This is a genomic window from Solibacillus sp. CAU 1738, from assembly GCF_039888725.1.
Taxonomy (GTDB): domain Bacteria; phylum Bacillota; class Bacilli; order Bacillales_A; family Planococcaceae; genus Metasolibacillus.
In genome coordinates, this window is sequence record NZ_JBDQQN010000009.1 from 1 (window position 1) to 57,671 (window position 57,671).

A 57,671-nucleotide genomic window follows, 5' to 3' on the forward strand; every position below is an offset into this window, starting at 1 on the left:
AATATTAGACCGTGTTTTACATCACGCAACGGTTGTAACAGTCGTAGGCAGCTCGTATCGAATGAAGGGGCATTTAGCGAAAGAAAACGAGTGATTTTGTACAAGCTTACGCAAGCGAAAGTGTACATAATTGTGTTGACATTTATAGGGTATTTGTAGTCTTTGTGTTAAAAGTTTACAAAATATAAGCCGGTTGTTATATTAAGTGTTAACACTGAAAAAATAGTAAAAAAAGAATAGGGAAGAGGGGTTTGAAAATGGATGTAAGATACCCAATTGGCAAATTACAAGTTCCTGAAAAAGTAACACTTGAACATGTTCAAGAATGGTTAAAGCAAATCGAAACATACACAATTCGATTAAGAGAAACTGTTGATGCTTTAAGTGATGAGGAATTAAGCAAAACTTATCGTGAAGGTGCATGGAATGTCCGTCAACTTGTACATCACATTGCAGATTCTCAGTTGAATATGTATCAACGCTTGAAGCTTGCTTTAACAGATAACAATCCAACAGTTCCAGCTTTTGATGAAGAGAAGTGGGCTGTTCAACCGGATACAGAGCTTCCTGTAGAAAGTTCTATTAAAATGTTAGAAGGCATAAATGAGCGTATCGTATCTTTAGGACAAAATTTATCTGAAGAGCAATTAGATCGAGCATTTACTCACCAAACAAACGGCAAAATAACAGTTTCAACTAAAGTTGCAAAATTAGCTTGGCACGAAGAGCATCATTTGGCTCATATAAAATTTGCACTATCAAAATAATTAAACTTTAATATATAAAGTGAATCTTCAATCAGTGGGGGTCTTACTGCCCTTTAGTCTGCGATAAAACTAGCATCGATTTATTTTATTTCAGGTGAGTCTACTACGTCTTAATATCATATACACCAGCATCAGCCACATTGTGAAGTGGTCGTATGGTTAGAGTGAGCATAATGAAAAAAGAACGAATTTCTGAGGGGAGAATTCGTTCTTTTTCTTGTTGTTTTAACAAAGGAAAGATATTTTCGTAGAAGTTATTATGCTAACAACGCAGTTTAGTTGAACAAATGATTTTATTAAAAATTCTTTGGAGAAAGAGAAAAGGATGCAACTCTGTAAATTACAGAATTACATCCTCTTTCTAGGAAAAGGTTAATTATCCTTTTTGAACGTTAGTTGCTTGAGGACCGCGTTGTCCTGCTTCAACGTCAAACGTTACTGGTTGACCTTCTTCTAAAGATTTGAATCCTTCGCCTTGGATAGCTGAGAAATGTACGAATACATCTTCGCCACCTTCACGTTCGATAAATCCAAAACCTTTTTCTGAGTTAAACCATTTTACTGTACCTTTTTCCATGAGAAAAAACCTCCGTTGCGTAATCCGCTTTTTGTTACTATTCTTGCTCAATACATAAGACGAAAATCACAGATTTGCAACTTAGTAAAGTCAAAAATAACTTTCTTATAAGATAGCATTACTCAAAAAAAATTTCAATTAGGAGGAGTAAAAAATTTTTAAAAAAAATGTGACAGAATCAGCTATTGGTTTGCAAATAATACACTTAAACAAACGGAAGCTTCTTATTATATAGTTCACCCATAACTTTCTGGTTGAACTTTTTTATTCAGATTTAAGCTATTAGTAGTCAGGGTAGAACGTACGGGGGCGTGGGACATTGATTCCTTAAACTAACTGGTCAACCCCTACTTGTAGAATTATGTTTCAGGCTGGTTGGACTTAGATCTCGTATAACAAGCGAAGCTATATACTATTTTGAGGTAATAGGGGTTACTGTTGAATACGGTGAAGGAGGAGAAAAAATGAATCCAGTAGTGGGTATTGATATCTCTAACGATGAAAGTGAGTCCGCCATTACAGTTGTCCCTTGTTCTTTGAAAATAAAAAGCCACAGCAAAGTCTATATTGAATAATTCCTCAAACAAATACTTAGAGAAAAAGAAGCGGCTTTGAGTGCTGCATTTTATTTCATTATCCGTTTGATTTTTTTTAGCTCATTTATTAAATAGTCTATCTGCTTTTCAATGTCTTCTATCTGTTTTGATTGTTCGTTCGAGCTTCGAGAACCTTGTTTTTTTTCTAAAGCTTCTAGTGCAAGTCCAGCAGCAACAGCTTGTAATCCATCACCTAATGTAGAAATAGATGCGCCAATAAATGTAAGTCTAGCAATATGAATTTCCTGTGATTCAGAGGATTGTTTTAAATTTTTTCTATTGTCATTCATCTTATATATCCTCCTTATCAAAAGTAAATGGTCTTAACTGCATCATATGTATTTTTTGTATTAAAGGTGAGGGCATTATAAAAAATGAAGTTTATGAAGGGAAAATAAAAAAATGCAGCATCTATTGACACTGCAACTTCATATAACCATTTCCTATTCAGGACCGATTTTCATAATAGTTTTTCCAAAATAATAAACGTCCTAATGTACTTGTGTTTGATAATAAGTTATGAAGCATGATATAAGTGTAGAAGAAGTTGAACAATGGACTTTATATTTTTGGACGAGAGTTTGAAGTTGTATTCATAGTGAGAGGATTTGAGTTTAAATTGAAAGAGAATTTTTGGCGTGATTTACCACGACCATTTTTTGTACTTGCACCAATGGAAGATGTGACAGATGTTGTTTTTCGTCACGTAGTAAGTAAAGCCGGTCGACCGGATGTATTTTTTACAGAGTTTACAAATTCGGATAGCTATTGTCATCCAGAGGGCATGAAAAGTGTGCGTGGCCGTTTGATTTTTACAGAAGATGAACAGCCAATGGTGGCACATATTTGGGGGGACAATCCCGAATATTTCCGTCAAATGAGTATTGGCATGGCTGAGCTAGGATTTAAAGGCATCGATATTAATATGGGCTGCCCTGTACCGAATGTGGCAACGAGAGGGAAAGGTAGCGGACTTATTTTGCGCCCGGACGTTTCGGCAGAACTTATTCAAGCAGCAAAAGCGGGTGGACTGCCTGTCAGCGTAAAAACACGACTTGGCTATAACGATGTAAATGAGTGGGAGGAGTGGCTAACACATATTTTACAGCAGGATATTGCGAACCTTTCTATTCATTTGCGTACAAGAAAGGAAATGAGCCAAGTAGATGCACATTGGGAGCTAATTCCGGAAATCAAAAAATTACGTGACCGTATCGCACCAAATACGCTACTAACAATTAACGGAGACATCCCTGATCGTGAAACAGGACTTAAGCTGGCTGAACAATATGGTATAGATGGCGTTATGATCGGGCGCGGTATTTTTAAAAATCCTTTCGCTTTTGAAAAAGAGCCAAAAGAGCATAGCAGTAAAGAGTACCTTGATCTTTTAAGATTGCAACTCGATCTTCAAGATCAATATGCAGAAGTACTGCCACGTTCAATCACAGGGCTGCATCGCTTTTTCAAAATCTATGTCAAAGGATTCCGTGGAGCTGGAGAATTGCGTAATCAATTGATGAACACGAAATCAACAGATGAAGTGCGTGCATTGCTTGATAGCTTTGAGTTAAACAATGAAGAGTGACCGTGGTCGGTAAAATGATGTAACCGCAAAAAAGTTAGAGCTTATTAAGCGGTAAGTTGGTTAGGATGAATGTGGTATTAAACCTACAAACACCACATATGTCGCCATACACACTCTACACATTTGAAGCGAACACGGATAGAGCTATAATAATTAAACCCTTGAAAATCCTTGTTAATGGATATTTCAAGGGTTGTTTTTATAGTGTGAACTGAATTTTAAGTAATTAAACGATTTCAGGCAACAGGAAGATTTTTGGGAATTATAACCCGTTAATTTACACTCACTTGTTGATATTTAATGTATACTTTAAATACCTTAAACAAGTAAGGGAGTATTTTTCTGGGAGAATTGCGATGAAATACGATTGTTTAATTGTTGATGATGAGATCGCTTTAGCTGAAACAACTTGTGAATATTTTAATATGTTTGAAGTTAATACCGCATTTGTAGATAGTGCAGAGGAGTGTAGGCGTTTTTTGGAAGAACATGAACCGTCAGTGATTCTTCTAGACATTAACCTCGGTAATGAATCTGGTTTTGATTTATGTAAAAAGTTGCGTAAAACAACGCAGATACCGATTTTATTTATAAGTGCACGCTCTAGTGATGACGACGTTTTGATTGCGCTTAATATCGGTGGGGACGATTATATACAAAAGCCATATACACTGAGTATTTTACTAGCAAAAGTAAAAGCAGTACTTAAAAGATATGGTGTTAGTTCGAGTAATGAGCAAGAAGTTTTAGAATTTGGACAGATCCAAATTGATACGAAACTTCATCGCGTTCGGGTAAATCGTCAGGACATTCAGCTAAAAACGATGGAATATAAACTGCTGTCTTATTTAGCGAAAAATAAAAATCGTATCATTACAAAAGATGAATTGTTTCGAAATGTGTGGGGAGATTCCTTTGTAGGGGATGGAACTCTGAACGTACATATTCGCCATTTACGCGAGAAAATTGAAGAGAATCCAAAGGACCCGCAATTTATAAAAACGATATGGGGAACAGGCTATGTATTAGAGGACTCCAAGCAATGAGAATAAAACTGCTAATGGTCATAGTTTTCGTTATTTTTGCTGCAGGAATCTCTTTCTCAATTATTATGATTAACAATAAAAATATTTCAGAAGTAAATATTGTAGCCATTAATGACGTAGTAAAAACCGTTGAAAAAAATTGGGAACAAATTAATAATGAAACATTTAATAACAGCGGCTTTCAACAACCACTTACGATTATAGATAATTATGAAAATGTAATTTATCAAACACCTAGTATGCAGTTTAATACAATATACGATGCTATTAAAAATAGAGATTCAATACTAGATGTGAAGCATAATGATGAGGTTGTCGGGAAAATTATAATCCGCAATAACGATCACGAAATAATACAACAAATGAAAAAGGAACTAGTTATATCCTTCAGTTTAATCGTTGGTCTAGTAATGCTTGTTAGTATTATTTATTATGTCTACATTTACAGAACGATCTTGAAACCTTTTCAGCAGCTTCAACATTTCGCAGCCAATGTCGCTAGAGGTAATCTAGATATTTCTTTAAATATGGAAAAAAATAATTATTTTGGTGCATTCACGGAAAGCTTTGATTTATTACGTGAGGAACTTTATGCTGCTCGTCAAAGAGAGTATGAATCTAATCGTAGTAAGAAGGAGCTTGTGGCTACATTAAGCCATGATATTAAGACGCCTATTGCTTCAATTAAAGCGGTAAGTGAGTTAATGCTTCTGCAAGTAAAAGATGAAAAAATGATTAAGCACGTAAATACAATCAATTCGAAAGCGGAGCAAGTTAACTTACTTGTTACGGATATGTTTCATGCCACTTTAGAAGAACTACAACAGTTAAAATTAACAGTAACTGAGCAATCGAGTGAAGTACTTGTTGAAATGATTGAAAATGTAAATTATGATCAACAAATCGAATATGACCCAATTCCACCATGTATTATTTTAACCGATCCCGTACGTATGCAGCAGGTAATCGATAATATTGTAAGTAATTCATATAAGTATGCTGGCACAAATATTTCGATCACGTCTCAAATCCATCAAGGTTATCTTGAGCTACGAATTCGAGATTTTGGACGGGGAATTAACGAAGAAGAATTGCCTCTACTGTTCAATAAATATTATCGAGGCAAAAATGTCGAAGGTAAGAATGGTTCAGGACTGGGTCTCTATATATCGAGGTACTTCATGGACAATATGCAAGGCCAAATTAACTGTTACAATCGAGATGACGGTTTTACAGTAGTCTTGAAAATAAAGTTAGCTAGTTAATTAAGGAACAATTAAGAATCGCACAAAGATTTAATAAGAATTCATTTTGTATGATAAGACTGTAATCTTCATTACGGTCTTTTTTCTTTGAGATGAAAATACAAAAGGGAGTGAAAAAACATGACTAAGACAATTATTAAAACAGAAAAGCTTTGTAAAACCTTTTCGAGCGGTGGAATTCAGCAGCATGTTTTAAAAAATTTAGATATCAGTTTATTTGACGGGGATTTTACGATCATCATGGGTAGTTCTGGATCTGGGAAATCCACTTTACTTTACGCAATGAGTGGTATGGATAAGCCAACGTTAGGTGAAATCGATTTTGCCGGAAAAAATATAACTAAATTAAACAACGATCAGCTCGCGATATTTAGAAGAAACCATTGTGGCTTTGTGTTTCAACAAATCTATTTACTAGACAATATGAGTGTACTAGATAATGTTCTGGCAAGTGGTCTTTTAGTAAATAAGAATAAGCGTGAACTCGCGCAAAAAGCCAAAGAATTATTAATACAAGTAGGAATCAATGACAACGCATGGTCTAAATTTCCGACACAGCTTTCTGGTGGTGAGGCGCAACGAGTTGGAATTGTTCGTGCATTGATTAACAGTCCGCAAATACTATTTGCAGATGAGCCAACCGGTGCATTAAACTCTGCTTCTAGTGAAAGTGTGTTAAATGTATTAACAAATGTAAATCAAAATGGGCAAAGTATCGTTATGGTCACTCACGATATGAAAACAGCTTTGCGTGGAAATCGAATTTTATTTTTGCGAGATGGTGTCATTTGCGGTGATTTACAGTTAGGTAGATACAGTGAACAAAAGAATCTCGAACGGCATGAAAAACTACAACATTTCCTAACAGAAATGAGGTGGTAAGGTGAAAATCATGAACCTAGCCATGGCGAATATTAGGAAAAGCAAATCTGCTACCGTGTCTTTATTTATATTCATTTTAGTTGCTGCGCTACTTCTTAATATTGGCTTAATGGTTATTACTCAACTAAATCCATTTTTTGATAAGAAAGCTGAACAACTAAAAGATCCTCACGCAATACTCATGATGGATGAAGCAAGCTATGATCCAAATTATAAAGACTTCATATCGAACTATTCTGGGGTGACAGAGACAGAAATAGAAGAGACTATCCTTATGAACATTGCCAAATATAATTTTGGGAATAGTGAATTAACTAGCAGTACAGCTATTTTTAATTCAGATGCTACTAGTAATATTGGGGAGTTGAAGTTAGTTGAAAAGCTAAATACTACAAGTGCTAATGATATTTTTATTCCTTACATTTTTAAAACAAACGGTGGCTATGAGTTAGGTGATGACTTTACCCTAACCTATCAAAACAAGGACTATGACTATCGAATTGCTGGATTCTTTGAAACAACAATGATGGGTACGACCAACGTTGGTGTTATGAAATTCATGCTACCAGCCGCTCCCTATCAAATATTAGCAGATGAATTAGACAATTTATCAAAAGGATATGCGATATCTGCATTGATGGAAGACAACACACAATCTACAAAGCTACTTAATGATTTTAATAAAAAGTTTCCTCAATCAGCAGCAGGAGATACAACCTCATATTTTTGGGGATTAGACATTGAAATGGTGAAAAGTGTGAGCATGTTGACCATTAACATTATCGCTACAATATTAGTAGCATTTTCAGCCATTGTCGTGCTTGTTTCACTAATTGTTATTAGGTTCCGTGTTTCGAATAATATTGAAGATGGAATGGCGAATATAGGAGTGTTAAAATCAATTGGCTATACAAGTAGGCAAATTCTTTCGTCAATTATACTTCAATATATATTAATTGCTTTTAGTGCTAGCGTAGTAGGAATTGCATTGTCATATGCTCTTATGCCGTTGATTGGAAGTATTATTTCAACTTTATCAGGATTAATATGGAATCAGTACTTTGATATGGTTGTTAATTGTATCAGTATTTTATTTGTGACGGTTTGTGTTGTAATCGTAACATTAATATCGGCCTTTCGGGTACGAAAAATTCTACCTGTTACGGCACTTCGCGGAGGTATTCAGACTCACAGTTTTAGAAAAAACCACATTCCTTTAGAAAAAGCGAAGGGCGGTCTTCAGTTCTTACTTGCTATTAAGTCAATGCTAGCAAATGTGAAGCAAAATATAATGATAATATTAATCGTGATGTCGCTAACTTTTGCAACAGTCTTTTCAGTAGTGCTGTATTACAACATTTCCTCGGACAAAACCGCATTCGTTAATTTATTTGGCGCGGAACCGTCGAATGTGTTGATATCTGTTAAGCCAGATGCAGATACAAGTGAACTTTTAAGTAACATTGAACAAATGGACCAAGTAAGGAAAGTAAATATATTCGATCTTATTGCAACAAATATTGATGATCAAACCGTATATATGACTGTTACGGATAATTTTAATCAGTTAGAAAATAATATTGTCTACGAAGGTCGCCAGCCAAAATATGAAAATGAAATATCGATCTCATGGGTAGTAGCAAGTCAAATCAATAAAGGAATTGGCGATACGGTTGAAGTAGAATATGGGACTGGAACAGCAAAATTTTTAATAACGGGCCTCAGTCAATCAATTGGTAATTTAGGACAGATAGCCGCATTAACGATGGGTGGCATTCAGCAAGTACAACCAGATTATAAAGGTACTACACTTCATGTATATTTAGACGGAATAGCGAACAAGGACTTTATTAAAAATGTTCAAAAACAGTATGGAGATTATATAGTTGAAACGTTAGATATCGATGAAAATATAGAAAGCCAAACTAGTATGTATACAGATGCAGTATTTGCTGTGATGGTGATCGTTTTGACAATAACTGTTCTAGTTGTTGGACTGATTTTATATCTAGTTATTAAAACGATGATAACAAAGCGAAAGAAAGAATTTGGCGTAATGAAAGCAATTGGTTTTTCAACGATTCAACTGATGAATCAAATATCCATCAGTTTGCTGCCTGTAATCTTTATAGGTGTTAGTATTGGTGGCTTGTTAGGGGTATTTTTCACTAATCCTATGCTTTCTGTCTTACTTTCAAGTGCAGGTGTTAAACGATTAGATTTTATTATTCATCTTCCAATTATTTTAGTGTTTTGCGTAGGAATCCTTATTTTAGCCTACATTGTCTCCATATTTGTATCATTCAAAATTAGGAAAATTTCTGCGTATGGATTAATTACGGAATAGTAGAGATCAGAAAATCAGCATATTTTAGTGTTAAAAATAGCTAAATTTCACTCAAACAAGGAACGAACCCATTCAATAAGCAGACGGTTTAGAAGTGCGATAATTCACTTCTAAATCGTCTGCTTTTACTGTTATTTTATTAATAAAGCTTTTTAATATCAAATATGTATAATTTTTTCAATGAAAACTCTGACAATTACCATCAAATGGTCATATTGACTTGTAAATGGAATTGGTTTAAATTAGTAAATATGGACTGAAGAAGTGTAGGGCATACTAGTCAATAAGTTATTTATTAGTAATTTATTAGAATCGTTGAATAACGTAGAAAGACCGATGAGGTTATTATCGAATACATATGCAAGCGGTTAATTCTATGAATCCTATAATAGAATAGCAATTTTGACTTCTAGAACTAACTTCATCTTAGATTGGAAAAAGAATAGGAGATGGGCTTTTTTGAATTCAATAGCATTAAGATTGTTAAAAACAGTTTCGTTATTACTTGCTGGACTTTTTGGTTTATTTGTATTTGCTGGAAACTTGCTTGACTATAATTCGAATTATGAATATGTTCAACACGTACTTTCAATGGACACAACATTTGAAGGGAATAAATTAATGTGGCGTGCGTTTGAAAGTAGTACTGTACATACAATTGCTTACTGGGGCTTAATTATAGCAGAAGGTGCTTTTAGTTTACTTGCATTCATTGGTGTCTATCATATGTTGAAAAATATTCGTTCAACTGGACGTCAATTTAACCGTGCTAAATCATTTGGATATTATGCATTTATTCTAGGTTTTACCATTTGGTATTTTGGATTCATTGTTATTGGAAGTGAGTGGTTCGCTATGTGGCAATCTCAAATCTGGAATGGAAAAGAGACTGCAATGGATATTACTTCGGTGTGGATCGGCTTTGCTATTTTATTAGCACTAAAAGATGAAGATTTAGACGCTTGATTTTTTGCTCTAAATACTTATGAAGTTCTGATAGAAAAGTATGGGAGTAAAAGTAGAGGGCTTTCTAAAAAGTCGAAGTATCGACCTTTCGGAAGGTCCTTCTTTTCGTTTTTTTGTAAAAGAACTTTTTACATCCGTGATAAAAAACGCCATAATACAAGTCTATTGTAGGGAGCTAGGGCTTACATTAGGCATCATAAGATAGAGAGGGGTAAGGAATAATGAAAAAAATGGGGATATTTCAGAGGAATTTAATTTGGACATTAGTTATTTCAATTTCTATATTAGTAATTGCGATTGCTTCCATTAACTATTTTCTAAGCAAAAAGAATTTAGAAATTGAAAAAGAGCAAACGGAACAGTTAATTCAAGAAAATTTGCTAAGTGCGATCGAAAGTTCCAATGTGGCCTATTCCATCATCGAACAATCTCTTTCTGAGAAAATGTTGTCATTTACGAATATACTGCAAAATGAGTACAAAGAGAATCCCGATGTTGCCTCTTGGGATTTAGAAGCATTCAAAAATCGTTTTGATGGTTTTGATATTTTTATAATTAACGATCAGTTTGTCATTGAATATGCAACACGAAAAGATGATTTAGGACTTGATTTTAAAGAACTTGGTCTAGGAGATTTACTTCAGCAGCGAATGGACGCGGGTACTTTTATCGCAGACCGTTTAGAAATTAGCGAAGCGACAAAAGAGACAAATAAGTTCAGTTATACAGCTACATATGATAAGAAGTACATGATTCAAATTGCTGCAACAGCAGATAAATTTTCTGACTTGATTCAATCATTAGACTTGGAAAAGGTAACATCCGATTTACAAAATGAATATGCATTTGTGAAAGACGTCGGCATTTATACAATTAATATCGATGGAGTACCTTCCTACTCGATGAATAAAAAGGATGAAGATGGAAAAGCTGCTCTACTCCCTGAATCACTAGTAAAATCAGCCGAAGAGGCAATTGTTGATAATAAAGAAAAAGTATTAAGAAACGTGGATGGAAATTCTGGGGTCGTTTATAAATTCATTCCCCAAATCAATTTAGAAGCAAATGATGAAAATAAATATAGAGAATCACGTTTACTTGTTGTAGCATATGACGACAATTTTTACACGGATAGATTAAAAATTAATAATCTAACTGTTTTCATAATGGTAATCGTTTCAGTCATTGTTGCTATTATTTTATCCATTGTAATTGGACGACGAGTGTCTAAGCCAATTCATCAATTCAGTCAAGTTATCGACCAAACGGCACAATTGAATTTTACTGATAATGAACAAATATCTAATTTGCTGAAGCGAAAAGACGACTTTGGCTTGTTAGCTGTGCAGTATGAAGAGATGTTATCTTCTGTACGGAAAGCATTTGAAAAAGTAATTAGCTCATCTGATCAATTGCTAGCAATGTCTAGTGAGTTTACTGCTAGTGCAGATGAAACGAAAATTGCATCTGTTCAAATTTCCAATTCCGTACAACAAATCGCTTTGGAAACAGAAGGTCAAACTAAGACTGTCCAGCATGCGGTTTCAGATCTTGGAACAATTATTGGCGAAGTAAGTAAACTGTCTGAAAGTATAAATAAGATGAACGAGCTCGCCCAACATACAGTATCAATTTCTACTAACGGAAATACTAGTGTTAAGGATACTGAAAAAAGTATGGAACAGATTAATAATTATACGAAGCAATCTAAAGGAATTGTAGTTGAATTGAATGAAAAATCAACACAAATTGAAAACTTCTCGTCTTTCATTACATCTATTGCGGAACAGACAAATTTATTAGCTCTAAATGCGGCAATTGAGTCAGCACGTGCTGGAGAAGCGGGGAAAGGTTTTGCAGTTGTTGCCGATGAAGTTCGGAAATTAGCTGAAGAATCAAGTAATGCAGCTAATCATATCCGCCAATTGATTAATGAAATCAAGCATAATATTTCACAAACGATGGACAGTATGACAGATAGTTATGAGGCTGTGAAAAAAGGCTCCACTTTAGTCAATGATACGGGTGAAGCTTTTGAAAAAATATTGCATGCGGTTAAAGATGTATCTGAACATACTTCAGAAGCTACGTCCATCTCCAAAGAAGTAGAGAATATCATAGCTAACTTGCAGAAGTCTGTTCAACAAATTTCATCATTGTATGAAAACTTAGCATCTTACTCAGTAGAAATTGCAGCATCGACGGAAGAACAAACTGCTACGGTTGAAGATGTTTCTGTTGCAGCCAATCATTTATCCAATATAGCAGAGGACTTAAAAAATGAAATTGGGAAGTTCACTGTGTAAAATTGAAGGCATTTCAAGCTTATTTAAATTATAAGTATAGGTCATTTGTTTTTTCCTAACTAAAATACAAAAATCAGTTTCTAAAAGGGCTATCCTATAAGTTTTTACTTATGGGATGGCCCTTTTTCTACTTCTCCGCGAATTACTCAAATAAACCCCTTTTACATTAACTGAAAATTAACAAAACATTTAATCATTCTAATATTGAGAGAATGATATAATAATTATAAATAAGTAATAAAGGGGGAGCGGATGGATGAAGTTAAGCAGGGAAGAAAAATCGTGGATTCTGTATGATTGTGGTAATTCAGCGTATTCGATAGCAATTACGACGGCCTTGTTTCCGATTGTATTCGGCATGTTTAAGGATACAAATAGTATGGATCTTGGCTACTTTAATTCATTAGCAAGTATTCTTATTGCGGTACTGAGCCCGGTTTTAGGAACGATAGCTGATTATAAAGATAAGAAAAAACGCTTCTTTATCTTTTTTGCATTACTTGGCATTATAGCGACGTTTTCGTTTGCATTTATTTCGCCTGACAGTGGTCAGTGGCAGCTTTTAATTTTACTTTACGTTTTATCGGCAATAGGCTTTGCTGGCGCGAATATTTTTTATGATTCCTTCTTAGTAGATGTCACAAGCGATGAAAGAATGGATAAAGTGTCAACAAGCGGCTTTGCTTACGGTTATATAAGCAGCGTTATTCCATTCGCGATTAGTCTTGTAGTCATTTTATTTATGGGGATGGATAAGGCAATTGGGTATCAAATTGGTTTTATGATTACAGCACTTTGGTGGGGATTACTGACGATTCCAATGGTGAAAGATGTGCATCAGCGTTACTTTATTGAGCCAGAACCGAAGCCTGTCGTAAATAGCTTTAAGAGACTGGGAAAAACATTTTTACAAATCAAAAATTATAAAGTAGTTTTTGTATTTTTAATCGCTTATTTCTTTTATATCGATGGAGTAGATACGATTATTAAAATGGTCGTTCCTTATGCGACAAGTGTGTTAGGGGATGATGCATTCAATACGTTCACTTTACTTGGCATTTTATTAATTATCCAAATCATTGCTTTTCCATGTGCGCTCCTATATGGGAATTTAGCTAAAAAATATTCAGCTAGACCACTGATTATCGTTGGAATTCTTACTTACATTATCTCTTGTGTAGCAGCCTTTTTCATTTCTTCTTTATGGCATATTTTCATTCTTGGAGCGTTAATTGGTTCGGCACAAGGAGGAATTCAAGCATTGAGTAGGTCCTATTACGGTAAAATCATTCCAAAAGAAAAGGCTACAGAATTTTTTGGCTTCTACAATATTTTTGGGAAATTCGCAGCTATTATGGGACCATTTTTGATGGCACTGACAACTACATTAACGGGTAACGCTAAATTTAGTATTTTGTCTATTATCCCGTTATTTATTATTGGACTAATAATATTTTTAACTTTACCTAAAGAGAAGAAGTTTGATGCAGAAGCGATAGGGTGATAAATATGAGTTCAAAAGCAAATCAAAAGAAGCATATAATTGTTATATCCTACGATGCATTTTCCGAGGACAATTGGGAGATGGCGAGTAAACAGCCTAATTTATCTAAGCTAATAAAAAACGGTGCCTATACGACGAAGGTGAAGAGTGTCTATCCAACGCTTACTTATGTAATACACGCAACTTATGTAACCGGTGTTTATCCGAATAAACATGGTGTTTATCATAATAACCCGTTCCAGCCGTTTGTAGCTGAGGAAGACCAAAGTTGGCACTGGTTTAGACGCGATATTAAAGTACCGACTGTTTATGACGAGGTAACTAAGCGTGGGATGAGAGTAGCGGGGATTTTATGGCCCGTTTCAGGAAAAGCTAGTATTAACTATAACATTCCTGAAATAAAAGCAATAAAAAATGAAAATCAAGCAATCAAAATATTAAAAAACGGTAGTCCAATCTTTAGTATTGGAATGGAATTAAAATACGGGCGATATCGTAAAGGGATTGAGCAGCCATATCTCGATGATTTTTCAACAATGTGTGCTGTTGATACTATAAAGCATAAAAAGCCAAACCTTCTACTTCTACATTTAATAGAACTGGATGAGGCTAAGCATGCTCTTGGCACAAAGGGGCAACATATCGACCAAGCAATTCAACGTATGGATAAACGGCTAGGCGATATAATGGATGCAGTTGAAGACGCTGGAATTAAAGAGAATACTACCTTTATAGTAGTAGGTGATCATGGACAACTAAATGTGCGATATAAGGTGTATCTCAATCGTCTGCTGAAAGATCACGGGCTCATTTATGAAGAAAATGGTGAAATGAAATGGAGAGCCTATGTGCAAGGTGCAGGTGGAGCTGCTTACTTGCATGTGAAGGAAGGAGATCTGGAAGCTCAAAAAATAGCGCTAGAATTACTAGATCAAGCTCGGGAAGAAAATTGCTACGGAATTGAAAGCATATTTACAAGAAATGACCTTGATGCACTACATGTAGATACTAAATTTCACTACATGATAGAGGCTAAGGAAGGATATGCTTTTGCTGATGCATACGATGAACCAATTATCGTTGATTTGCATGAGCGCGGTATTAAGTATGCGACACATGGCTATTCCCCAAATAAGCCTAATTATACAAGTGCGCTTGTTATTTCAGGGGAAGACATAAAAAATGAATGTGAACTAGGCGACGTAGAAGTAATAGATATTGCACCTACTATCGCGAACATTTTAGGAATCGATTTTCCAAACTGTGACGGAAGAGCTTTGACAGAAATATTTAAAATTAGTGTTAAATTGTAGCTTATGGAACCGTTACTATTGTTAGACATATATAAGCAGACGACTTTAGAAGTTTCATAGTGAAATTCTAAATGCGTCTGCTTTTCATATAAAAAAATTTTTTTGCGTAAATTTTTTAATACGTCGGAGTAATCAATCTATCCTTTTTATTGCATCTTTGGGCTTTATGCCTTCTTACTAGTATATGGCACGCATTGTTTGTGATAGCTTTAATATTAATTTTCTTATAGAAAAACGTAAATTAGTATGTTAGAATAACAAATAAAAATAATGATCCTTTAATATGGTCCAGAGAGGCTGAAAAGGGCTGCTTGATATTTTAAGTTATTACGTTACTAATATCTTTGTTTAATCATGCCCTTTTGTCTAATCTGACGAAAGGGCTTTTATTTTGCTTTTATAGTTGTAAGTGCACAACTAAAGTACCTCTTTTAATGAAGTCCAGTGAGGCTTTAAAGGAGAATGGAAGAGTTTTAATTAATAGATACATCCATTCATTCGTAAATAAAAGAGATTTATTACATCTAGAAAAACTGGAGGATAGTAGAATGGATTATCGTAAAAAGACCGTGGTCGCATCGGTAGCAGGTTTAACATTAGAAGGCATGGATATCATGTTTATCTCATTTGCTATGACAATGATTATTGCAGAATTTAACATTGATTTAGCAACAGGAGGATTTATTTCTTCTATAACGAATATAGGGATGTTATTAGGTGGAATAATTTTCGGAGTTTTAGCAGATAAGTATGGAAGGGTAAAGGTTTTTACATATACCGTTTTGTTGTTTGCAATCGGTACAGCTTTAACTGGATTAGCAACTAGTATTGAACAAGTATATTTATTTAGATTTATCGCAGGAATTGGTGCTGGAGGAGAATACGGGATCGGAATGGCGCTCGTAGCAGAAGCCTGGCCGAAGAATAAACAAGGGAGAGCGTCTTCGTATGTTAGTGTAGGTGCTCAATATGGTGTTATTTTAGCAGCGTTGCTAAGTGCAATCATCTTACCTACTTTAGGATGGAGAGCATTGTTCTTTGTTGGTGTAGTACCTGTAATTTTTGCCTTTATTGTACGAAAGAATTTAGATGAATCACCGGAGTGGCTAGCTGCTCAGAAGAATAAAAAAATAAATAAAAAAGATGAAAAGGGTAAATTAGTTCAATTGTTTGAAACTCCTCGAACAGCGATTACTACAATCTCCCTGATAATTATGGCAACGGTTCAAATCGCCGGTTATAACGGATTAATGATTTGGCTGCCATCTATGTTGCAACAATCACAAGGTTTATCTGTTTCAAGCTCTGCCATTTGGACAATTAGTACAGCTGTCGGCATGATTATAGGGATGTTAACCTTTGGACTTTTCCTAGATAAATTTGGAGCAAAACGTGCCTTTGGAGTATTCCTTATTGCCTCTGCATGTGCTGTGTTTTTATACTCATATGCAACTGGTAGTGCAGGTGTTTTAATAGGTGGAGCAATTGTCGGATTTTTCTCAAATGGAATGTTTGCCGGGTATGGGGCTTTAATTGGTAGCCTATATCCCGTTCAAATTCGAAGTACGGCAACGAACACGATTTTTAACTTCGGTAGAGCTATAGGAGGTTTTTCTCCAATCCTAGTTGGTTATATTCTACAAAGTTACGATATGAAAGTTGCGATGCTTTACTTAGCAGCCTTATATAGTATTTCCTTTGTTGTTATGATCACCCTTAAAAAAGGTAATTTAGAAAATATGAGAGAAACTATTTAACTAAAATAAAAAATACGTTTATTTAACCATCAATTGAAATGCATCTGCGTTTTAATTGATGGTTTTTTATTATAGATTGATTTGATATTTTACTAAATGGATAAATAATCCTCCTGCTTTTGGTATGAAAGGGGTGTTCAAAATGGCTTTTGAGACAACCCCTTTCATTGTTCTTATAGCTTCGAGTCTATTTCATTAATTCTTTTTACGAATCATAAGCCAAGGTCGCTGAATCTGTATTACCAAAAGTCAGATACCAAGGTGCTCCTAACTGTTTACCTGCAGGTATGAAAACGTCAAAAGTCTTTGACTGAGCATCGTAACGACGTACCGAACCTGTATCTGGTCCAGTTCCAGAAATCGGTACGAACAGTTTTCCACATGGTCCAAACAGGATTGCCATCGCAAAGGCACGTGGTTCACCAACTGTATCAAGATCAATTTTATCTAGAAATTTCCCGCATTTTCCGTCAAAAATAAGAATTTTATCTGTGTCGTTCTCGTCTGCACGAAAACTCGTCACATAAAGGTTGCCATCTGGACCGAAGACTAATCCTTCAGGACGGTGTAGGTTGTTGACGGCATTGCTCTCAATAAACACCTTTATGAATTCTCTTTTCACTGGGTCGAACTGCAATACCCAGCCATCTAGTGGGTCAAAAGGATTGAAGACTGAAACATAAAGCAAACCATCTGGACCGAAAACTACACTTCGTGGAAAGAATGGTCCATTGAAACAAGAGTGATCAAAATTACCGAGAAATTTACCACTAGTGCCATTATAAGCACGCAGTTTTCCTGGTTGAGGTATGTCATCGGGGCTTTGTAAGTCGGCCACATATAAGATATTGTTGTTGGAGAGGACTATGCCTCGAGGAGCAAATGGTGCCCCTTTTTGAACAGAAGTAACAAGTTCGTGTAGAAACGTACCTGTCTTTCCATTGTACTTCAATATATTACCGTTTTGTGGTTGATCCACGTTTTGGTTGGAGACAAGGAGATTGCCCCTACAGTTAAAGATAATACCCCTTGGACCGTGCAATCCACCACATTCTGATGCCACAAAAGTACCAAGGAACTTCCCTGTTGTTGCGTCAAAACGCTTGATAGTATTGTCGCTCGTGTCTCCAATATAAAGAAAATCTCTACAGATACCCAAAAAAACTCCTCCTTTCTATTAATAAATCTTGTAAGTAATAAAATTTCTTATACTTACTTTAATAATCTATGATAACGAGAGTGAATTGGTATGGGTAACCCTCTTGGAGAGTGGCAATATTTTGTGTAAATGAATAAGAATTTATAAAACTCGATAAATAATATGTTAAATATAAAATGGCAAAAAGATTGAGATTTTTTGAAACGAGGATCAATATTCTTTATAAAAATAGAAATGCAAAAGCAATTATATTTTTAACTTTAGAGGCAATATGTAGAGCATTAGAAGGCCAACCTGAGGTTATTTTAAGTAGAGCCAAGGAGAAGATTTTTAATTTTTGACAATGGATAGTTAACGTTCTTATTTCGCTAATGTCGGCTACGTCTTATAAGTAATTTAAGAACGGATTCCTATTTATGGGACTGCGTTCTTATTGTATTTAGTACTCTACGGAGCGTTTGTTGCGGTTAAGATTATTACCAATTATGATAAATGTATCAGGAGGTGAAGAGATGGATAGTAGTAAAATTGGTAATTTAATTTTAAAATTGCGGAAGGAAAAAGGGTTCACACAGAAAGAATTAGCTGATCGGATGAATATTTCTGACCGAACAATTTCAAAATGGGAGCGGGGGCAGGGATGTCCAGACGTATCCCTATTGCCCGATTTGTCTTCCCTCCTCGGTGTAAACATTGAAGATATTCTGGATGGTGAACTTACCACCAATGATTTTGTAGGAGGAAATATGAAAAAATCAAATTATTTTGTATGTACGTCATGTAATAATATTGTTTTATCCACAGGTAACGCAACGATTTCTTGCTGTGGGAGAAAGTTGGATGCTTTAGTGCCGACCAAAGCGATAGACGAAGAGAAGTTGGAGGTTTCACAAATTGAAGATCAGTTGTATATTTCAAGCGACCATCCAATGACTAAAGATCATTATATTTCATTTATTGCTTTTGCTACAGGAGATCAAGTGCAAATTATTAAGCAATATCCGGAATGGGCATTACAAACATACCTTCCTAAGCGTAAACATGGAACTTTGCTTTGGTACTGCACACAACACGGCCTATTTTATCAACTGATTTAACAGGAGGATGGTGCAAATCAAACCCCCAGTGCAGCAACTTACAAAGGTCGGGTGCATAGTTGGAGTTAGAATAAGACGGCCATTAAAATCGGGAAAATAGAAATGCAGACGATTTAGAAAAACGCTAAGGAGCGCTTTTAAATCGTCTGTTTCTAATTGTACATTTATTTCTGAAACCATTTAGCTCTACCATAACTTATAGTGATTATTTTGCTTCAGTTAATTTGTACAACTTTTTTAGTAATTAAGCACTTCTAATCACACTACTATTAGAAAGAGTTTTTTTATATGTCATTCATCAATTAGACCGCTTTCTTTAAACTTTTCTGAGAATTTTGCAACCTGTGCTCTTAATGGTGCCTTCCATGCAAGTCCAATCACTAAAAATACGACAAAATATCCGAGTAAGATAGCAGCGTTTTCAAAAAGCACACTCCAAAGAACGCCACCTACTGCTTCTCTCATGCCTGCTATTGCATAAGTAAAAGGCAGCATGGGATTGATCGTTTGAAAAAATTCTGGCATAACTTCAATAGGGAATGTCCCTCCAGAGGCAGATATTTGTAGCACTAAAAGAATCATCGCAATCGCTTTTCCAATATTCCCAAAAACTGAAACTAACGTGTAGACAATCATGCAAAAAACGATGCTAATAAAAACACCATATAAAATAAAAAGGGTCTTATTCACAACATAAGCCTTAAGTAAATATAAATCACCTAACGTTACAATCAATGCTTGTAATACCGCTATAGTTACAAAGGTGAGGTATCTTCCAATATAAGCTTTTCGAATACCCGAATTATTCACTTTTTCTGAAGGTGAAATGGCATTTACAGAAAGTAAGGATACTAATATTAATGCTCCTACCCATAAGGACAAAGTAGTGAAAAATGGCGACATGGCAGAACCATAGTTGGGTATTGCATATACACTGTTTTGCTTTATATCCACTGGAGATGCTAAAAATTCTGCTTCCTTTTTGGCCTCTAGTCGTAAAAGTCTTAGAATTTCATTGAACTGCTGTTCTTGGTTTAACGTTTTTAATTTTTGTGCAGTGGACTGAATGGAATTTCCGATTAAAGGAAGTTCTTTTCTTAAGTATTCAATATCTTTAATGCCAATATTTAAGGTAGAGTTTGCTGTATTTAATACGTCCTCCAATACAGGGAAATCTCTGTTAGCGTCTTGCAAAAGCTTATTAGTATTATTAACGACAGAAATAGCTTCATTGATGGTTTTATCCACGGAGGGAGCAATAGTGCTGTCATAGCTTTGTACCATATTGTCTAATGCATTTCCTAAAGCTTGGGAATCATTTTTTAGTTTTGTCAGAAGATCTAAGGAAATCTGCTTTTTATTATCGATATCGTTTATGATCATGTCAGTTGTTTCAAATAAGTTTTGGAGTTGATTTTCTTGTGTTTGCCAACTATCTAAAGTAGCTGAAAGGTTATTAGTGTTCGTTATCGTATTTAAAGAATTAATATAATCCGATAAATTGGATATCGTTTTTTGAGCTTGTGCGTAATGATCTCTAGCTGCTACTAGAAGGTCTCTAGCCTCTGTGGGAGCAGATTCAATCAAGGTTATGGTGTTAGTAATAAAAGTATTGGAAATCTCAGTAGCAGTTTTCAAACCTGTCATACTATCTATGATATAAGGATTAACATTACCTAAGGCATCCTTAACTCTATTCAAAAATTCCCTACTTTTTATAGCTGTGTCTGAAGCTTTAATTACCGTATCTTTAATTAAGGGCATATTTGACTGAACGTGGTTAACGACGGTCTGTAAAGTGACAGCTCCTTCATAAGCATCATTTACGACTTTGTTTATGGCAGGTATTTTTTGATCAACCTCATAAATAATATCGATTAAGTGCTCAATCTGGGGTTTTTTTTCTGTTAATTCCACACTGAGCGTGTTAAAAATGTTGAATATCAGGTAATTTACTGTTTCTACAATGTTGGAAGTTACTTGTTGTTGAATTGTTGTTACTCCGCTTTTCGTTATTTTAGGTGCAACTGCATTTTTCTTTTCGTTTACTGTATAAATTAATTCTGCTTTATGGGGTTGGTTTTGAGTAATGCTAACGATATTTTGTGAAAAATCCTCTGGTATCGTTATACTAGCGTAATACTTGCCGTACCTCACACCATTATCTGCTTCTTCTTTATTTACAAATCTCCAACCGATACTTTCATTTTCTTTCAGTTTATCTATAAGCTCATTTCCAGTGTTAAAGCTCCTTCCTTGATATACAGCCCCTTTGTCATTATTCACTAAAGCAACTAAAATCCCACTAGTATTGCTATAAGGATCCCAGGAGGCTTTTATATTGAACCAAGCATATAAAGAGGGAAGAATAATTAATGCCAAAATAACTATTAATGCAACCCAGTTAGAAAGGATGTTTCGAAAATCTTTTTTATAGATGGCCAGTATAGTCTTCATTTTATGCACCCTTTTACAAGTGATTTTTTATGCCAAGGATTAACTACTATTGCAAATTCAAATCGTCATACATGGAGCTTAGTGTACAGTAAAAGTGAAATTATTATGTATGCCGTTTGTGAAAAAATAATCGAGGACTAAATGTGGCATTATCTGAAGAAAAATGAGAATCTGATAAAATCCACCTTATACTACGGTTGAGGTGAAGAAGATGTTATACACAGTTTATGATAGGAACGTTTCAGTTGGAGCCGATACAAGAAGATGCAAAACGAAATTGTTGAAATTTTAAAAAACTAATTTAGGCTTAAACAGTAGTTGATGGGGCGGCGACCAGAGCCCCATCAAGCTTTTTGTATAAGGCTTATAGGATAAGAAAGTCCGTAAAGAGATTGTTTTTTGCTCCGTTTTTTCATTTAAAATTGAATTAGCAGTAGTTTTAATGTGCTTATCAGATCAAAAGGATTAATTTTCAAAATTTCCCTTCGTCTGTTTTTCAGCCATTGCAACAAGTCGTTTAGTGATTTCTCCACCAACTGACCCGTTTGCGCGAGAAGAAGCTTCTCCCCCAAGCTTTACACCAAACTCTTGTGCAATTTCATATTTCATTTGATTAACTGCTTCTTGTACACCTGGTACTTGTAGTTTATTTGAGCTTCGAGCCATTTTAATCACCTCCTTGTGGTGATATTAGAATGGTCGAGCATTCGTTTTTAATACATTTAAGAATGTGGTAATTGTGGGTGTTAGTATTGCTGAAAAATAAAGCGATACAATTCGAAATGTGTGAATTAATATTAGTTAGTTAGCTAAAAATGTAGTTACCTCTGTTATAATTATGCCTAGAACTTTTTCCGAGCACAGCGAAACGGAGTCCTGTTTGGAGAAGAATTTAGGAGGTTTTAATAAAATGACAACGAATGATATGTTAATTCGCTTACGCTATGCGTTAGATATTAAAAATGTAGATATGGTAGAAATTTTTAAACTTGGTGGTTTTGAAATTTCCAAGGAAGATGTGCTAAAGCTTCTGACAAAACCGAAAAATGAAGAGGAAGAAGCAGATTTTTATGATGGTGAAAACCATATAAAATGTACAAATAAAATGCTAGAAGCTTTTTTAAATGGCTTTATAATTTTTAAAAGAGGACCGCAGCAGCCTAAAGATGGTCAACCCGCGGGACCAATGCCGGTAACAGGGAAAGAAAGTCCAAATAATATGTTGTTAAAGAAAGTGAAAATCGCTTTGTCATTAACGAGTGAAGATATGCTAGATCTATTATACGAAGGTGGCGTAACGGTTTCGAAAGGGGAACTAGGCGCAATTTTACGTAACCCTAGCCATAAAAACTACAAAGAATGCGGCGACCGTTTTGCTAGGAATTTCTTAAAAGGCTTAACGATTAAATATAGAGGGTAAGAAAATTGCAAAATTAAATAATTAGCAATTAAATAAACTACAAAAGTCATAAAGCTCACTAACTGAAATCTTTCGGTTGGTGAGCTTTTTTTATTTGCTAAAGCGTTTCAATTCTGTGGAAGTGGGGTAGGATTCGCGGTCGGATACACATTTCGAAAACGAAATTTTGTATTTAAATATAATAATATTGACAAAATATAGCTAAAATGTGTATGATTGTTTTGACACAAAGTTGTCACAAAGGGAGAAGTAAAATGTTCACGAATAGAGGGATGCACGATGAATGTTATTGATTTATTGTTAATTGCTAGTTCATGTGTGACAATACCACTTGTTGTTGGTATTGTGTTGGATATTTTTTATTCTGAAAAAAAACAAATTCGATTCTCGTTACGTCGGGTATCTTTGTGGTATATGCTATTGTTTGGATTATCATTTATACCATCTGTTCTACTATCCATACTCAACGCATAAATCGACTTAATGCCAGCAATCACTTAGGGGTAAGTGTTTACTGCGAAAATTATATAAAGAGCAGCTACAACGGCAATAATTGCGTTGTAGCTGCTTTTTTCTTTTACAGAACAGTACCACTCCATAAAAAAGGCGAGCAAACAATTACATATTTAAGAATGATAAGTGAATCTATTGAATAAGATTTCAATTAAAAGGATTAATCTATTTACTATCTTTTTGAGGTGGGGTTTTTATGAAAACAGTATTCCTATTTTTTCTTAGTACTGTCTATTTATTTCTAGCATATGAAATGGAGACATCTGTAGTTAAACGGATTTATTTCTTTGTTGCAATTGCGCTATTATTATTTGGAGTGCGTAGTTATTTGAAAGCAAGACATGAATTCAATATAAAAATTGCCGAAATGGAAAAGGATAGTGAAGAAGCATTTAAAAAAATTCCGCATACGCATTATACAGTATGTAATGATTACTTAAATGCATTATTACTAGATACCCGAACGAATACACTATGTTTTGCTAACAAAGAAGATTGGGACGCTGAAGTAACAAAGAAAGAAATACACTTCGGTGGTATATACGAAGTCGCTATAGTAGAAGATGACATTATTTTAATGGTTAATACTATAAATGGTTCTCAAGGTGGAGCTTTACTTATAAAAGAAGATATTTTTATTTCTGAGGTGGAAGAAGAGGATGAAGAAACAGAGGAAAAAGACGAAACAGTATCCAAACTATCTTTAAAAATTGTCATTGATGATTTATCCGATCCAATCATTGAATGTATATTTATGGAGGAAAGTAGGCCCGTTTCAAAAGATGATGATGAATATACAGAAGCATATGAGCTATGCGAACAATGGTATCAAAAAATAAGTGTTATAATAAAGAAACATGAACTTGAACGAGTACAAGTGAAAAATTGGCAATGAACTTTGAACAAATTAGATGCTTAAATACAAAAGGAACAGCGAATCATTAATCGGATGATTCGCTGTTCCTTTTAAGCATAATTAATAGTTGACAAGGAGTTAACTTAAGGTAAAAAAATTGATGAGTTTTAGCGAGGAGAACTTAATTTTCGCTATAAGGATGCTCGTCTTTCTTTACAAATGTTTTGCAATCCGTCTCTTCACTCGTGGAGGCTTGGTCATCACTGCGACTCGATACTACATAAATAGCTGCTGCATCACATTTGTTTCCAGTTGCCCAAAACGAACAGCTGTTTACTTCACAAAGCACGTTTGTTGCCATAAAATAACACACCTCCTTTTTTACCAATATTAACAATTTAGAGGTAATTAATACTTAGCAAAAAAACATGAGCGAAGAATGGAATCAGGGATAAGATAAATTGCGTTAGACTACTGCGCTCAAAAATATGAGAAAACGATTAACTAAATAGTAGGTATCATAATTTCCCTCTCTTCATACTATGTATAAACCGCGCCCTGAATGGAGGGAAAACAATCGACATTTTAAATAAAATCAGAAGTTACAGGGAAGAAGAAAACAGGCTGAAGTGGGAAGGCAGTTTTGCAGAGTATTTGCAGATTGTAAAGGAAAGACCAGAAGTTGCACAAACAGCTCATTCACGCGTTTATAATATGATCAAAAGCGCCGGTGTCGAAGAACGTGATGGGCAAAAAATGTTTGGGTTTTTTGGTAAAGAAATTTTCGGTCTTGAAATGGCATTGGAGCGACTCGTAGAAGAGTATTTCCATCCTGCAGCAAAAAGGCTAGATGTTCGCAAACGAATTTTGTTATTAATGGGCCCAGTAAGTGGCGGGAAGTCAACAATTGTAACGTTGTTGAAAAATGGGCTTGAGCAATATTCTCGCACAGATGAAGGCGCGGTTTACGCGATAAAAGGATGCCCTATGCACGAGGACCCACTTCATCTTATCCCTCAGCATTTACGCAGTGATTTTTATGAAGAGTACGGGATACGTATTGAAGGGAGCCTGTCACCACTTAATACGATGCGTCTCGAACAAGAATATGATGGACAAATTGAAAATGTCCGCGTAGAAAGAATTTTCTTTGCTGAAGATAAACGCGTAGGTATCGGGACATTTACGCCGTCTGACCCGAAATCACAGGATATTGCAGATTTGACAGGTAGTATTGACTTTTCAACAATTGCAGAATATGGTTCAGAATCAGATCCACGTGCGTATCGATTTGATGGAGAGTTAAACAAAGCAAATCGCGGTATGATGGAGTTCCAGGAAATGCTGAAATTAGATGAAAAGTTTTTATGGCATTTGTTATCTTTGACGCAGGAAGGAAATTTTAAAGCAGGACGCTTTGCATTAATAAGTGCAGACGAACTGATTGTTGCGCATACGAATGAAACGGAATATCGTACGTTTATTGCGAATAAAAAGAATGAGGCATTACATTCTCGTATCATTGTCATGCCAATTCCTTATAATTTGAAAGTTAGTCAGGAAGAGCGAATTTATGAAAAAATGATTAATGAAAGCGATATGGCACATGTGCATATTGCACCACATGCACTACGTGTTGCTGCGATTTTCTCTGTATTAACAAGATTAGAAGTACCGAAAAAGCAAGGTGTTGATGTCGTCAAGAAAATGCGCCTATACGACGGCGAAAGTGTGGAGGGCTATAACGCGGTCGATATCGAGGAATTGAAAAAAGAGTACCCAAATGAGGGTATGAATGGCATTGACCCCCGCTATGTTATTAACCGTATTTCTTCTGCCATTATTCGCAAGGAAGTACCTTCGATTAATGCATTAGATGTGTTACGCTCACTTAAAGATGGTCTTGATCAGCATGCTTCGATTTCTGAAGAAGACAGAAAAAAATATATGAACTACATTGCAGTAGCGAGACGTGAATACGACGATATTGCGAAAAATGAAGTGCAAAAAGCATTTGTTTACTCGTATGAAGAATCGGCTAAAACATTAATGAATAATTATCTTGATAATGTCGAAGCCTATTGCAATAAAAATAAACTGCATGATCCGCTAACGGGAGAAGAAATGAATCCGGACGAAAAACTAATGCGTTCCATTGAAGAACAAATTGGTATTTCTGAAAATGCGAAAAAGGCATTTCGTGAAGAAATTTTAATTCGTTTGTCTGCATTTGCACGCAAAGGAAAGCGGTTTGATTATAACTCTCATGATCGTTTGCGAGATGCGATTCAAAAGAAATTGTTTGCGGACTTAAAAGATATCGTGAAAATTACAACATCTTCACAAACACCAGATGAGTCCCAGTTGAAAAGAATCAATGAAGTCGTTGCTACGCTTATTAATGAGCATGGGTATAACTCAACTTCAGCTAATGAGTTATTACGCTATGTAGGTAGCTTATTAAACCGCTAATATTTTAACGAATGTCCAAAAAGTGTGCTTCAAACTTTTTGGACATTTTTTTATTTCTTAAATTTAGTGAAATACCGACAAAAAATCGCATATGATAGACAAAGAATTTTTTGAGGGAGGATATATATGAGCGAAGACGATAATAGCCGCTTTGTCATCTCTCGGGAAGATTGGTCACTCCATCGCAAAGGACATCAAGACCAACAACGCCATAAAGAAAAAGTAGATGAGGCAATAAAAAACAATCTACCGGATTTAATAAGTGAAGAAAACATTATTTTATCGAATGGCAGAGATGTCATTAAAATTCCTATTCGTTCTTTAGATGAATATAAAATTCGTTATAACTATGACAAATCAAAGCATGTTGGTCAAGGACAAGGAGATAGTAAAGTAGGCGATGTAGTAGCCCGTGATGGCAGTGCAGGAAAGAGCAAGGGCGCGGGGCAAGGTACGAAAGCTGGAGATAAACCTGGGGACGACTATTACGAAGCTGAGGTCAGTTTTGAAGAAGTGCAGGACATTTTATTTCAGCAGTTAGAGCTACCAAATTTACAGCAAAAAGAAACTGCCGATATACCGACAGATAAAATTGAATTCAATGATATTCGAAAAAAAGGGTTAATGGGCAATATTGATAAAAAACAAACAATTTTAACGGCGATTAAGCGGAATGCCATAAAGGGCAAGGCATCCCTTACACCATTTCATAACGACGATTTACGTTTTAAAGTATGGGATGAAGTAGTAAAACCTGAATCGAAGGCAGTTGTTCTTGCCATGATGGATACGAGTGGCTCAATGGGGAATTTTGAAAAATCATGTGCTAGAAGCTTTTTCTTTTGGATGACAAAATTTTTACGTTCTAAGTATACGACAGTTGAAATTGAATTTATTGCACATCATACGGAAGCGAAAGTTGTAACAGAGGAAGAATTTTTTACGAAAGGTCAAAGTGGAGGGACAGTTTGTTCATCTGCCTATTCGAAAGCGTTAGAGTTAATTCAGCAAAAATACTCGCCGTCCCGGTTCAATATTTATCCTGTGCATTTTTCAGACGGTGAAAATTTATCATCGGATAATGAACGCTGCATAAAATTAGTGCAGGAGCTAATGGCAGTATCGCAAATGTTTGGATATGGCGAGGTCAATGCGTATAGTCGCATTTCATCACTAATGTCCACCTACAAAAAAATAGAGGACCCGAAATTTCGCCACTACATTTTGAAATATAAAACTGATGTTTATGCGGCATTAAAGAGCTTCTTCAAAAAAGAAGAGTCTCCAGTGTAAATACATGTATACGGTAATTAGCAAGAGCTTGTATAAACGTCTATGGAAAATGGAAAGTATTCGACATTTTACGGGAAGGGGGTTCAAGAATGGAAAAAGGGCTAAATCGAGCAATTGATGAAATAACGGAAATTGCAAAAGGATTTGGTTTGGATTTTTTCCCGATGCGCTACGAGATTTGTCCTGCAGATATTATTTATACATTCGGTGCTTATGGGATGCCAACTCGCTTTACTCATTGGAGCTTCGGTAAACAATTTCATAAAATGAAGTTGCAATATGATTTAGGACTTAGTCAAATATATGAGCTTGTCATTAACTCAAATCCTTGCTATGCCTTTTTACTTGATACGAATACATTGACACAAAATAAATTAATTATTGCACACGTATTGGCACATTGTGATTTCTTTAAAAATAATGTTCGCTTCTCGAATACAAGGCGAGATATGGTCGAAAGTATGACGGCGACAGCAGAACGAATTGCTAATTATGAATTGCTTTACGGTAAAGATGAAGTAGAAAAGTTTTTAGATGCTGTGTTAGCAATTCAAGAGCATATCGATCCTTCTATTTTAAGGCCGCAGCTAACGATGAAAGATGACGACTTGGATGAAGAATATATTGTAATACACAAAACACCATATGACGATTTATGGAGCATCGATCAGCCGGAGAAGAAAACGGAGAAGGTAAAACAAAAAAAGGCATTCCCACCATCACCAGAAAAAGATTTACTATTATTTATTGAGCAGCATAGTCGTGAATTAGAAGAATGGCAACGAGATATATTAACTATGTTACGTGAGGAAATGCTCTATTTTTGGCCACAACTAGAAACGAAAATTATGAATGAAGGTTGGGCATCTTTCTGGCATCAGCGCATCATGAGAGAATTGAATTTAACGACGTCAGAAACGATAGAATATGCCAAATTAAATGCTGGTGTTGTGCAACCTTCTAAAACATCTATTAACCCATATTATTTAGGTATTAAGATTTTCGAGGATATCGAGAGACGCTATAATGAGCCGACCGAGGAAATGCTACGATTTGGTGTGCAACCGAATTCTGGTCGAGAAAAAATTTTTGAAGTACGAGAAATTGAATCGGATATTTCCTTTATTCGTAACTATTTAACGAAGGATTTAGTTAAGCGAGAAGATCTTTATTTGTTTGCTAAAAAAGATGATGAATATCGTATAACTGATAAGGATTACGAAGAAGTGCGTGATCAGCTTGTATCGATGCGCGTAAACGGAGGTTTCCCGTATATTGTTGTAGAAAACGGTGACTATTTGCGTAATGGCGAGCTGTACTTAAAGCATGGCTATGAAGGAATGGAGCTGGACGCTAATTATTTAGAGCATGTTTTACCGTATATTTATCAGCTATGGGGTCGTTCTGTTCATATCGAGACATTTGTAGAGGAAAAGCCGGTTATTTATTACTATGATGGGAAAAAGAATAACCGCCGATCGAAATGAAGTCTGCACTATGCAGGTAAGAAGGGGCCTTTATAACAATAGGTCTGGAAGGAAAACCATTGAACAATAGCGCCTTGCATGAAGCGCAAAAACGAGATGTATAAGTCAGTCTCACTGGCTTGTGCGTCTCGTGCGCTATCGCCTTGACGAATAAATCAACAGAATACTATAACAATTTTAAGCTAGAAATGGGTAAATACACTTATTCAGTGCCTTTATGTTCGTTTAAAGTGATTTGTGTGCGGAAGAAGTATCGCAAAGTAAATTTTTTTACACGATAATTTAGACTTATTTGAACATCTTTTCACTCTTCGCCATATGTATACAAAGGAGAGGAGTGATCAAGATCGTTTCAATTGAAATATTAAATATTCAAGGCCATTCTTTTACAGCAGTAACAGTATTTTTACCGAAAACAACATTGTTAACGATTTCTAATGACCGAGGCTATATTATGTGTGGTGCATTAGATGTAGGGCTGCTAAATAGGCAATTGGCAGACCGTAAAATTATTGCCGGCCGAGCTGTTGGTGTGAAAACTATCGATCAATTATTAAATGCACCACTGGAGTCCGTTACGTATGAAGCCGAAGAGCACGGCATTACAAAAGGAATGATTGGGGAAGAAGCGTTATTAAAAATGATTTAAAATGTTACACAAAAAAGTCGCTACTAAGATTTGAATACAAGACTAAGTAGCGACTGCGTTATTATATTTCAATAATAATTGGCAAAATCATTGGCTTTTTCATCGTTAATGTAAAGATAAATTGGCCAACTGATTTCTTTATTGCTCTTTGCATCCCATGTACATTTGCTTCATTAAAATTGCTGACAGTTGTTGCAGCAATATCATTTACGTCATTTAACAGTTCCTCTGAGTTTTTTGCATAAACAAAGCCGCGAGAAATTGTATCAGGCTTTGATAATATACTGCCGTCTTCTTTACTAATCGTTAAAACAATAACGAGCATCCCGACTTCGGATAACTGTTTGCGGTCACGTAACACAATTTCTTCCACTTCATCAGTACCTATTCCATCGACATAAGTATCCCCGGCTTGTACATCACGTGTCTGTCTAGCTTTCTTGTTTACAATATCTACAACATCCCCGTTTTTCAGAATAAATACATTCTCTTGAGGTACACCAACCGATTCAGCTAATAACCGATGCAAATGGAGCATTCGGTATTCACCGTGAATCGGTATAAAATATGTTGGTTTCATTAGTGTAATCATGAGCTTCAAGTCTTCTTGATAACCGTGACCAGATACATGCATCCCTGTAATACTTGAAGAGCCATAAATGACATTGGCACCTAAACGAAATAAATTATCGACAATTCTTGAAACAGGCTTCTCGTTACCTGGTATAGGAGATGAAGCTAAAATAACGGTATCGTCAGGATAAACTTTTATGTCCCTATTATTGCCACTTGCCAATTTGGAAAGCGCGGCTAAAGGCTCTCCTTGACTCCCTGTGCACAGCACAACAACTTTATCGGGTGGGAGTCGATTCACATCACGTGCATCTACTAGCATCCAATCAGGAATGTCTAAATAGCCACGTTCAATCGCAACAGATACGACATTTACCATACTGCGCCCAAGCAAAACGAGCCTTCTATTCGTTTTTAATGCTGCGTCGACAATTTGCTGTACACGATTAACGTTTGAGGCAAATGTAGAAATGAAAATTTTTTGTTTTGCTTTAAGAAAGGCATCTTCAATATGGCTGCCTACTAATTGTTCTGATGGGGTAGAACCAGGGCGTTCAGCATTTGTACTTTCAGATATTAGTGCCAGCACTCCTTGTGTACCGATATTTGCCATTTTATGAATATCGGAGTATTGATCATTGACAGGTGTTAAATCGAATTTAAAATCTCCCGTATGGACAACATTTCCTTCTGGTGTATGAAAAACAATTCCTAAACAGTCGGGGATACTATGGCTCGTTCTGAAGAAACTAACATCGATTGCACCAAAATCTAGCTTAGAATCGGCATTAATTTCAATGAGTTTCGTTTCTCTCAGTAGTTTATGTTCCTTCAATTTTAATTCAATTAAACCGAGTGTAAAGCGCGTCGCATAAATTGGGATATTTAATTTTTTTAATAAATAAGGGATTCCCCCAATATGGTCTTCATGGCCATGGGTAACGAGTAAGCCCTTTATTTTTTCCTTGTGCTCTTGTAAATAAGAAAGATCAGGAATGATTAAATCGACCCCTAATAAACTATTATCCGCAAATTTACCGCCACAATCGACAATGACAATTTCATTTTCGTATTGAATAACATACATATTTTTACCGATTTCATTTATACCACCTAAAGCGAAGATGGATAGTGTATTTTCAGTTGTGGACAAACTTATTCCCTCCAATTTTCCGATAATACCTTTTACTTAGCTAAATTTATTATTCCTTGAAAACGCTTTCGCTATACGGAGAGGCATTATTTAAGGCGAATTCATACGCTCATACTATGAAATTTGCTAAAATGGATTGGATTATCGAAATATAAGAACTGGAATGGTGAAGTCAATTTGAAAACATTTAAAAAAGTATATATAGAAATAACGAGTGTTTGTAATTTAGCTTGTAGTTTTTGCCCACCAACAGAGCGTGCAAAAGGCTTAATTAAAGTCGAGCAATTTAATAAAATTTTAGATGAAATTCGTCCGCATACGAAATACATTTACTTACATGTAAAGGGCGAGCCGTTATTGCACCCTCGTATTGATCAGCTTTTAGATGCAGCACATGAAAAAGGCTTTAAAGTAAATATTACAACGAACGGTACGCTTATTAAGAAAAACTTCCACAAGCTATTAGGGAAGCCGGCACTTCGTCAAATTAACTTTTCGTTGCATAGCTTTGATGGTCATGAAGGGTCTGAAAACCGTGAGAAATATTTGGGTGATATTTTACAATTCGTGCGGGAAGTACAGGAGCATAATGTCATTATTTCATACCGTCTATGGAACTTACAAAAAGATCAGGTTACCGAAATTGCGGCAAGACGTAACCGAGAAACATTAGAAATATTAGAACAAGAATATAACTTAGACTACAAAATTGAAGAACGAGTTGAGCCTGGTAAAGGTGTAAAAATTGGAAAAAATATTTATTTAAATCAAGACCATGAATTCCAGTGGCCAAGCTTACTTGCACCAGAGGACAATGGCAAAGGATTTTGTCACGCTCTACGAAGCCAAGCTGCCATTTTAGTTGATGGCACAGTTGTTCCTTGTTGCTTAGATGGGGAAGGAGTTATTAACTTAGGTAACATCAATGAATCATCATTTTCGGACATTGTTGATAGTGATAGAGCGAATAATCTAATAGAAGGATTTTCACGACGCGAAGCAGTTGAAGAGTTATGTAGAAAATGCGGCTATAGACAAAAATTTGGTATTTAACACAAAAATTTAATAAACCAAAATGCTGTTCTTAGTCGGTTTGCTATGATAAAAAATAGTACTTTTGATTTTTTTAAAAACGGCGGATAGTAGGCTAAAATATTATAATAAATGCCGAGTTTTTTCCTGTATAATAAATATTAGATGAAATTTATTAGCGGGAGGCAAAAAACTATGAAGAAATGGAAGTACGGATTACTATCAGTAGCTGCATGGGCATTATTAACAGTACCAGTTTTTGCCGAAAAAAACTTTTCTGATATACAAGGCACACACCAAGCATCTATTGTTTATTTAGATAAAGTTGGTGCATTCGACTCGCTTGGTTGGCAGCAATATAAAGTGAATGAAAGTATTACTCGCAGTGAATCGATGCAAATTATGTATGATTTATTTCATGAAAAGATTCCTGCTGAGCGTCAATATACAGGCTTTACAGATGTAAGTACAAGTCACCCAAACTATAAAGCAATTGAATGGTCGTATGAAGCAGGCATTATCGATGGAACAGACGGGAAATTCAACCCGAACGGTTATTTAAAGCGTAGCCACTTTGCTAAAATTTTAGCAAATGCTTTTAATATGACAACAACGCAAAAAAATACATTTAAAGATGTAAGCAAATCTACATGGGCATATGAATTTGTAAATATCCTATACGCTAATGGTATTACAATTAGCGAAAGCTTTATGCCAAACGATAATATGTCACGCGGCCAGCTAGCGACATTTTTAGTTCGTACAATCCAACATAGTGAAGGCAAAACGAATGAATCACAAGAAGTTGCAGGAGTTAACACAGATAAATTCACGGGAAAGGCAATAAAATCCTTTAACAGCGAATATGATTTTACTTGGAAGCAGACAGGTCAAAACAAGGACACTGAATTTTTCGGAGTAGATTCATTAACAAATGAAATTGAAGGCCAATATACCGCGAAAAATGGTACGAAGTTATTTTCAATGACTGTTGGCACGTCTACGTATGCAGATGTTGTAAAAAAATATGGACAACCAATAGAAAATTTTGTGAAAGGTAACACCCAATATAAATATTCTGATGCATATAACGGAAATGATTTTAAAAACATTTACGGTATTTATATTATTGACGATAAGTTTGTGACGTTCTTTTACGATAAATTCAATAACAGCAAAGTACGTTCAATAATGTGGATTGACGTAGAAGAAGAGAAAAACAAGCAAAGCTATTGGGGCGCGGGGAATGCAAAAGTGGCGCGTGCACACGAAGCAATTCTAGTTGAACTAATCAATGAAGCACGTTCAAAGGAAGGCTTACAAGCATTAACAAACAAATCAGCATCAGTAAATGTTGCGTTTCTACATAGTGATGACATGGCTAAAAATGGATATTTTTCACATGCAAATTTAAAAGGCCAATCACCGAAGCAGCGTTTCAATGCAAATGGCATGAAACCTACAGTAATCGCAGAAAATATTGCAGCTGGTCAGTTCAATGCGTTCTATGCCCATGAGGAGTGGCTGAATAGTAAAGGGCACCGTCCAAATGTTTTATTAGATAGTGTGGATAGTGTTTTAGTAGGCGTCGCTTACGATAAAGCAAAATCCCCATTTTATACAATTAATTTCTATAAATAATTGATCAAAAATATACTCATTTCATTTGTATGAAGTGGGTATATTTTTTTTATGGCAATTAATCGCTACTAATTGCCATTGCACGCTTATTTCAATTAAACTATAAATATATGTAATTTTCTGATTTTTTGACAAGGAGTGAAGTTGATGAGGGGGATTTTTACAGAAGAGCACGACATGTTTCGTAAGTCGTTACGGAAAATGCTCGACAAAGAAGCATATCCTTATTTTGGAGAATGGGAGCGCAGCCGTAATATTCCGCGTGGATTTTGGGAGAAGCTTGGATCGAATGGCTTTTTATGTCCACAAGTGAGTGAAGAATATGGGGGCTTAGGATTAGATTTTGGTTATTCTATGATTTTAACGGAAGAACTAGAACGTGTTGGTGCGGGGCTTGCGAGTGGGATTGTATTGCATTCGGATATTGTTACACCGTACATAGAAGCGTACGGCACTCATCAGCAAAAGGAAAAATGGCTACCGAAAAGTGTAACTGGGGAATTCATTTCTGCCATTGCAATGACAGAACCAGGTGCGGGCTCGGATTTAGCTGGCATTCAAACGACTGCAATTAGGCAAGGGGACCATTATATTGTAAATGGAGAAAAAACATTTATTACGAATGGTATGAATGCCGATTATGTAGTCGTTGTTTGCAAAACAGATTCACATATAACACCTGCACATAAAGGTATTAGCCTTCTCGTTGTTGAAACGGGTATGCCTGGCTTTAAGCGAGGCAAGAAGCTCGATAAAATTGGCTTGCATTCTGCGGATACAGGCGAGCTCATTTTTGAAGACGTGCAAGTTCCAGCAGAAAACTTGCTCGGCGAAGAAGGGAAAGGCTTTTATTATTTAATGAATAAACTCCAGCAAGAACGCTTAATCGTTGCAATTGAGGTGCAAATTGAAGCGGAGGAATGCTTAAGCTTAACAACTCAATACGTTAAGGAGCGCAAAGCATTTGGGAGTCGTATTGCGGATTTTCAAAATACGCAGTTTAAAATTGCAGAAATGGCAACGGAAATTGAGCTAGGGAGGACGTATGTAAATTCGCTTGTTGCACGCCATAGGGCAGGTGAGGAAATTGTAAAAGAAGTGTCTATGGCGAAATGGTGGATAAGCGAAATGGCAAAAAGAGTAGCGGGCGATTGTATGCATTTACATGGGGGATACGGTTATATGGAGGAATATGAAATCGCCCGTCGTTACCGAGATATACCAGTAGCGGCAATTTACGCTGGGACGACGGAAATTATGAAAAATATTATCGCAAAACAGCTTTTAAAATAATGGAGATGTGAAAAGTTTAAAAAGCATTTGTAGGATTAGGCATCCTTCAAATGCTTTTTTTATTTCTTAAGAATTTCTTCATAAAGCTCCTGCCTGTATCTTCAGATTTACTGTTTACACTAAGGACATAACAAAAGAATAAAGGATTGATAACATGATTGAAGTTAAATCATTACACCATACATTTACGATTGGTAAAAAAGGTAAAGAGAAAAAGGTCGATGTACTAAAAGGTATTCACTTTAATGTTCAGCAAGGAGAAATTGTATCTATTGTTGGAAAAAGTGGCTCTGGTAAATCAACTTTACTACAAGTAATGGCAGGATTTTTAGCGCCAGATGCAGGCTCGATTATTGTGAACGGCGTAGAGACAGCTCATTTTAATGAAAAGCAGAGCGCGGCATTCCGTTTAGAAAACTTCGGCTTCATTTTTCAAAATTTCCAGCTGCTACCGGGGCAAAATGTTGTGGAAAACATTGAGCTACCATTAAAGCTAAAAGGTGTTAGCTCCGCGGTTCGTAAAAAGAAAGTACAAGAACTATTAAAGAAGGTTGGATTAACGGAAGTCGCGGACCACTACCCAAATGAATTATCAGGCGGCCAACAGCAACGTGTATCGATTGCACGCGCGATGATTACGGAGCCGCCAATTATTTTAGCGGATGAACCGACAGGAAGTTTAGATATGCAAACAGAGCAAGAAATTTTATTGCTTATGCAGCAGTTAAATATCGAACATAATTTAACATTTGTCATTATTACGCATGATGAAGAGGTAGCATCTATTGCAGATCGAACCCTCCGCATGTCAGACGGTGTTTTAGTGGAGGACAAGTAATATGTTATTTAAAGATCAACTACAATTTGTATTACAACATATGCGAAAAAATAAGCTACGAGTGACGACAACCGTGCTAGCTGCAATGATTGGCTGTGCATTTTTAATCGTACTCGCTTCCGTCGGCTTTGGTATACAAGAAACGATGCGCGATGAAATTTTAAATCAAGAGCAAGTAACAGAAATAGACCTTTGGGGAGATGAAAGTTTATCTCCAGAAGATGAGAAGTGGATTAGTGAAGTTGAACATGTCAATGTCGTTCTAAATAAAGCCGACATTAGTAATCCAATCACTTCCACATTTGAAGATCGAACTGGCCATTCACAAGGTGTCATTTTGGATATGGATGCTCAGTCAAAGCTTCCTTCTAACTTAAGTGCAGGGCGATTACCGCAAGCTCCAAATGAAATTGTTGTTGGCTACCATTACGCACAAAGCTTATTAAATGAAGCAGATCAAGCAGAAATTGAGCGTAAGTCAAAAGAAGCCGAAGCAAATGGCACATGGTATAACGGGGAAGAAGAAGGCTATAAAGGAGAAATTTTAGGTAAACAAGTAAAGCTTGAAATAACAATGGATGAAGAAGGAACACAATCAGAAACAGCTACTTTTACAGTAGTTGGTATATTAAAGAAACCATCTTATGATTGGTATACTGATTCTTCTATTATTTTTGGACAAGACTTATTAGAGCAATTCCCGAAATTAGTCACATATCCATCGACTAAAATTTATGTAGACTCTTTAGAAAATGTCATGCCTGTATTAAGTGAACTGAAAGAGCAAGGTTATCAAGTATATTCTGTAGTTGAACAATTAGAGGAAATGGATTTATTTTTCCTTATCTTTAAAATCGGGCTTGTCTTTATAGGGACGATTGCTGTCTTAATTGCATCAATTGGTATTTTTAACACGATGACAATGGCTGTAACAGAGCGTACACGAGAAATTGGTGTATTAAAAGCAATTGGCGCGTCACCAGCATTAATTCAGCGATTATTTTTAATGGAAAGTGCGTTTATTGGATTATTAGGGACAGGCTTAGCGATTCTGTTATCGTATGCGATTAGCTTTGGGGCGAATGCGATATTACCTCATGTACTCGCTTACGCATTATCAGATGAAAGCTTAACAAAAACTGATTTTACGTTTTCATTAATCCCGCTGAATTTAGTATTAATTGCGGGAGGTATAAGTTTATTAGTAGCAATATTATCAGGATGGAGACCAGCGCGTAAAGCGACAAAAATTGAAGTCATTAATGCATTGCGCCAAGAATTATAAGGGCTGGACAAGGATGAGGATCATTATCCCTCATCCTTGTTTTCATGTATAAAGAAGTTTTAAAAGGTTAAGAAAATGTGGACTTTTGTAGTTCAAACGGTGTCCAGCTTCAGCGCCCAGCCCCTCGAGGTCGCTTCATGCCCTCAATCGAAAGCGGGAAGGATGCTTTCGTTTGAGTGCCTTCCAGCGCTTGTCGGGGCTAAGCAGGGCGCTTCAGCTTTTCTAATGTGTCTAGCTACAGCGCCCAGCCCCTCGAGGTCGCTTCTGCCCAGCAATCGAAAGCGGGAAAGATGCCTTCGTTTGCTGGCCATCCAGCGCTTGTCGGGGCTAAACGGGCGCATCTGCTTTTATTTCACATACTTTCCACGTGACCATGCGGCAAAATATGATAAACTATAGGCTATACTACAAACTTAAAGCGAGTTGAAAACAATGGAACAACCATTTTTACCGATATTATTAGGATCAGATATGAACGCATACGGTATGGCGCGTGCATTTTATGAAGCATACGGCATTAAACCGCTTGTGCTAGGGCGTTCCCACTTAACAGCAACGCAAGATAGTCGTATTTTAAACTTCCAACAAATTGATCGTTTAAATGAACAAGATGTATTCGCACCAGCGATGAAAAAAGTTGCAAAGGAATACGCAAGCCAAAACCTTCTATTATTAGCTTGTGGGGATGATTACGCAAAGCTCATTATTAAGAATAAGCCTATGTTGCAAGAATACTTCACTGTGCCATACATTGATGAAACGTTAATGGATCAAATTTTATTAAAAGAAAACTTCTATAAAATGTGTGAAAAGTACGATTTTAAATATCCTGGGACAACGACGGTAACAGCTGAAGATTATGAAAGCTTCACTCCACCGTTCGACTATCCGATTATTATTAAAGCGTCAAACTCTGTAGAATATTGGGCATGCTCATTCCCAGGTAAGAAGAAAGTATTTGTCGCGCATGATGAGGCGGAGAAAACAGCTATATTTAAAGCAATCTATAGCTCTAGCTACCAAGATACGATGATCGTCCAAGAATTTATTCCGGGTGATGATTCGTATATGCGTGTATTAAATGCGTATGTTGGCAAAGACGGCAAAGTGAAATTAATGTGCTTAGGTAACCCGATTTTAGAGGAGCATTCACCTGAAGGCATCGGTAGCTATGCTGCAATTATTACGACATTCGATAAAGAGTTAATGGATCAAGTACGCTTCTTTTTAGAGGATATTGGCTATACAGGCTTTGCAAACTTCGATATGAAATACGATGTACGCGACGGTCAGTACAAGCTATTTGAAATTAATTTACGAAACGGTCGTTCAAGTTATTACGTCACTGCAGCAGGTTACAACTTAATGAAGTATGTAGCAGATGACCGTATGCTCAATATTAAACAAGAGTTAACGTATGCAGACAATAAGCATTTATGGATGATTATCCCGAAAGGCGTACTATTTAAATATGCGTCTAATGAAAAGATGAAAATCGAAGCGAAAAGCTTAATTCGCCAAGGGAAATATACGAACTCCTTATTCTTTAAAGAGGATATGAATGCAAAACGCTGGGCGAAATTAACATTGAACACTTTAAATTACTATCGTAAGTACAAGAAATACTTTAACAACAAGGGTCTGACAGAATAAATGAAAAAAACATTAGGTATTATTGGTGGTGTCGGTCCGCTAGCGACGATGTTTATCGGTGAAATGATTGTGCGTCGTACAAAGGCAAGTAAGGATCAGGAGCATGTGCATACAATTATTGATAATGACACAACGATTCCAGACCGCACTGCTTATATTTTAGATCAAACAAATGAAAATCCAGTGCCGTATTTACAGCGTGATACGCAAAAACTTGCTTCAGTTGGAGCAGATATTATTTGTATTCCATGTAATACAGCGCACACATTTTTTCATGAAATGCAGGAAGTATCTCCTGTACCTGTGCTCCATATGATTCGTGAAACTGCGAAACGTGCTAGCGAGCTTGGCGCAAAACGTGTCGGCATTTTAGCAACGGATGGAACACTCGCTGCAAATGTATATCAAGCAGCATTGCAGGAGATGGATATTGAACCGGTTATAGCTAGTGTACATATCCAAAAGCAAGTCATGTCGGTTATTTACGACTATGTCAAAGCGGGTAAAGAAGTTACACCAGAGCAATGGCAGCCGATTGAAGATGCGATGTTAGGATTAGATTGCGATCGCATTATTTTAGGTTGCACGGAGTTATCCATTGTCAACAAAGAGCTAAAACTTGGTGAGCGTTATATTGATTCACTAATTGTCTTAGCTGAAGTGGCGATTACTGCATGTGGCTATGAATTAAATAATTAAAAGGGGATGTCTAGTACATCCTCTTTTTTCTTGAAAGCAAAGGAATGTGTTACACTAAACGCAAGTAGATAAAAGGTGGTAAACAAAATGTCAGTTATTCAATTATTAAATGAAACATTACAAAATAAATGGTCTTTCGAAACCGAAATGAAAATTCAACAAGAAATGATCCCGGCAATGTTAGAGGGCAAAGATATCGTAGCGGAATCGCCAACGGGTTCAGGTAAAACATTAGCGTATGTTTTGCCGATATTAAATAAAGTAGATGGCAGCAAAAAGCAAACACAAGCATTAATCGTAGCACCTTCACAGGAACTAGCAATGCAAATTGTTGAAGTTATTCGCGATTGGACAGCGGGCACAGACATTACTGTTCAGCAATTAATCGGAGGTGCAAACTCAGCACGTCAAATCGAAAAATTAAAGAAAAAACCAACGATTGTTGTTGGGACACCAGGTCGTCTAAATGAACTAGCCCGTGCAGGTAAATTAAAGTTAAAAGAAGTTGAAACAATCGTTCTTGATGAGTGTGACCAATTACTAAGCCGTGAATATCGCGTAGTTATAAAATCGTTTATTGATGGTGCAGCATTCGGTCGTCAAGTAGTTGTTGTATCGGCAACGATTACAGAGGAAATCGAAATTGTTGCAGAACGTATGATGTTCGAGCCAATTCGTATAAAAATTAAACCTGAAGATATGGTGAAGTTCGGTAAAGTTGTTCATTCATTCGTTAAAGTAGATGAGCGTGACAAAACAGATATGCTTCGTCGTCTAGCAAATATCGAAGGTTTACGCGCACTCGCATTTGTAAATAATATTGACCAAGTATTAATGAAGCAAAACAAGCTTGCTTATAAGGATGCGCCAATTGTGGCACTGCATTCTGAAATGAAAAAAGATGAGCGTAAAAAGGCACTAGATGCATTCCGTAATGGGGAAGCGCGCATTTTAATTGCGACAGATATTGCTGCACGTGGTTTAGATATTTCCGGTTTAACACATGTTATTCATGTAGACGTTCCTCGTACTATTGAACAATATACTCATCGCTCTGGTCGTACAGGTCGTGCTGGTGCAGACGGAGAAGTATTAACACTTCTTTCGTATAAAGATGAAAAAACATATAAAAAATGGGTACGTGAATTATCACAAAAAGCGGTACAAAAAGTATGGAGTCAAGGGGAGTTTGTAGAAGGGAATTCAAAAACAGTAACAGCTCAGAAAGCACCTGTACAAGCAGCAAAATCAGAGAAGAAGCCGTACAAATCAAAGTCAGGAAATAAAGGTGTTACATTTAGTAAATCTAAAAAATGAAATTATAAAAAGGGGAAATAAGCGATGTCATTTGAAGAAAAATTATCCGAATTTGCACAGTTAGCTGTACGTGTTGGTGTGAATATTCAACAAGGGCAATACTTATTAATTAATACTTCAACGGAGACTCTTGATTTTACACGTCTTGTTGTGGAAAAGGCTTACGAAGCAGGAGCAGGTCGTGTTCATGTGAATTTAACAGATGCAGTTTTCGACCGCGCATTTTATGAACATACAACTGAAGAAGAAATTTCGAAATTCCCCAAATGGATTGTGGCACAACGCGAAGAGGTAATCGAAAGGCAAGGTGCCATACTTTGGATTGATGCAGAGGATCCTGATTTACTAGCTGGTGTCGACGTAGCTAAGTTATCAGCACAGCAAAAAGCATCAGGGGCAGCGCTTGTGAATTACCGAAAAGCAGTCATGAATGACGATATCGCTTGGTCTATTATTGCTGTACCTTCGAAAAAATGGGCGGCAAAAGTATTTCCAGATTTACCAGAAGCGGAACAAGTAAATGCGTTATGGGATGCGATATTCAAAACAGTGCACATCGGTGATGGTAGTGCTGTGGAAAACTGGCATACACATATAACGAATTTAGAAGCACGCGCGGCGCAGTTGAACGCCAAAAAATTTAAAAAGCTTTATTATAATGCACCGGGTACGAACTTAACAATCGAACTACCAGATAAGCATATTTGGCTAACAGGTGGTAGTAAAACTCCCCTGGGCACAAAATTTATTGCGAATATGCCGACTGAGGAAGTATATACAATGCCGTTAAAATATGGTGTAAATGGGACTGTATCGAATACAAAGCCTCTTGTTTATAAAGGGAATGTGATTGACGAGTTTACATTAACTTTTGAAGCAGGGAAAATTATTAAAGCAGAAGCACAAGTAGGCAATGATTTGCTACAAGAGCTAATTAAATCTGACAAAGGCTCTAGTTATTTAGGTGAGGTTGCATTAGTACCACATGAATCACCTATATCGGCATCGAATATTTTATATTACAACACATTATTTGACGAAAACGCATCAAACCATTTAGCGATCGGTGAAGCGTACCCGACTTGCTATGAGGGCGGACGTGAATTAGCAGAAGGACAACTAGAATCTCTAGGGATTAATACATCCATAACACATGAAGATTTTATGATAGGTAGTGGGGAAATGGATATCGATGGTGAATTAGCTGATGGCACAATGGAGCCAATTTTCCGTAAAGGTAGCTGGGCTTTTTAGTATTTTTTGAGTGCCTTGAAAAAAATCGCTACGTTTTTAAAGGTAGGTGTCTAGATGAAAAAGTGGATACTGCTCGTACTTTTTTTAGTATGTGCGACAGAAGCAAGTGCAAAGGAAATTTATATTCCAATTGGTGATTCAATCGCAGCAGGTCAAACACCATACCGCCAAATCGATGTTGGATATACAGACTTAATTGCGCGGCAGCTAGCATTAAGTGGTCAGCTTCTTGACTATACGAAAGAGCTAACGTTTCCAGGTTATACTGTAGCAGATGTAGTTAATCGAATAGAGCAGGAAGATGCACGTGCATTATTGGCAGATGCAACGTTAATCACAATATCAGCAGGAGCAAACGATTTACTTCCACTTGTACAAGCAAATCCGTCTGCGGGTACACTCACTTTTTCACAGCTGTCAGCAGACTTTGCTTTAAATCGTGCTCGAAAAAATTTCATTACGCTACTTGATAAGGTGGAGCAATATGCACCAAATGCAGAAATATATGTAATCGGCTATTATTTCCCTTATCCGAATGTACATGAATCGCAAAAAATCGGTACGGAAAAACAGCTTACTTTATTAAATGAAATTTTAAAAAAGCAGGCTGAACTACAAGGAGCGCATTTTATTAATGTAGCGGAGCCTTTTGCTGCTAATGCGACCAGCTATTTACCGAATATAGCGGACGTCCACCCGACAATAGAAGGCTATCTTGTTATGGCAAATGCTTTTTTACGTGAATTTAATGGTAGTGAATTAGCAAAAGAACAACTCCCTGCACCAAACCCTTTAACGTTTGAACAGCTACTAAAGCTACGCGAAAACAATAGTAGAGAAGAGCGTAGTGATGTAGCGAAAAAAGAACAAATGAACGATATCGAAAAGTATATAATACGTTTCGGCTATTACCGAAATTTAGTATAAAAAGGAGTTGACTCATTTGAGTCAACTCCTTTTAACATTTACTTATTCAGTAATTTTAACATCTTTTAAATGATACATACTATCTGCAGTTACGACGAAGCCAGTAACTTTATTAGATACCCCAGTTAAGATAGATGGGTGTAAAACGAATGCAACTGGAGATTCATCAGAAATCATTTGGATTGCATCTTTGTAAATGCCTTCACGAGCAGATGGATCAGGTTCACGACGTCCAGCATCTAAAAGAGCATCAACCTCTGTGTTTGTGTAGAATGAACGGTTACCTGGGTCACCATGCTGTGTTGAGTGGAATAATGCATACAAACCATAGTCAGCATCACCAGTAGAGTTAGACCAACCTAAAATAAACATATCGTGCTCACCAGCAGCTGTTTTTTCTAAATATGCACCCCATTCAAGAACTTCGATACTTACGTCGATGTTCAGTTCTTTTAAACTTTCCTGTAATACGATCGCTACGTCTTGACGAACAGGGTTGTCATTCGTCCAAATTGTTGTTTTGAAACCATCGGCATAGCCAGCTTCAGCAAGTAAAGCTTTTGCTTCCTCAATGTTGTACTCCATAGATGTTACATCCTCTGTATATCCGAAAATACCAGGAGAAAGTGGGCTAATTGCTGGTATACCGAAACCATCATAAATACCATCAATTAAAGTTTTACGGTCGATTGCTTTCGAAATTGCTTGACGAACAAGTTTATTATCAAATGGTGCTTTATTTGTATTGAATCCGATATAAGTTAAAGATGTTGATGCTGTTTCATCGACCGAACCTACACCTGAATCGTTAACGATAGCAACTTGGTTAACCCCAACAGTTCCAATAATGTGAGCGTTACCTGATTGTAATTCCGCAACACGTGTAGCGCTTTCTGGTACTACTTTAAATGTTACACTATCAATATGTGCTGGTGTACCCCAGTAATTTGCGTTTTTAGTAAGTTTAATTTCATTACCTGGAGTCCAAGAACCGAAAACGAATGGACCAGTACCAACTGGATTTGCACTAATTACAGAACCGGCAACAACATCACCTTTAATCGCTGCGTAGTCTGCGTCGATTGATTTTGGTGAAATTAGGCCACCACCATTATGCGTTAAATGTGCAAGTAAAGGTGAGAATGGGTATTCAGTTATGAATTGTACAGTCGTATCGTCGATTACTTTTACTTCAGTAACCATTTCAAAAAGGAATGCACGTGGAGATGCAACGTCTGGATCAAGCACGCGATCAAAGTTTTTCTTAACTACTTCAGCATTAAATGCTTCGCCATCGTGGAAAGTTACACCAGAGCGAAGTTTGAACTCCCAAGTTAAATCATCTACTTGAGTCCAAGTTTCGGCTAAGCCAGGAGCTAAATTTCCGTTTGCATCACGTACTAATAGAGTTTCATAGATATTAGATTGCACGTTTGAAGATTGCACGTCATTCGAACCATGTGGATCTAATGATTGAGCATCTGATAACTCAGCGATTATTAAGTCGCCACCGCCAGAAGATGCAGTTTCTTCTGTAGCTGTACTACCCTCATTTTCTTGTGGTTTGGCAGTTTCTTCAGTTGTTTTTTCCTTATCCCCACCACAAGCCACCAATACTAGTGCCAGCGTTAGAGTTAAGAACAATAACCATAATGACTTTTTAGAAAACGTCATGCGAAAAATCCCCCTTATATAGTTATACTAGAATATTACAAAAATGTAACATCTGGATAAAATATAGCATAACAGTAATACTTCAATCAATATCAATTATAATAAAATTTAGACTATTCTTTTAATTGAATAATTTATTAGTGGACTTAAAACTATTTCGATATAGCCATATGAATAAAAAAAAAGACTATTTTATGCGTATTTTTAATAAAATACAGTTAAATATTGTTATTTCAGTAATGAATTTTCGGATTATAACACATCTAAAAAATATATTTTCTGAATTTTAATAAAATAAAAACTATTGAAATATTTTATATTTCATATATATACTGTAAGTCATATAGTTAAATAGCCTACAAGCTAGCAATTGTTCGACTATTGCATTAATGGAAGGATGGATGAAATGAGTGTGCAAACAGGAAATGCATTGGAGCCAATTAAAAGAAGCAGTCCACGATTTGAGTCATTTAAAACGTTTTCAAAACGACTAATGAAAAATAAAGCAGCTGTAATTGGTGGAATCGTTATTTTATTCATTATTCTTGTAGGAATTTTTGGACCGTTTCTTTTGAAAACCGATCCAAACGCACAAAATATTTTGAATAAACTACAGCCCCCATCAAAAGAGCATTGGTTTGGAACAGATAATTTTGGTCGGGATATTTTTACCCGTGTAATTTATGGAACAAAGCTAACATTAAAGGTTGGATTTCTATCTGTATTTCTTGGGGGAATAGTGGGTGTTACTTTAGGGGTAGTATCTGGTTACTATGGAGGCGTTATTGACACAATAATTATGCGTATTATGGATGTGTTATTAGCATTCCCTGGTATTTTATTAGCTTTAGCAATCGTTTCTGTTTTAGGGGGAAGTTTAACAAACGTAATCATTGCTGTTGGGATTTTCTCAGTCCCTGCGTTTGCCCGAATTGTACGCGGATCAACACTACAAGTGAAAAAACTAGAGTATATAGATGCTGTACGGGCTCTCGGTGCAAAAGATACCCGTATTATATTCAGACATATTTTACCGAATATTTTATCGCCTATTATAGTTCAAGCGACAATGCGTATTGCGACCGCGATATTAACGGCTTCCGGTTTAGCGTTTTTAGGGTTAGGTGCACAGCCACCAGCAGCGGAATGGGGAGCAATGTTAAGTGACGGCCGCTCGTACATGCATAATGCGGGCCATATGGTAATGTTCCCAGGCATGATGATTGTGATCGTCGTGCTGGCATTTAATATATTCGGAGATGGTTTGCGTGATGCACTTGATCCAAAAATGAAACAATAGGGGGGAACAAACGTGATTAAATATATTATCCGTCGTTTATTGCAAACGATTCCAGTATTAATTGGTGTTTCGATTTTAGTATTTTCATTGATGTTCCTTATCCCTGGAGACCCAGCGCAAGTAATGGCAGGAGAAGGTGCCTCACAGCAAACTATTGACAATATTCGTGAAAAGCTAGGTTTAAATGATCCAGCTTATGTTCAATATGGCCGTTTTTTAAACAATGCAATTCAAGGCGATTTAGGAAAATCCATTCGTAGTGGACGTCCGGTCATGGATGAAATAAAAATCCGTTTTTGGACAACTGTAGAACTCTCAATTTACTCAACCATTTTAGCAGTATTTCTTGGTTTAATTGCAGGTATTATCTCGGCAGTTCGTCATTATACGTTTACTGATATTGCAATTATGATTATTGCCTTATTCGGATTATCGATGCCGAACTTCTGGCTCGGTTTAATGTTAATCCAATGGTTCGCATTAGGGAATTTACCATTTGGTGATATGCCACCTTGGTTACTAGAAATTATTCATATGCGTCCATCTGGTTGGGGCGAATCTTGGCGACAGATGATCTTGCCAGTCATTACACTCGGAACAGGTGGAGCGGCAATTATTGCCCGTATGACGCGTTCTTCTATGCTGGAAGTAATCGAACAAGATTATATTCGTACAGCGCGTGCTAAAGGGGTATCGGAACGAATCGTTATTTATCGCCATGCACTAAAAAATGCTCTCATTCCTGTTGTAACAGTAATCGGTCTAGAATTTGGCGCCTTCTTAGGTGGAGCAGTATTAACTGAAACAATTTTTGCGATTAACGGTATGGGGCGCCTAACGATCGATGCAATAAGGCAACGAGATTTCCCAATCGTACAAGGAACAGTACTCGTCATTTCCCTACTGTTCGTACTCGTAAACTTGCTAGTTGATATTTCGTATAAGTTTTTAAATAAACGAATTGACTTGAACTAAACGGAAAAGAAACGAGGTGGACAAAATGACGCAACTAGAAAATATTTTAGAAGTTAATAATTTGCAAACAACCTTTGCAACAGACTATGGTGAAGTACATGCAGTAGACGGGGTGAGTTTTACTGTGCCGAAAGGAAAGACAATCGGAATAGTAGGTGAATCTGGCTCAGGTAAGAGTATTACAGCGCTTTCCATTTTACGTTTACTTGCTGTGAATGGGAAAGTAAAGGGCGGCGAAGTTCTTTTCAAAGGAAAAGATTTATTAAACCTAACGGAAAAACAAATGCGTGACATTCGTGGTAATCAAATTTCGATGATCTTTCAAGAACCAATGACATCATTAAACCCAGTTTACACAGTCGGACAGCAAATTAGTGAAACGCTCATTATTCATAAAAAGATCTCGAAAAGAGAAGCGATGGCACAATCGATTGAAATGCTCAAGCTAGTAGGCATTCCCTCTCCTGAAAAACGAGTTAAACAATATCCTTACGAGCTTTCGGGTGGGATGCGTCAACGTGTCATGATTGCGATGGCATTAGCATGTAATCCTGAGATTTTAATTGCTGATGAACCAACAACTGCGCTGGACGTAACGATTCAAGCACAAATTTTGGAGTTAATAAAAGATTTGCAAAACCGTTTAGGCATGTCGGTTATTATAATTACCCATGACTTAGGAGTTGTTGCGGAAACATGTGATTATGTTGCCGTTATGTATGCAGGGCAAGTGGTTGAGTATGCAGATGTCCGCTCATTATTTAAAAATCCAAAGCACCCTTATACATTAGGACTATTAAATTCATTACCGCGTCATGATATCGAGCAGGAAGCATTAATTCCGATTAAAGGGATGGTTCCTAGCCCGCATGATATGCCAGTAGGTTGCCGTTTTGCTCCGCGTTGTCCTGCAGTGACAGCACAATGCCGTGAAAGGCAGCCGAAGCTTGAAAGGAAAGAAGGGCAGGGACAAATTCGTTGTTGGATTTACTCAGACGAATGGGACGGCGAATCGGAGGTGACGCTATATGGCGAAAAAAGAACTGCTAAAAGTTGAAGGATTAAAACAGTATTTCCCTATTAAAGGGGGCTTTCTTGGCCGTACAGTGAATCACGTAAAGGCGCTTGATGGGATTTCGTTTACGATTTATGAAGGCGAAACAGTAAGTATTGTTGGGGAATCGGGTTGTGGTAAATCGACGACGGGACGTGCTATTTTACGTTTAGAGGAGCCGACAGATGGGGTTGTTGAATTCCAAGGGACGGATTTAACGAAAATTTCCAAAGGTGAGATGCGTAAGTTTCGGAAAGATTTGCAAATCATTTTCCAAGATCCATATGCATCCATTAACCCCCGACAAACAGTAGCGTCGGTATTAAATGAAGCGATGCAAATTCAAAATGTACTACCGCCGAATGAGCGTCGTGCACGTATCGAAGAGTTGCTTGAAACAGTAGGCTTGCGTCCATACCAAGCTGATCGTTACCCACACGAGTTCTCAGGTGGTCAACGTCAGCGTATTGGGATTGCGCGTGCGCTTTCTGTTAATCCGAAATTAATTATTTGTGATGAAGCAGTATCTGCACTAGACGTATCGATACAAGCACAAGTATTAAACTTATTAGAAGAACTTCAAAAAGAATATGGCTTAACGTATTTATTTATTTCGCATGATTTAGGTGTTGTTCGTCATATTTCAAATCGTATTATCGTTATGTATTTAGGAAAGATTGTAGAAATCGCGGATAAGGTAAGTTTATTTGAAAACCCGCAGCACCCATATACGAAGGCATTATTGTCGGCGATCCCTGTACCTGATCCGGATACGAAAAAGGATCGTATCGTCTTAAAAGGCGATGTACCTTCACCGATCGACCCGCCTACAGGTTGCCGCTTCCATACGCGTTGCCCATTCGCAACAGACAAATGCCGCAAAGAAGAGCCGCTGCTTCGAGCTTCTAATATTATGAAAGAAGGACATCAGGCAGCTTGTCATTACATGGAGGAAATAACAAAAGGTAGAATGACACCGAATTATTAAAAGTACTGCCACTTTTACGAATGTTTGTTCGTAAAAAGTGGTTTTTTATTTTGGGCATGATAGAATAGAAAAAAAGAAGTTCGAGGAGGCGTTCACGATGAAAATTTTCCATACAGCGGATTGGCATTTAGGAAAACTCGTACAAGGTGTTTATATGACGGAAGATCAGCGTTATGTGCTCGAGCAATTTGTAGCTGCGATTGATGAAGAACAGCCAGATGTCATTATCATTGCAGGGGACTTATATGATAGAGCTATTCCTCCAGTTGAAGCGGTTAATTTACTAGATGATATGTTAGCTGAAATTGTTTTGAAGCGTAACATTCCTATTGTCGCGATTGCAGGAAATCATGATAGCCCGACACGTGTACAATTCGGCAATCAACTTATGCAAAAAACAGGTTTGCATATCGTAGGTGAAATGACAGCAAGTTTAAAACCAGTCGTCATTTATGATGAGCATGGCCCTGTCCATTTTCATTTAATACCGTTTGCAGAGCCGTCAATCGTCAGAGCGGTGTTTGAGGATGATTCTATTGCGACATATGATGATGCAATGAAAATAGTAATTGAAAATTTACAAAGAGAAATGGATCCAGCAGCGCGCCATGTAGCAATAGCGCATGCTTTTATTACCCCATACGGCGAGAAAGGGGAAAATACAAGCGACTCCGAGCGACCGCTTGCAATAGGAGGTTCTGAGTGCATTGATGCCCATTATTTTGAGCCATTTCATTATACGGCACTCGGACATTTGCACCGCGCTCATTTCGTATTAAACGAAACAATTCGATATGCGGGATCTCCGTTGAAATTTTCCGTTTCTGAAGCAAATCATGAAAAAGGTTTTTTAGTCATTGATTTAGCAGCAGACGGCACGGTAACAACAACGAAACGTCTTCTCACACCACGCCGTGATTTGCGAATTGTGGAAGGGACATTACAAGAAATTTTACGACATGAAGAAAGTGAAGATTATGTCTTTGTACGTCTAACAGATATTACGCCAATTGTTGGGGCGATGGAGCAAATACGGACTGTTTATAAAAATGCAATGCATGTGGAGCGCAAGACATCGCGTGTTGAAAATATTATGCAAGAGGAAAAGATTACTCGCGACAAGCTAGACGACAGTACATTATTCAAAGGGTTTTTTGCGGAAATGACAGGCAATACCCCAAGTGATACAGCACTGCAAATTTTTGAAGAAGCGTTACAAGAGCTTTTAGCAGAAGAGCGTGAAGGGCAGGAGGTGACAGTGAAATGAAGCCAATAAAACTAACGATGCGTGCATTTGGTCCATATAAAGATACTGAAGTAATTGATTTTACGGAGCTGAAAGATAACCGCCTATTCGTTATTTCAGGTCAAACAGGTGCAGGGAAAACGACGATTTTTGATGGCATTTCCTTTGCATTATACGGCTCTGGAAGTGGACAAGACCGTAAAGAAAATAAATCGATGCGTAGTGATTTTGCAGATGACCAAGTGAACACTGCAGTAGAGCTAATATTCGAGGTACACGGGAGAAAATATCGTGTAATGCGCCAGCTTGCTCACGTGAAAATGGGAAATAAAGTAGCAACGGGTGAGGCTTATTCTTTTATGGAAATATTGCCAGATGGAACGGAAAAACAAGTAGTAGAGCGTCAAAAGGTTACGGATATTAATCAAAAAATCGAAGAAATTATCGGGCTTTCATATGATCAATTCAATCAAATTATCATGTTACCACAAGGTGAATTCCGTAAACTATTAACGTCCCAATCCGAAAATAAAGAAGCGATTTTGCGTAAAATATTTAAAACAGAGCGGTACGGACAAATTGCGAAAAAACTTGAAACGAAAAAGCAACTAGCTGAGCAACAGGAAAAAATCGCAAAAGCGCGTCGGGATAGTTATATCGAGCAAATCGCTGGAGCATTACCTCATCGTGACTCCCTACTATTTGAAAGGCTACAGGAGCGAGCGAATTTATACCAAATTAGCGAAGCATTAGATGAAGAATTGTTATATTACCAGATGAAAATCAAAAAGGATAATAAGCTTTATGAAGAAGCATTTAATAAGCATGATGTTCAGCAGAAAGCATTTATCGAACTACAAAGACAAAATGAACGTATCTCAGCCTTTGAGTTAAAACAAAAACAGCTAGCTGAAAAGCAAGCAGAGCAACCTATTTTCGATGCAAAGAAGGCACAATACGAGGCAGCGTTAAAGGCACAGCAGCTTACTCCTCTTTATAATCAATGTACACAATTAAAGAAAGAATTAGATGAAAAAACGCATGCAGTAAATACACTTTCTACACGTGCTAATCAGCTTCAACAGGAATTTTTGCAAGTTGAGCAACAGCTAAAAGTAGAAAACGAGCGTGAAGGGGAGCGCCATACTTATGTACAGCAGTTGGCGGAACTAGGAAAGCTAAAACCTGTATATGAAGAAATCGACCAGCTTATCACTACTGTTGAACAATTGCAAAATACAGTAAACGAACACCAAATGAAAGCGCAACAATTAGCAAACGATCATATTCAACTAAAGCAGTCTGCTGACAAGCTACAATTATTAATTGAACAAGATGAATTAAAAATCGCAAAGCTCCCTCAGTTACTAGAGGAGCAGCAATTTTTAAAAGAGGTAACAGCACTTTTTGCAAAACTTTCAGAAGAACAAGCTGTTGCAGAAAAGATAGCAATTAAACTTACGACACAACAGCAAGCATATGAAGTAGCGCAAAAACAATACGATGTGCAAATGGAAAAATGGTTAAATAGCCAAGCTCATACATTGGCATTAACTTTAGTACAAGGTGAACCATGTCCAGTTTGTGGAAGTACAGAGCACCCAGCTATTAGCGCAGCAAGTCTCGATCAGCTCGATCAATCCCAATTACAATTATTAAAAGGAAATGTGGACAAGCAATATCAGCTATTTATAGAACTGGAAACGAAGTTCAAAGTGGCACAGCAATCGCAAATAAGTTTTGAAGAGGAGCTGCAAAAATTAAATGTATCACTACATGCAAATGAACAATTGATGACACGCTACGAGGAAGTTATGAGTGAAGTCATGCATTTGCAAAAATTAACGCAATTAGTGACGGCAAATAAACAGCAACTACGCGATCTGCAGCAACAAATTACTCACCTAGAAATAACTAAGCAACAAGCTGAGCAATTGTACCATGAAGCAAATGCATCGTTCGTTCAGCAGCAAACAGTGCTTGAACAAAAGCGTATGAGTATGCCAACGAATGCAGCTAATTTAGCACAACTACAGCAAATGATTGCACAAGTTGAAGCACAATTAGTAGCATCTCAAAAAGCATTAAATATCGCACAACGTAATTATGAACAGGTGCATACAGAGAGTATTAAGACAAAGGAAATACTAAATGTTACAACGGAGCAACAGCAAGAGTTAGATGCAAAACTTACAACTGCTCGAGAACAGTTTGTAAACGATATGAAGGAAGCGGGTTTTGAAACGTTTAATCATTTTGCCGAGGCATCACGGACGAAGGAACAAATTGCCGAGTTGCAGCAAGCATATCTCGATTTTTCAAAGGAGTTACATGCACTTACTTCTTTTGTTGAACAAGAACAGCAGCAATTAGCAGATGTAGAAAAAGTGGATTTATCGCAAGCAGTAGCAAATCTTGCGGAATTAAAACAAGCGTATGAGGAAGCACTCCGAACAGTAAATGCTTCACAAGAATGCGAGAGACACTGTATTGATTACTCGGAAAAATTAGTAGCCATCGCCGATGAAATTACTGCTTTAGAGCAAATTTCGCATGAAATAATAGACTTATATAATATGCTGCGTGGACAAAATACGAAGAGAATCTCCTTTGAACGTTATATACAAATGGGCTATTTAGAACAAATTACTGAGGCGGCAAATGTACGCTTAAAGCATTTATCGAATGGCCAATATCAATTAATCTGCTCTGATCGTCAAGAATCCCATGGGAGACAAAGTGGATTGAGCTTAGATGTTTATGATAGTTATACCGGGCAAACACGCGATGTAAAATCGCTATCAGGCGGAGAGAAATTTAATGCATCACTATGTTTAGCATTAGGTATGGCAGATGTCATTCAAAGCTTCCAAGGTAGTGTGCGCATTGATACGATGTTTATTGATGAAGGTTTTGGTTCACTTGATGAAGAATCACTAATGCGTGCAATCGACACATTGATCGATTTACAAAAGTCAGGACGAATGATTGGTGTTATTTCACACGTCGCGGAGCTGAAAGCAGCAATTCCAGCTGTCCTCCAAGTAGAAAAGCTGAAAGAGGGCTTTAGCCGAACATCTATTGTCTTGAAATAATAAAAACAAGCTTCCCGTTAATTAGCACGGGAAGCTCGTCTTTTATTTTGAGCGTGTTGTCGTATTAGTTGATTGTTTCTTTGAATCGAGAACCTTTTTTACGACAGGATAGACAATAGGCGCCCATTTAATAGCTGTTTTGAAGATTTTGCTAATTTTCATAGTGTATGCACTCCTTCGATTAAGGTGCTCATTAGATGTGTTAAATATACATTTTTCAGCAAAGTACTATACATTAACGCATTACTTTTATTCCTTGTACTATATTCCAAATAATTAAAGCTAAATAAATTAATCCATAAAGTAACATACCGCCAATGCTAAAGAATATTAAATTATCATCGCCTTGATATCCTCCAAAAGAAAGCCCAAATATAAAATAAATGACAAAGAAAAATCCGAGTATTACAGGAATAATATGTGATAATAATGCCCGTTTAGCATGGCGTTTTACTTCTTCATCTTGAACAACAATCCAAATGATAACAGGGACTATAAAAGGTGCGAAAAAGACGCTAAAATAATTCAATGCACTTAATACTTTATTGTTATCCATAAAACAGTCCTCCCTTTTGTATTATGTACGCAAAATACCATCTATTAGTTTCAAATTTCTTCATAGTTGAAAATTTAACAATAATTCAGTAGAATGGAATTGTTCTAACAATAAATAATTGTATAACCACAAGGGGAGCCGATTAAGTCGGCTGAGATTGTACACTAGTTGTACTAACTCTTTGAACCTGTAAGTTAACACTTGCGTAGGGATGTGGATAGATACCGACTTCTAAGCGATGTCAGGCTCTGTCCTGATGTTGCTTTTTTATTGTAAGAAAGTATAAGTTTCTGGAGTTCGAGCAGTGTCGAGCTCCAGCGCCCAGCCACTCGAGGTAGTGGTCTGCCCTCTATCGAAAGCGAGAAAGCTGCTTTCAAACTCGGGTTTGCAAGTAGCTGTCGGGGCTAAGCAGGGCGCTTGTGCGTTTCTTATAGGCTTCTATTCCTCCTCTTAGTTCTAGGGAACAAAAGAAAGGAGACTTGTTATGAACAGAGAAAGATTATTGATGTTAGTAGAAATTGCTATTTTTGCTGCAATCGGAATTATTTTAGACATGTTGTCGTTTAGTTTACCACAAGGTGGCTCAGTTAGTTTTGTTATGGTGCCGATTGTGTTAATGGCGATGCGCTGGGGTATAGGAGCAGGCCTTGTTACAGGACTACTTATCGGCGTATTGCAAATGGTGTTAGGTCCAAAAATTTATCACTGGGCACAAGCTTTACTTGATTACGGTTTTGCGTTTACAGCTGTAGGACTCGCGGCAGTTGTGAGACAACCATTATTAACAGCACTAGCTGGGATGAATAAAGTAAAAATAGCTATCTATGTTTCAATTGGTGCAATTATTGGTGGCCTTTTACGCTACTTCGTACACACATTATCAGGGGTTGTATTCTTCTCTGAATATGCCGGTGATCAAAATGTATGGGTATATTCTATTGTTTACAATGGGTCGTATATGTTGCCAGCGATAATATTAACAGCTGTTGTCTGTGCATTTTTATTTACAGCATCACCAAAGTTGTTGAAACGATAAATAAGATACCTAGCCACTACTTCGGTGAACACTGAGGTAGTGGTTTTTTGTGTGTATTTATGTATTTGATTCGAGCGGAAAAGGAGCTCCAGCGGGTGAATCGTTGTGCCACGGGCGAAAAAGGAGCTCCCGTGGGCGAAAACCGGTGTCCCACGAGCGAAAAAGGAGCTCCCAGGGGCGAAAACTGGTGTGCCACGAGCGAAAAGGAGTTCCCATGGGCGAAAACCATTGTGCCACGGGCGAAACACAAGCTCCCACGAGCGAAACAGGACTTTCGTCTAAGTACTAAATGAAAAAACAAGATACGAGTAGCACTATTTATTTTCATAAGTATGTTATATTAGAAAGAGATTTTTTAGAGGAAGGACGTTTAAAATGATTGTAAAAACTCAAGAAGAATTAGATGCTTTTAAAAAAATCGGTCGAATCGTTGCGGAAATACGTGAAGCAATGAAGGCTGCTACAAAACCTGGTGTGACAACGAAGGAACTAGACGAAATTGCTGGTCGTATGTTTGAAGAGGTTGGCGCTGTTTCAGGTCCTAAAGGTGAATACGACTTCCCAGGATATACTTGCATTAGTGTTAATCATGAAGTTGCTCACGGTATCCCAGGAAGCAAAGTAATTCAAGAGGGCGATTTAGTTAATATTGATGTTTCAGGTTCTTTGAATGGTTATTTTGCGGATACTGGTATTTCGTTTGTTGTTGGTGATGGTTATGAAGAGAAAGAAAAACTATGCGCTGTAGCAAAATCTGCATTTGAACGTGCAATGACGAAAGTAAAAGCAGGCTCAAAATTAAACCAAATAGGTAAAGCAGTTGAGCGTGAAGCGAATGACCACGGCTTAACAGTTATTATGAATTTAACAGGTCACGGTCTTGGGAAATCTCTACATGAAGCACCTGACCATATATTAAATTATTATGATGCGTGGGATTCGACTATGATGAAAGAAGGAATGGTTTTAGCAGTAGAGCCATTCATTTCAGCAAAAGCAGAGCATATCGTTGAAGCAGGTGACGGCTGGACATTCATTACACCAGACAAATCACTTGTAGCACAAATTGAGCATTCTATTATCGTTACAAAAGATAAACCGATTATTTTAACAACTTTAGAAAATGAATAAAAAAATCGTGGGTTTAATACCCACGATTTTTTTTGACGAATAAAATGCCAGCGATGAGTACACCGCATAAAAATAATGCAGCTGTAGTAACTAAAAGCTCCTCTAAGCCGTTTTGAATTGCAATACCTACATAGCCCCAAATAAATATGATTGGCGCAACAATATCGAAATGGTGATAGCGCAGGTGAAGTGCAATTGCAGTACCAAATGTTAACAAAATAACAGCCCATAGTGCATTACTTAATCCGAATCCATGCCAGTTAAAGTAAACAATTATATAGGACATAAAGGTAATAAAGAAAAACAAGCTCCAACTTAAAAATAAAGCAATCGGTATACGAATCTTAATATTTTCAGTCGTTAACGGGTACGTAATATATAGTCCGAACAAAGAAAGGAGTTGTAAAACGAATAAAAAGATAGCGATGCCATTTTGGCCATTATGCCATGCAATAAAAAAGCTTATAAGAAAAATACTCGAAATAGCGAATAAGGTCGTTTGTAGCGACGTGACGGAGTTCGAGTTGCGATGTTTATAACAGTGCACAATCCATACTACAAGACTTGCAAATATTAATAACCAGCATAAATATACGTAATTGGCTGGGGAGAATAATAGCGGTAAACGATTAAT

Annotated in this window: 46 protein-coding genes, 1 pseudogene and 1 riboswitch (1 of these 48 running past the window's edge); of the genes and pseudogenes, 37 read left to right on the forward strand and 10 right to left on the reverse strand. The window is 36.8% G+C overall.

Annotated features, from left to right (window positions below; all coding sequences use genetic code 11):
* Positions 1-94 (forward strand): annotated as a pseudogene (locus AAFN87_RS20110) (IS21-like element ISCbo2 family helper ATPase IstB); the annotation flags it as partial.
* A 163-nt stretch (positions 95-257) separates the two neighbouring features.
* Positions 258-767: a YfiT family bacillithiol transferase gene (locus AAFN87_RS18355; protein WP_347792512.1), complete on the forward strand. Its 510-nt coding sequence runs from the start codon at positions 258-260 to the stop codon at positions 765-767.
* A gap of 376 nt (positions 768-1,143) precedes the next feature.
* Here AAFN87_RS18355 and AAFN87_RS18360 read toward each other — a convergent pair whose 3' ends face one another.
* Both AAFN87_RS18360 and AAFN87_RS18365 read right to left on the reverse strand, forming a co-directional pair.
* Positions 1,144-1,344, reverse strand: a complete 201-nt coding sequence (locus AAFN87_RS18360; RefSeq protein WP_347791106.1) for a cold-shock protein — start codon at positions 1,342-1,344, stop codon at positions 1,144-1,146.
* Positions 1,345-1,969: 625 nt separating this feature from the next.
* The gene (locus AAFN87_RS18365; protein WP_347792513.1) at positions 1,970-2,230 is read right to left on the reverse strand and encodes a translation initiation factor 2; all 261 of its coding nucleotides are present in this window, start codon (positions 2,228-2,230) and stop codon (positions 1,970-1,972) included.
* 329 nt (positions 2,231-2,559) lie between these two features.
* On the opposite strand from AAFN87_RS18365, the gene AAFN87_RS18370 reads away from it, so the two are divergent.
* The 10 genes from AAFN87_RS18370 to AAFN87_RS18415 all read left to right on the forward strand — a co-directional run bounded on the left by AAFN87_RS18370 (position 2,560) and on the right by AAFN87_RS18415 (position 16,914).
* Positions 2,560-3,528, forward strand: coding sequence for a tRNA dihydrouridine synthase (locus AAFN87_RS18370; protein ID WP_347792598.1), 969 nt, complete (start codon positions 2,560-2,562; stop codon positions 3,526-3,528).
* A 356-nt stretch (positions 3,529-3,884) separates the two neighbouring features.
* Positions 3,885-4,574: a response regulator transcription factor gene (locus AAFN87_RS18375; protein ID WP_347792514.1), complete on the forward strand. Its 690-nt coding sequence runs from the start codon at positions 3,885-3,887 to the stop codon at positions 4,572-4,574.
* Complete coding sequence (locus AAFN87_RS18380; protein ID WP_347792515.1) at positions 4,571-5,839, forward strand: HAMP domain-containing sensor histidine kinase; 1,269 nt, start codon at positions 4,571-4,573, stop codon at positions 5,837-5,839. Before AAFN87_RS18375 ends, AAFN87_RS18380 begins: the two co-directional genes overlap by 4 nt.
* Positions 5,840-5,959: 120 nt before the next feature.
* Positions 5,960-6,721, forward strand: a complete 762-nt coding sequence (locus AAFN87_RS18385; protein ID WP_347792516.1) for an ABC transporter ATP-binding protein — start codon at positions 5,960-5,962, stop codon at positions 6,719-6,721.
* Positions 6,722-6,731: 10 nt separating this feature from the next.
* On the forward strand, positions 6,732-9,068 hold the full coding sequence (locus tag AAFN87_RS18390; RefSeq protein ID WP_347792599.1) for an ABC transporter permease: 2,337 nt from the start codon (positions 6,732-6,734) through the stop codon (positions 9,066-9,068).
* A gap of 459 nt (positions 9,069-9,527) precedes the next feature.
* Complete coding sequence (locus AAFN87_RS18395; protein WP_347792517.1) at positions 9,528-10,034, forward strand: DUF2165 family protein; 507 nt, start codon at positions 9,528-9,530, stop codon at positions 10,032-10,034.
* Between the two features lie 221 nt (positions 10,035-10,255).
* On the forward strand, positions 10,256-12,340 hold the full coding sequence (locus AAFN87_RS18400) for a methyl-accepting chemotaxis protein (protein WP_347792518.1): 2,085 nt from the start codon (positions 10,256-10,258) through the stop codon (positions 12,338-12,340).
* A 256-nt stretch (positions 12,341-12,596) separates the two neighbouring features.
* Positions 12,597-13,844, forward strand: a complete 1,248-nt coding sequence (locus AAFN87_RS18405; RefSeq protein WP_347792519.1) for an MFS transporter — start codon at positions 12,597-12,599, stop codon at positions 13,842-13,844.
* A 5-nt stretch (positions 13,845-13,849) separates the two neighbouring features.
* Entirely contained in the window at positions 13,850-15,157 is a 1,308-nt protein-coding gene (locus tag AAFN87_RS18410; RefSeq protein ID WP_347792520.1) for an alkaline phosphatase family protein, read from the forward strand.
* A gap of 548 nt (positions 15,158-15,705) precedes the next feature.
* Positions 15,706-16,914 (forward strand): MFS transporter, encoded by a 1,209-nt coding sequence (locus AAFN87_RS18415; protein ID WP_347792521.1) that lies wholly within the window; start codon positions 15,706-15,708, stop codon positions 16,912-16,914.
* A 205-nt stretch (positions 16,915-17,119) separates the two neighbouring features.
* Here AAFN87_RS18415 and AAFN87_RS18420 read toward each other — a convergent pair whose 3' ends face one another.
* Positions 17,120-18,073 carry an NHL repeat-containing protein gene (locus AAFN87_RS18420; protein ID WP_347792522.1) on the reverse strand — a complete coding sequence of 318 codons (954 nt, stop codon included), beginning with the start codon at positions 18,071-18,073 and terminating at the stop codon, positions 17,120-17,122.
* Between the two features lie 512 nt (positions 18,074-18,585).
* Here AAFN87_RS18420 and AAFN87_RS18425 point away from each other — a divergent pair.
* Positions 18,586-19,170: a helix-turn-helix domain-containing protein gene (locus AAFN87_RS18425; protein ID WP_347792523.1), complete on the forward strand. Its 585-nt coding sequence runs from the start codon at positions 18,586-18,588 to the stop codon at positions 19,168-19,170.
* A gap of 291 nt (positions 19,171-19,461) precedes the next feature.
* Here AAFN87_RS18425 and AAFN87_RS18430 read toward each other — a convergent pair whose 3' ends face one another.
* Positions 19,462-21,627 carry a YhgE/Pip family protein gene (locus AAFN87_RS18430; protein ID WP_347792524.1) on the reverse strand — a complete coding sequence of 722 codons (2,166 nt, stop codon included), beginning with the start codon at positions 21,625-21,627 and terminating at the stop codon, positions 19,462-19,464.
* A gap of 465 nt (positions 21,628-22,092) precedes the next feature.
* The gene (locus AAFN87_RS18435) at positions 22,093-22,293 is read right to left on the reverse strand and encodes an alpha/beta-type small acid-soluble spore protein (RefSeq protein ID WP_347792525.1); all 201 of its coding nucleotides are present in this window, start codon (positions 22,291-22,293) and stop codon (positions 22,093-22,095) included.
* A 244-nt stretch (positions 22,294-22,537) separates the two neighbouring features.
* Here AAFN87_RS18435 and AAFN87_RS18440 point away from each other — a divergent pair, with 244 nt between their 5' ends.
* Both AAFN87_RS18440 and AAFN87_RS18445 read left to right on the forward strand, forming a co-directional pair.
* On the forward strand, positions 22,538-23,047 hold the full coding sequence (locus AAFN87_RS18440; RefSeq protein WP_347792526.1) for a YehS family protein: 510 nt from the start codon (positions 22,538-22,540) through the stop codon (positions 23,045-23,047).
* Positions 23,048-23,756: 709 nt separating this feature from the next.
* Complete coding sequence (locus AAFN87_RS18445; RefSeq protein ID WP_347792527.1) at positions 23,757-24,455, forward strand: hypothetical protein; 699 nt, start codon at positions 23,757-23,759, stop codon at positions 24,453-24,455.
* 142 nt (positions 24,456-24,597) lie between these two features.
* Here AAFN87_RS18445 and AAFN87_RS18450 read toward each other — a convergent pair whose 3' ends face one another.
* Positions 24,598-24,777 (reverse strand): DUF1540 domain-containing protein, encoded by a 180-nt coding sequence (locus AAFN87_RS18450; protein WP_347792528.1) that lies wholly within the window; start codon positions 24,775-24,777, stop codon positions 24,598-24,600.
* 215 nt (positions 24,778-24,992) lie between these two features.
* Between AAFN87_RS18450 and AAFN87_RS18455 the strand changes: the two genes are divergently transcribed.
* From AAFN87_RS18455 to AAFN87_RS18470, 4 genes are all read left to right on the forward strand, one after another.
* The gene (locus tag AAFN87_RS18455) at positions 24,993-26,888 is read left to right on the forward strand and encodes a PrkA family serine protein kinase (RefSeq protein WP_347792600.1); all 1,896 of its coding nucleotides are present in this window, start codon (positions 24,993-24,995) and stop codon (positions 26,886-26,888) included.
* 126 nt (positions 26,889-27,014) lie between these two features.
* The gene (gene yhbH / locus AAFN87_RS18460) at positions 27,015-28,181 is read left to right on the forward strand and encodes a sporulation protein YhbH (protein ID WP_347792529.1); all 1,167 of its coding nucleotides are present in this window, start codon (positions 27,015-27,017) and stop codon (positions 28,179-28,181) included.
* Positions 28,182-28,270: 89 nt separating this feature from the next.
* Complete coding sequence (locus AAFN87_RS18465; RefSeq protein WP_347792530.1) at positions 28,271-29,668, forward strand: SpoVR family protein; 1,398 nt, start codon at positions 28,271-28,273, stop codon at positions 29,666-29,668.
* A gap of 346 nt (positions 29,669-30,014) precedes the next feature.
* Entirely contained in the window at positions 30,015-30,317 is a 303-nt protein-coding gene (locus AAFN87_RS18470) for a YunC family protein (RefSeq protein WP_347792601.1), read from the forward strand.
* 61 nt (positions 30,318-30,378) lie between these two features.
* On the opposite strand, the gene AAFN87_RS18475 is transcribed toward AAFN87_RS18470, so the two are convergent.
* Entirely contained in the window at positions 30,379-32,043 is a 1,665-nt protein-coding gene (locus AAFN87_RS18475) for a ribonuclease J (RefSeq protein WP_347792531.1), read from the reverse strand.
* Positions 32,044-32,220: 177 nt separating this feature from the next.
* Between AAFN87_RS18475 and AAFN87_RS18480 the strand changes: the two genes are divergently transcribed.
* From AAFN87_RS18480 to AAFN87_RS18525, 10 genes are all read left to right on the forward strand, one after another.
* The gene (locus AAFN87_RS18480) at positions 32,221-33,096 is read left to right on the forward strand and encodes a radical SAM/SPASM domain-containing protein (protein WP_347792532.1); all 876 of its coding nucleotides are present in this window, start codon (positions 32,221-32,223) and stop codon (positions 33,094-33,096) included.
* A gap of 174 nt (positions 33,097-33,270) precedes the next feature.
* A complete protein-coding gene (locus tag AAFN87_RS18485) occupies positions 33,271-34,716 on the forward strand; it encodes an S-layer homology domain-containing protein (protein ID WP_347792533.1) in 1,446 nt (481 codons plus the stop codon).
* A 147-nt stretch (positions 34,717-34,863) separates the two neighbouring features.
* On the forward strand, positions 34,864-36,009 hold the full coding sequence (locus AAFN87_RS18490; RefSeq protein ID WP_347792534.1) for an acyl-CoA dehydrogenase family protein: 1,146 nt from the start codon (positions 34,864-34,866) through the stop codon (positions 36,007-36,009).
* A 154-nt stretch (positions 36,010-36,163) separates the two neighbouring features.
* The gene (locus AAFN87_RS18495; protein WP_347792535.1) at positions 36,164-36,847 is read left to right on the forward strand and encodes an ABC transporter ATP-binding protein; all 684 of its coding nucleotides are present in this window, start codon (positions 36,164-36,166) and stop codon (positions 36,845-36,847) included.
* A 1-nt stretch (position 36,848) separates the two neighbouring features.
* Positions 36,849-38,132, forward strand: coding sequence for an ABC transporter permease (locus AAFN87_RS18500; RefSeq protein WP_347792536.1), 1,284 nt, complete (start codon positions 36,849-36,851; stop codon positions 38,130-38,132).
* 432 nt (positions 38,133-38,564) lie between these two features.
* Positions 38,565-39,785 carry a carboxylate--amine ligase gene (locus AAFN87_RS18505; RefSeq protein ID WP_347792537.1) on the forward strand — a complete coding sequence of 407 codons (1,221 nt, stop codon included), beginning with the start codon at positions 38,565-38,567 and terminating at the stop codon, positions 39,783-39,785.
* Complete coding sequence (gene cuyB / locus AAFN87_RS18510) at positions 39,786-40,484, forward strand: cysteate racemase (RefSeq protein ID WP_347792538.1); 699 nt, start codon at positions 39,786-39,788, stop codon at positions 40,482-40,484. It begins immediately after the preceding gene.
* Between the two features lie 87 nt (positions 40,485-40,571).
* Positions 40,572-41,801, forward strand: coding sequence for a DEAD/DEAH box helicase (locus AAFN87_RS18515; protein WP_347792539.1), 1,230 nt, complete (start codon positions 40,572-40,574; stop codon positions 41,799-41,801).
* Between the two features lie 24 nt (positions 41,802-41,825).
* Complete coding sequence (locus AAFN87_RS18520; protein ID WP_347792540.1) at positions 41,826-43,055, forward strand: aminopeptidase; 1,230 nt, start codon at positions 41,826-41,828, stop codon at positions 43,053-43,055.
* A 54-nt stretch (positions 43,056-43,109) separates the two neighbouring features.
* Positions 43,110-43,982, forward strand: coding sequence for an SGNH/GDSL hydrolase family protein (locus tag AAFN87_RS18525; RefSeq protein WP_347792541.1), 873 nt, complete (start codon positions 43,110-43,112; stop codon positions 43,980-43,982).
* A gap of 42 nt (positions 43,983-44,024) precedes the next feature.
* Here the strand turns inward: AAFN87_RS18525 and AAFN87_RS18530 are convergent, their stop codons facing one another.
* On the reverse strand, positions 44,025-45,656 hold the full coding sequence (locus AAFN87_RS18530) for a glutathione ABC transporter substrate-binding protein (protein WP_347792542.1): 1,632 nt from the start codon (positions 45,654-45,656) through the stop codon (positions 44,025-44,027).
* 406 nt (positions 45,657-46,062) lie between these two features.
* On the opposite strand from AAFN87_RS18530, the gene nikC reads away from it, so the two are divergent.
* From nikC to AAFN87_RS18560, 6 genes are all read left to right on the forward strand, one after another.
* Complete coding sequence (gene nikC, locus AAFN87_RS18535) at positions 46,063-46,956, forward strand: nickel transporter permease (RefSeq protein WP_347792543.1); 894 nt, start codon at positions 46,063-46,065, stop codon at positions 46,954-46,956.
* A 12-nt stretch (positions 46,957-46,968) separates the two neighbouring features.
* Entirely contained in the window at positions 46,969-47,931 is a 963-nt protein-coding gene (locus tag AAFN87_RS18540; protein WP_347792544.1) for an ABC transporter permease, read from the forward strand.
* Between the two features lie 25 nt (positions 47,932-47,956).
* Complete coding sequence (locus AAFN87_RS18545) at positions 47,957-48,988, forward strand: ABC transporter ATP-binding protein (protein ID WP_347792545.1); 1,032 nt, start codon at positions 47,957-47,959, stop codon at positions 48,986-48,988.
* The gene (locus AAFN87_RS18550) at positions 48,960-49,973 is read left to right on the forward strand and encodes an ABC transporter ATP-binding protein (RefSeq protein ID WP_347792546.1); all 1,014 of its coding nucleotides are present in this window, start codon (positions 48,960-48,962) and stop codon (positions 49,971-49,973) included. Before AAFN87_RS18545 ends, AAFN87_RS18550 begins: the two co-directional genes overlap by 29 nt.
* Before the next feature lie 97 nt (positions 49,974-50,070).
* Positions 50,071-51,240, forward strand: coding sequence for an exonuclease SbcCD subunit D (locus AAFN87_RS18555; RefSeq protein WP_347792547.1), 1,170 nt, complete (start codon positions 50,071-50,073; stop codon positions 51,238-51,240).
* Complete coding sequence (locus AAFN87_RS18560; protein WP_347792548.1) at positions 51,237-54,314, forward strand: AAA family ATPase; 3,078 nt, start codon at positions 51,237-51,239, stop codon at positions 54,312-54,314. The genes AAFN87_RS18555 and AAFN87_RS18560 overlap by 4 nt, the downstream gene beginning before the upstream one ends.
* A gap of 235 nt (positions 54,315-54,549) precedes the next feature.
* Here AAFN87_RS18560 and AAFN87_RS18565 read toward each other — a convergent pair whose 3' ends face one another.
* On the reverse strand, positions 54,550-54,870 hold the full coding sequence (locus AAFN87_RS18565) for a magnetosome magnetite crystal formation protein family (RefSeq protein ID WP_347792549.1): 321 nt from the start codon (positions 54,868-54,870) through the stop codon (positions 54,550-54,552).
* A gap of 121 nt (positions 54,871-54,991) precedes the next feature.
* Positions 54,992-55,099, forward strand: a riboswitch (TPP riboswitch).
* A gap of 255 nt (positions 55,100-55,354) precedes the next feature.
* Here AAFN87_RS18565 and thiT point away from each other — a divergent pair.
* Together thiT and map are read left to right on the forward strand one after the other, a co-directional pair.
* Positions 55,355-55,906 (forward strand): energy-coupled thiamine transporter ThiT, encoded by a 552-nt coding sequence (thiT, locus tag AAFN87_RS18570; protein WP_347792550.1) that lies wholly within the window; start codon positions 55,355-55,357, stop codon positions 55,904-55,906.
* 375 nt (positions 55,907-56,281) lie between these two features.
* Entirely contained in the window at positions 56,282-57,037 is a 756-nt protein-coding gene (gene map / locus AAFN87_RS18575; protein ID WP_347792551.1) for a type I methionyl aminopeptidase, read from the forward strand.
* Positions 57,038-57,050: 13 nt separating this feature from the next.
* Here the strand turns inward: map and AAFN87_RS18580 are convergent, their stop codons facing one another.
* Positions 57,051-57,671, reverse strand: the 3' portion of a protein-coding gene (locus tag AAFN87_RS18580; protein ID WP_347792552.1) for a hypothetical protein. It continues 102 nt past the right edge of the window; only the last 621 of its 723 coding nucleotides appear in the window; its start codon lies beyond the right edge, outside the window — the gene reads right to left on this strand; the stop codon is at positions 57,051-57,053.

Bases quoted from the DNA above. Each gene is read 5' to 3' on its own strand.
- yhbH (WP_347792529.1), top strand. From the start codon at position 27,015: ATGAGCGAAGACGATAATAGCCGCTTTGTCATCTCTCGGGAAGATTGG.
- AAFN87_RS18440 (WP_347792526.1), top strand. From the start codon at position 22,538: ATGACAACGAATGATATGTTAATTCGCTTACGCTATGCGTTAGATATT.
- AAFN87_RS18490 (WP_347792534.1), top strand. From the start codon at position 34,864: ATGAGGGGGATTTTTACAGAAGAGCACGACATGTTTCGTAAGTCGTTA.
- AAFN87_RS18560 (WP_347792548.1), top strand. From the start codon at position 51,237: ATGAAGCCAATAAAACTAACGATGCGTGCATTTGGTCCATATAAAGAT.
- AAFN87_RS18545 (WP_347792545.1), top strand. From the start codon at position 47,957: ATGACGCAACTAGAAAATATTTTAGAAGTTAATAATTTGCAAACAACC.
- AAFN87_RS18450 (WP_347792528.1), bottom strand. From the start codon at position 24,777: ATGGCAACAAACGTGCTTTGTGAAGTAAACAGCTGTTCGTTTTGGGCA.
- AAFN87_RS18375 (WP_347792514.1), top strand. From the start codon at position 3,885: ATGAAATACGATTGTTTAATTGTTGATGATGAGATCGCTTTAGCTGAA.
- AAFN87_RS18565 (WP_347792549.1), bottom strand. From the start codon at position 54,870: ATGGATAACAATAAAGTATTAAGTGCATTGAATTATTTTAGCGTCTTT.
- thiT (WP_347792550.1), top strand. From the start codon at position 55,355: ATGAACAGAGAAAGATTATTGATGTTAGTAGAAATTGCTATTTTTGCT.
- AAFN87_RS18530 (WP_347792542.1), bottom strand. From the start codon at position 45,656: ATGACGTTTTCTAAAAAGTCATTATGGTTATTGTTCTTAACTCTAACG.
- AAFN87_RS18425 (WP_347792523.1), top strand. From the start codon at position 18,586: ATGGATAGTAGTAAAATTGGTAATTTAATTTTAAAATTGCGGAAGGAA.
- AAFN87_RS18500 (WP_347792536.1), top strand. From the start codon at position 36,849: ATGTTATTTAAAGATCAACTACAATTTGTATTACAACATATGCGAAAA.
- AAFN87_RS18520 (WP_347792540.1), top strand. From the start codon at position 41,826: ATGTCATTTGAAGAAAAATTATCCGAATTTGCACAGTTAGCTGTACGT.
- map (WP_347792551.1), top strand. From the start codon at position 56,282: ATGATTGTAAAAACTCAAGAAGAATTAGATGCTTTTAAAAAAATCGGT.
- AAFN87_RS18390 (WP_347792599.1), top strand. From the start codon at position 6,732: ATGAACCTAGCCATGGCGAATATTAGGAAAAGCAAATCTGCTACCGTG.
- AAFN87_RS18380 (WP_347792515.1), top strand. From the start codon at position 4,571: ATGAGAATAAAACTGCTAATGGTCATAGTTTTCGTTATTTTTGCTGCA.
- AAFN87_RS18430 (WP_347792524.1), bottom strand. From the start codon at position 21,627: ATGAAGACTATACTGGCCATCTATAAAAAAGATTTTCGAAACATCCTT.
- AAFN87_RS18405 (WP_347792519.1), top strand. From the start codon at position 12,597: ATGAAGTTAAGCAGGGAAGAAAAATCGTGGATTCTGTATGATTGTGGT.
- cuyB (WP_347792538.1), top strand. From the start codon at position 39,786: ATGAAAAAAACATTAGGTATTATTGGTGGTGTCGGTCCGCTAGCGACG.
- AAFN87_RS18465 (WP_347792530.1), top strand. From the start codon at position 28,271: ATGGAAAAAGGGCTAAATCGAGCAATTGATGAAATAACGGAAATTGCA.
- AAFN87_RS18495 (WP_347792535.1), top strand. From the start codon at position 36,164: ATGATTGAAGTTAAATCATTACACCATACATTTACGATTGGTAAAAAA.
- AAFN87_RS18385 (WP_347792516.1), top strand. From the start codon at position 5,960: ATGACTAAGACAATTATTAAAACAGAAAAGCTTTGTAAAACCTTTTCG.
- AAFN87_RS18515 (WP_347792539.1), top strand. From the start codon at position 40,572: ATGTCAGTTATTCAATTATTAAATGAAACATTACAAAATAAATGGTCT.
- AAFN87_RS18400 (WP_347792518.1), top strand. From the start codon at position 10,256: ATGAAAAAAATGGGGATATTTCAGAGGAATTTAATTTGGACATTAGTT.
- AAFN87_RS18355 (WP_347792512.1), top strand. From the start codon at position 258: ATGGATGTAAGATACCCAATTGGCAAATTACAAGTTCCTGAAAAAGTA.
- AAFN87_RS18435 (WP_347792525.1), bottom strand. From the start codon at position 22,293: ATGGCTCGAAGCTCAAATAAACTACAAGTACCAGGTGTACAAGAAGCA.
- AAFN87_RS18365 (WP_347792513.1), bottom strand. From the start codon at position 2,230: ATGAATGACAATAGAAAAAATTTAAAACAATCCTCTGAATCACAGGAA.
- AAFN87_RS18505 (WP_347792537.1), top strand. From the start codon at position 38,565: ATGGAACAACCATTTTTACCGATATTATTAGGATCAGATATGAACGCA.
- nikC (WP_347792543.1), top strand. From the start codon at position 46,063: ATGAGTGTGCAAACAGGAAATGCATTGGAGCCAATTAAAAGAAGCAGT.
- AAFN87_RS18550 (WP_347792546.1), top strand. From the start codon at position 48,960: ATGGCGAAAAAAGAACTGCTAAAAGTTGAAGGATTAAAACAGTATTTC.
- AAFN87_RS18445 (WP_347792527.1), top strand. From the start codon at position 23,757: ATGAAAACAGTATTCCTATTTTTTCTTAGTACTGTCTATTTATTTCTA.
- AAFN87_RS18410 (WP_347792520.1), top strand. From the start codon at position 13,850: ATGAGTTCAAAAGCAAATCAAAAGAAGCATATAATTGTTATATCCTAC.
- AAFN87_RS18415 (WP_347792521.1), top strand. From the start codon at position 15,706: ATGGATTATCGTAAAAAGACCGTGGTCGCATCGGTAGCAGGTTTAACA.
- AAFN87_RS18555 (WP_347792547.1), top strand. From the start codon at position 50,071: ATGAAAATTTTCCATACAGCGGATTGGCATTTAGGAAAACTCGTACAA.
- AAFN87_RS18360 (WP_347791106.1), bottom strand. From the start codon at position 1,344: ATGGAAAAAGGTACAGTAAAATGGTTTAACTCAGAAAAAGGTTTTGGA.
- AAFN87_RS18525 (WP_347792541.1), top strand. From the start codon at position 43,110: ATGAAAAAGTGGATACTGCTCGTACTTTTTTTAGTATGTGCGACAGAA.
- AAFN87_RS18485 (WP_347792533.1), top strand. From the start codon at position 33,271: ATGAAGAAATGGAAGTACGGATTACTATCAGTAGCTGCATGGGCATTA.